The following is a 57,671-nucleotide window of genomic DNA, read 5'->3' as shown; positions in this document are numbered from 1 at the left end:
TCCGTTGTCGTTAAAGCAATTTCCTTCTCGGGGAAAGCTGACTGCAACATGTATTGTAATAAACGTGCTGTTGTCGATTTACCAACCGCCACTGAACCAGCAATACCGATAATAAATGGTCCTCGTGATGCTGACCGACCAAGAAAATCAGCGCGTTCTGCTATATCATGCCGATACTGGTCATAACGTAATTTAATATAGGTCACTAACGGTCCATAAATATTAAATACATCGGCCATCACAATGCGGTCATTATATGCCTTAATGTTCTGCAATGTCTGTGGTGTCATATCAATCTTTTCTGGCACCACATACTGATTAGCTAATTTTTGCCAATTCTCTCTATTAAAAACAGCAAAATTTAACGGTGCTGTCGCCATAGTAGACTACCTCATCTCGTATAAGTTATCAGCCACATTCGCTAATAGTGGCGTCAATTCTTGAACGGCAAATATCGTTAACTGATGCATTGCACGAGATGCAATGGTATAAACAAGTTGTCGTTCATCATCTCCATGATACACCTTTGGCGACGCATTCCACATAATAACGGCATCAAATTCTAGTCCCTTGGCCAAGTAAGCAGGCACAATAATTGTTCCTGGTACTAAGCGTTGATTCTCTGTTCGGATAATCGTGACATCCGCTTGGTCACGTAAAGCCGCATAGGCTATTTCAGCTTCCGCCAAAGTCTTCGTAATAATCGCCGTTGTCTCTTCTGCAGCTTGATTATCGGCTAATTGTTGCACAATTTCCGTCACCATTGCTTCAGTATTTGGCACGATTGAAACCGTTGGTAAATCACCCGCGCGTTCAAAAGCATCAATTTGCGCACCATTAATCAAAATATCTTTTGAAAAGTCTGTAATTTGTTGGGTTGAACGATATGTTTGGGTTAACTCAATGTACTCTGACTTATCAGGATCAAATAACTGTGACAATTCATCCTGCAAACTAACGGCGTTTTCCTTGGTAAAAATGGCCTGATTCAAGTCACCTAACATTGTAAAGCGAGCTTTTGGAAAACTAAACTTTAAGAACGCCAACTGGAAAGGTGTATAGTCCTGAATTTCGTCAATAAAGACAAAACGGATATCACGTTCCCCACGACTTCCCTTAATTAGATCGAATAACATCATATAAGGTGTCATATCTGCCATTGGCAAAACACCTTGACGCATTTGTTCAATAGTGTGCTTAACACCGGTTTGCCAGTCTGCCTGACTCATATCATAGTCAGCCAAATTAATAAGCTGAGGTACTGACTTTAAAAAGTGAACAAATTGCTCATTAATATTGATGAAATGATTACGATTAACACCACGGATAACCGGCGTAAATGCTTTCATTACCAACTGCTTCGCAATATACTTATACTCCGCTTCGTCTGAATCAAACTCACGTGGGTTGTCACGGAGCATCGTATCATATTGTTCTTTACTCAAATTTTGTACTTCATTTTCTACCCAATCAGCATGAACTTCATTACCTGATTTACCTTGCAAAATTTTCATCAATTGTTCTTTCGTCGCATGCAGACGATTACCAAGGTTGTAGTTATCATTAAATGAATAATAGATTTCTGCAATTTTATCCTTGCTGATTATTTCTTGACCACGGAATTTAATCGGCCGTAGTTTCAAATTGGCTTGGTTTAATGATTGCGCGTACGCTTGCATGGCTTTAAAGTAGGCACTTGTCCCCTTTAAGTCAATAATTTGCTTGGCCATACCTGTTGGTTGTGATTCAAAACGTTCTTGCAACGTTTCCAACTGTAACCTAGGCAAACGACGTGATGCATACTGATAGAAGGTCATTTGCACCATGTTTTGCTCACCTAATTCTGGTAGCACTTGGTCGATATAATCATTAAACAATTGATTTGGCGAGAATAGTACGACCTGTCCTGAAGTTAAATGACCACGATAACGGTAAAGCAGATAAGCCACTCGTTGTAGTACAGCTGATGTTTTACCAGAACCAGCAGCTCCTTGGACAAACAACAAGTCCGCTGCCGTATTACGGATAATTTTATTTTGTTCCTTTTGAATCGTCGTAACGATTGACTTCATCTTAGTCGTTGATTCACCTGAAACCGCATTAAGCAGCATCTGATCACCAACTGCTTCGTCAGTATCAAAAATTGTGACAATTGTGCCATCTTCAATTTGAAATTGACGTTTCAAAGAGACTTCAGCATCTTGTTTACCATCAGGCGTGTCATAAGAGACTTTACCCAAACCACCATCATAATAGATAGAAGAAATTGGTGCACGCCAATCATAAATCAAGAAATTATCTGGTCCATCTGAAAATGATGCTAAACCAATATAGATTTGATCAACCTTTTCTGCTCCCTTTTCTTGCACATCAATGCGTGCAAAATAAGGACGTTCAGTCAAACGGTCCAATACAACTGCCTGATGTTCGGCTGAATCCATTGCCAACTCACGTTCTTGTAACATTTGTTGTTGTTGACGAACCGACATCGCTGTCTCAAACAAGCTACCATACGTTGATGTCTTAAAACGAACATCTTTCCAGCCAGAATCAACATCCGCCTTCTTTTCCTTGGCGTTCGTTTGTTGCATTTTATTATTTGCCTTAGCATTCTGAATTTTTTCTAGTACAGAATCTAGGCGTTTTTGCTCTGAGTCATACGGCGTCATGTTATGCTCCCCCGATAAAAATTAGTGTTTCTATGTTACACCACTTTAGCCTGTTTCGCTAGTTATTTTTACAGACAAAAACTGGGACAAACATGATGTCCCAGTTTCTGTCTATTAATTATAGATTACTTTTCTTCAATATCCAATGGCACTTCATCACCATCTGCTTCTTGTGCAGCTTCAGGTGCATCAGCTGATCCATCATGGCTACCAATATAAGCCAGACGAACTTGATCATAAATTTTATCATAGATTTCTTTATGTTCTGGTTCCTCTAACCAGCGAATAACATTGACCTTTCCTTGGCCAATCTTTTCACCCTTATAAGAGAACCATGAACCAGCTTTAATGATGATTTCTTTATCAGCTGCCAAGTCAATCATTTCACCAGTCTTTGAAATTCCCTTTCCAAAGAGAATTTCAACTTCAACTTCACGGAATGGTGCGGCAACCTTATTCTTAACGACCTTAATACGTGTCAAATTACCAACAGATTTGATATTATCGCCATCTGCCTTAGTTGCATCAATACCACCCTTACGACGAACATCCAAACGTACTGATGAATAGAACTTCAATGCACGTCCACCAGGAGTTGTCTCAGGATTACCAAACATCACACCAATCTTTTCACGTAATTGATTGATAAAGATAGCCGTCGTTCCTGTCTTCAAGATAGCACCTGACATCTTACGTAGCGCTTGTGACATCATGCGTGCTTGCAAACCAACTGACGAGTCACCGATTTCACCATCAATTTCTGCCTTAGGTGTCAAAGCGGCAACAGAGTCGACAACGACCATATCAATCGCACCTGATGCTACCAAAGCGTCCGCAATGGCCAATCCTTGCTCACCAGTATCTGGTTGAGATAATAGTAGTTCATCAACATCAACACCTAATGCTTTGGCATATTCCACATCCATCGCATTTTCAGCATCAATATAGGCAACGATACCACCATTTTTTTGTGCTTCCGCAACCGCATGCAAAGCCAAGGTCGTCTTACCAGATGATTCAGGTCCATATATTTCAACAACACGACCCTTTGGATAACCACCAATACCCAAAGCCACATCCAGCTTTAATGAACCAGTTGGTGTTGATTCAACTTTGGTGAAGCGACTGTCTCCAAGCTTCATAACCGAGCCCTTACCGAAAGACTTTTCAATCTTTTTCAAAGCATCATTCAATGCATTTTGACGTTCTTTAGGGTCAGTAATCTTACCTTCTAATTTTTTATTTGGATTAATATTCTTTCCTGTAGCCATATCTTTTGGGCCTCCACTCATTAACTTTAACTTAACGCAGTTCTAGTGTAACCTAATTAACACTTTTTTTCAATACATCTAATCAATTGACGATTCTTTGGCTAATAAATCTGCCAACCAGTCAAAGCCAGCTGCGACACTCGCCTCACGGACTGCTTGCCGATCACCACTAAACTGATATTTCTGCGCCATTGTTTGTCCAGACGGCGTTGCCACACCAATATAGACTGTCCCAGCTGGGTGTCCTTCTAGCGCATCCGGACCAGCAACGCCAGTAAAGCTAATCGCCCAATCAGTTGTTAACTTTGCTTGCGCACCCTTGGCCATAGCTTGCGCCACTTGGTCAGATACGACACCATACTGCGTAATCAATTCTGCGGGCACCCCCACTAATTTCGTTTTAGCAGCTGCCGCATAAGTCACAAAAGCCCCTGGTAGCGCTGCAGAGATACCACTAACTTCAGCTAATGTTGCCACAAACAACCCAGCTGTTAAAGATTCAGCTGATGTAATCGTTTGGTGACGAGTAATTAAACTTTTTCCAACTTGTTCTTGTTGCATTGCCAACCTCCTTCCCCATTAATAAAGAAGCAACATGTTCTATAAATGTCTTTTATTAGTATAAATCAAAAATTGATATTCGACGACCATTATGGAATATAAAAGCCAGGACATTTCGTCCCGGCTTTTATACTTAAATTTCATTTATTATGAGATTCAAGGCGCTTTTTGTCTCACTCTCTCAAACGCGTTCCAAAAGACTGAAGCCTTAATGTAACAACGATTACGTAATTCTGTCTCTTCGCTTTGCTACGAGCCAAAATAACGCAATCATCGTTACAACCGGCTTCAAAACGTCTTTTGTCTCGCTCTATTTAAACCCATCGGCGAATACGCCACGGTTCTTATAGAAGTAATCAATTCCTGAGTAAACCGTTGCGATTAAGGCAATCCACATCATAATCATGGCGAATGGTACATTGATCATTTCGAAGAAAACATCATGTAGTAGGAAGAAAGAAATTGAGACCATTTGTGAAGCGGTCTTAATCTTTCCCGGCATAGCTGCTGCCAAAACCTTACCATTATTTTCAACAATCAACGTACGCAAACCAGTAATTGCTAACTCACGGATAACAATAATGGCAACCATCCAAGCTGGTACCCAATCAAATTGAACAAAATAAATCAAGGCTGTCATAACGAGTAACTTATCAGCTAGTGGATCCGCAAACTTACCAAAGTTTGTGATCAAGTGACGCTTACGAGCAATTTTACCATCGGCAAGATCAGTTAATGATGCGCCAATAAATATAATTGCAGCGACTAAATGTGCGACAGGTAATGTTGTACCGCCAAACGACAAAACACCCCAATCAGGTGAAATTGACAATACTAACATAAACACTGGAATCAAAATCATTCGAAATACAGTCAGTTGATTTGGTAAATTCATTTTTTATTTGCTCCTACGTTTTTATCGTGTAAAGTTCATATTCAAGTGCCAAACACTCGCATTATTAGATTGCAAGTCTACTGACTTACCATTTAGTGATACTTTTGTTGCTAAGGCATTTCCAATTGAAACCTGCACACCATTTGCTGATGTTGGAATCTCAACCTCTTGCGTCTTACTATCTTCCACAGTACCATTCCACAATACGGTACCAGCTGCATCACTAACTTGCATCCATGAAGAACCATCTTCCGCCTTCAACTGCATCTTCATTGCCTTGTTAGGGGCTTTCACTGAGTCGTAGCTAACTGTCGTCCCACTTACATTACTTTCGCCCAAGTCAACTTTAGCTGTCTTTTCCTTCTTTTCAGAAGATGACTTTGATGATGCCTTCTTTGAGCTGCTTGATGCTGATGATTTTGACTCACTATCAGAAGATGTCGTTGCTGATGACTTTGATGACGCCTTCTTTGAAGAAGAATCCTTGTTAGCAACTTGTGATGTTGATACTGAGACGGTCGACTGATTCTTTGATTCTTGCTTAGCAGAACCAGCAAACGATGAAACCACTGCCCAAATAATGGCGATAATCGCAACGATGACCACACCAATAATGATTTTTGGCATCATGCTTCGAGTTTTATCAGCAACTGTCTCTTCATTTTGATGCATGCCCGCACGAGTCACATTATCTGCATCAACACGTGCTGCACTTAAATCAGGTTGTGGTGTTTCAGCGTCTTCATTTTCATATTTTTGCATGAAGGCAACCGCATCTATTCCAACCGCCGTTGCATATTGACGGACAAATGCGCGTTCATAAAAGGCACCTGGTAATTGATCAAATTGGCCACTTTCAATCGCCGCTAAGTAGCGTTTTTGAATTTTCGTTGATTGTTGAACATCATCAAGTGATAGCCCTTTATCAAGTCGAGCCTGTTGGAGCTCTTGTCCGATAGCGCTATTGCGTTCTTCATTCATAATCTCTCATCCTAACTTTTAAAATTTAGCATAATAAATATAATTGCATTCTATTTCATTTTAACATAATTACAACATATCAGGTCGAGCGATTATGCTGGCCACTGGGCTGACCGCTGTCTGTGTTAATACCATAATCATATCATTGACTGTTAGCGCTTGCAAAATAGCTATTTCATCTTGCAAGGTTGCCTCATCAAAAGTTTGGCCTTCAAAGCGAATGGCCGTTTCTTCTAGTTGATTTAATTTATTGATCAAACGACTTAAGGCATCATTCTTCACCAACTTAAAACTAGTCTTAAGTTGGACAACTTGCGCCGTTAAATCATTCAAAACCTGCGAAACTGCTGCAATGACGCGCTCTGGTTCTGCCGTTTCAGCAGCAATTGTCAAATAAGCAAAGTGTCGTTCCGCGTCAAAGTCGGCACTAAAGTTATCATCAATGAGGCCATCGTTATACCAAGTCATATACGTTGGTGAAAACTCACCAAAGACAAGATCGATAGCGAGACTACCAATAATTGTCACCCGTAAAATATCACGTCGCGACAATTTGGCGAAATCTAGTTCCCATCGTTGACCCAATACCACTTTATTCCGTACGACATTTAAAGGCACTTCTAATGGCGTTGTGATGACAGGTTTTAATTCTGGCACCAACTTGGTAACTGATTTGGCTCCTACGCGCTGCCCTGCTGGTGAGTTTTCAATCAATGACAGTAACTTGGTCTCATCAAAAGCTCCCGTGACCACCACATCCATATTATCTGGTTGATAAAATGATGAAAATGCTAACTGCAACTGTTCCGGCGTGATTTGGTGAACTGATTCGACTGTACCCGCAATATCCTGTCCTAAAGGATCATCTGGGTATAAACGCGCTAGGATTAGACGGTATAGTTTTGAATTAATATCATCCTCATACATGTCTATTTCTTGCGTAATTATTTCTTGTTCACGTTGGACAGTTGCTAAGTCAAAATACGGTTCTTGCGTGAATGTCAATAATTCTTGCAATGCTGCTTGATTACCAACGGTTGTTGACAGATAATAACTTGTTCGTGTCTGGGTCGTAAATGCATTAGCATTTGCCCCAAGTTCGCTTAATCGTGAAAACGCATCATATTCTGGTTGTGCAAACAGACGATGCTCGACAAAATGAGCAACACCAGCTGGTTGTGAAACAAGTTTCCCTTGATCCATAAACAGTCGATCACGAGCACCATAGTCTACCGTGACCATTGCGACCACTTGGTGAAAGTCTGGTCGTGGGAGCAGGTGCACCCGCAAACCGTTCGACAAAGTTAGATGTCTTTCAGCTGGTAAAAATTTTTGTGATTTAGCCAACATTCACTTCTCCCCCAACCATTTCATACTGCAATTGCCAAACTGCACGCTGTGCGAAACTTCGAACTTGTTCAGCCGTTACCGCGTCAATCTTTTCCAACCAAGCGTCATCGGTGATTGGCTGATCTAAGACTTGTTGATTATACAGACGATCTGCTAAATAAAGTGGCTGATCCAAGGTCATCGTATACGATGTCTTTAATAATTGTTTTACTACTGCCAATTCTTCATCAGGAACTAATTCCTGTTGGAGACGTTGTAATTCTTCATTAACTTTTGCTGTTGTAATAGCTAGATTAACTTGATCAACACCTGCTTCTACGATCAATAATCCAGTATATGGATTGTAATCCGATGAGATACCATAAACTAGCCCTGCTGATTCACGAACGTTTAAAAATAACCTTGAAATCGCCAGGCCACCAAATAGACCATTAAACACATTAGCAACAAAGCGTTCATCACCAGCCGACATTAATGTATAGCCCAACACTAAACGGGCTTGGTTTACATCATCCTGTGACTTGACCTGCTTAACTTGTGGGAATAACTTTTGCTGATAGATTGCCTGCAATTGATGATGGCGTGGTGCAAAATTAAATTGCGTTGTTACTGCAAGCACCTCGGCTAAGGCAATATCCCCTACGACCACAATATCAATACGATCATTTGCGACACTTTCTTGCCAAACATGCCAAGCTTGTTGTGGCGTGGTAGCTTGCAAACCAGAAATGGTTCCAAAAGCTGGCAATGCCTGATCTGCAGAGCCAAAATAAGCTTGCAAGGCTTCTCGTAAGGCATAGTAAGGTTTATCTTCGCGAAGACCAGCAACTTCATCAAGGGCAATTTCTTTTTGTCGATTAAACATGACTGGTGAAAAACCAACTGACTCATCACCCATTGGCCAATTAATGACTTCATTTAAAAAATTAAACCCATCACGCAGAATATCACTATCTGTCGTTGCAAAAGTTTCGTGAACCAAATTTAATTGCAAGCGAATGGTATGTAATTGACCGACTTTAAAAATCTCTGTCCCAAAGGCTGCCCCAGTCATTTCGCTTAGTGCCTGAGCAAGCTTGGTTTGCGAGGAATACTTTGCAGAAGCCGTTTCCAGCATATTACTTGCTAGGACACGTGCATTGAGAGTTTGTTGATTTAATTGTTGCGTAAAATTAACCGCGATGTGCGTTGTTGCAAATTGTTTTGTCGGTAAAACGTGGACAAACACACCCGTTTGAATTTCTTTTGTTACCACAAACGTACCTTCTCTGATGAAAATAGCTCTTGTATTTTCACTTTCATTTAAAATATGTGCTTAAAATTAGCAATTGTCTTTAAGTATAACCTTTCGACTAGCGACTTACCACATTTCCTAATAAGGATTAATAGTTTTTTTATTTGTCATCATTTTCCTAAAGACAAATAAAAAACTGAGATAGAAAATCTATCCCAGTTTTTACGTTTATTTATATTAATTATGAAAAGATTGCTGACAAAGCTAAGATAACGATCAAGCCGACAACAGAAATCAATGTTTCTAGTACCGTCCAAATCTTCAAAGTTTGTTTGACGTCCAAATCGAAGAACTCCTTGAACATCCAGAAACCAGCATCGTTAACGTGTGAGATACCAACTGAACCGGCACCAATAGCCAAGACAACAAAGGCTGGATCAACAGCTGATTGACTTGCTACCAATGGTGCAACGATTCCGGCTGTTGTCAAACCAGCGACTGTTGCTGATCCAACTGACACACGCAAAATCAAAGCAATAAGCCAAGCAAAGATAATTGGTGACAATGACGTGTTTGAGAAAGCGTCAGCAATTGCATCAGAGATACCACCGGCTGTCAAGATTCCCTTGAAAGCGGCACCACCACCGATAACCATCAATAGGTTAGCGATTGACTTCAAGGCATTACCCATTGAGTCACCAACTTCACCCATTGTACGACCTTGCTTTGGTCCCATTGACCAGATCGCAAATGACATAGCCACGACCATGGCAATTACAGGGTTTCCAAACATAGCAACAATCTTGTCTAATACTGATGGATCAGTAACGTAACCACTTTGAGTGGCAGCTGACATAGCCTTCCATGAGGCATCACCAACCGTACCTGAGTAAACTTGCTTACCAGCGTTAACTGTCAACGTGTAAATCGTTGAAATAAGCATGAAGATAACAGGCATCAATGAAGTAGTGATTGCCAATCCAAATGATGGTGTATCTTCTAACTTAAACGTCTTAACTTCACCAATAGCATCTAACTTCTTGGTAATCTTAAATGCTTTAGGCTCAAACTTCTTAATAACACGAGTGAAGTATGGTCCAGCAACTAACATCGCAATGATGGCAACAACAATACCATACATTAAGACGATACCAATGTTAGCACCTAGAATATTAGTAACTGCTGTAGGTGATGGCTGTGGTGGCAAGAACCCTTGAGCGGCAGACAATGCTGCAGCCATTGGGATTCCCAAGTAAAGCAAAGGTACTTCAGCTTCAAGCGCAATTGTAAATACAATTGGGATCAAAACAACTAGTCCAACTTCGAATAGCAAAGAAATACCAATGATAAATGATGCACCAGCAACTGCCCACTGCAAACGCTTCTTACCGAATTTTCTAATCAGCGTTGTGGCAATACGGTAGGAACCACCAGAATCAGAAACCAAACGACCAATCATCGATCCAAATCCAAAGACGATGATCAGCTCACCCATCGTGCCACCGATACCATCTTTCAACGCATCGGCGATTCCGGCTGGGTTCATACCCAGACCAAGGGCAACTAAAATAGATGTAATAATTAATGCCACGAAGGTATTAACATTTAACTTCAGGATAAAAAATAGCAACAAGGCAATTCCAAGAACTAGAATCAAAAATGGCCAAATATTAAAATCATTTAGCAACCATTGATACAGTCCTGTAGATTTGTCAATTGATAATCCTGTTAGCATTGTGAACATAATACACTAACCTCTTCTTCAATCAAAAAATAATTTCACTCACACTTGTGTAAGCGATTGCTCAACTACGTCATTTTACACCTTTCCACTAACTTTTTACAACTGTACAAACTGTAAAAAAAGCGTTTAAGACACCTTTTGATGTCCCGGAATTGGTACACACCAATTTACTTTGTGCATAATCAACGGAAGCCACCACCACCGGAGCCGCCACCGAAGCTACCACCACCGGACATACTCGTGGCACCACCACTACCAGTACTAACAGCGGTTGTCATGGCGCTACTACTAAAGTGCTGAACAGCAAAGAATGGGAAAAATGACCCATGATAGTAAACACTTTCTGCTTGATACTCTGGATAAGCCACTGTTAGTTGCTCGGCCACCTCTTCAGCAATACCAAAAGCGGCTGCCGCTAACATTAGATCATCCCACAAGCCAACCTCTTGTGGTGTTCGCTCATTGATCAATGTAAATTCTTGCAAGTAATTCTTTAGACGAGCCAGATTCAAATCAACTTCATCCGCAGCCGGCTTTTTACGGAAGCCTTGTAACCAACTAGCCGCCCGATTTGCCCGATCACGCTTTTTATCATCAGTTTTTACTCGCTTTGTTTTCGTCGGATAAACCAAATCATTGGCCTCACCATACTGTTGACTATAATGATCGAAAGCTTTCGTTAATGCTTCAAGTTTTTTACTATGTTTGCTTAAATACTTACCAAAATCTTTTTGTGTGACAACGCCGTCTTTGGCTGCGTGTTTTAATAATTCATATAACTTTTGAATCGGTTCTGGCGTATCCGCCGCCAATTCTTTATCAGCCAATATAAACGTGATTTTTTTCTTATTCGGCTTTTTTTCAGCATCTTTTGTCTGAATGGTCAAATATTGATCACGCATCAGTTGCAACAACCCGACTGACAAGAAATTACTTGTCACTGTCGTCGATAACATGGCACTCAATAGTTGGTAAACATTATAAATACTACCGGTTGGAATTTCACGATAGTACTCGCCTTTGGTTTGTTTTTGTAACGTCTTAATAGTTGGATAATAACGACGGTAATTGCGATACCACAGTAGTAACCAAATACCAGCACCCAATACCAACAGAATAACAACAGTCACCACAATTAATGCTAGCCGGCGTCCTTGATCATTCTTCACGGTTTCCCCGTTCTTATAATCTTGATAATTATAATCACTACCTTTAAAGGCTTCTTGCATATAGGAATCAAAAGAACGTGTCGTTTTATATGCCGTACCATAGGTATTCTTAGGGATTTGAACAATCATTTTGACGTAATTATCTTCTGACAAGTTCTTGCTGCTTTGCATGGTCACCTGCCCCTTATTAAACGCAGTTTCCCCATCAAAGCCAAATCCCCAAACACCATAACCATTATCCACTGATAATTGTCGGTTTGGATCATGAACAACAACTTGCAAGTTTTTAGGCGAAATCTTCACATCACTGTTTAAAAACTGCCAAGCAATCATTTGCTTCGTGGCCGTTTGTTCAACAAAATTACTGATTTGATACTGAATCGTATATTGATGAGTACCGTATGAGGTAATTCCCCAATTTAGTTCATCCCCATTCTGACCATATTGATAGGCCTTTTGCTGGCGATTATTATCAGTTTGCCAATTTGATTGCCTCGTAAATTGACGGCCATCCATGCTAACCTGATAATTCGAAAGCTCTTGAGGACCAACTAACTTCACAACTTTGTAAATTTCACTACCTTCATCAGCTGTTACGGACCAATTTTCTTTAATTGTGGCTGTTCCTTGATCATTCAAAGAAACATCGATATTCATGCGATTAACGGTTTGTTCAGCCACAACCTTCTGGCTATTTCCCAACACGAAAAACGAAACGATACATGCCAGAAATAGTAACCAGAGTGATCTTACTCTGATTTTTCCCATTGTGGCATCTCCTGTTTTCCTTGAGTATTTTCGAAATACTTTTCCTGACTAAAGCCCATCGAACCAGCAATCATGAAATTAGGAAAGACTTGGATCGACCGATTTAATTTTGTAACTGAGTCGTTGTATACCATACGTGATAAACGTACTTTATTCTCAAATTCATCAACTGCTGTCATTGTCTGTTGATAAACATGACTCGCTTTTAAGTCAGGATATTGCTCAGCCAAAGCATTCACGACCCCTAATACCCGATTAAATTGTTGTTCATCCGCATTGACATCGGCGACATCTGATTGTTCAGACACATTTTGACGAGCGTTAACAATCTTTTCAAAGGTTTTACTTTCGTACGTTTGATACTTTTCAGTCGCTTGCATTAAATTAGTTAATGCATCCCAACGACTTTCAACTTGCGCAGCAATTTGTCCCATGGCATTACGGACATTTTCACGTAATCGCACCAACTGGTTGTAGATAGCAATTAGCCACCCAATAATAATCACAACCAGAATACCAATAATAATTCCCCATACCATATCAATCTCTCCTGTCCTATTTTGCTAGATTTATCGAGACACTTCTATTACTTTATACTATAAAGCCTACTATAAATCACTGGATAGACTCTTTGGCCACATCTGTCTGACGGTACCAGTTGTAAATCGTCTGAGTATCACGTTTTGGTAAATAGCGATTTTCAACTAATAACTCACTGTTACCACTGCGTAGACGAATTTCTAAATGGACCAGTCCTGTATGGCGCATAAAAACACTCTGCGATATTCGCATTGATTGAATATTTGTCTTAGGCATATAATAGCGCTTTTTACCAAATAAACGACCCACTTGGGCAACCAAAATATGATTTTCAGTCACACCAAGACCATTTGTTTTACCAACATAAGCACCCAGTCCCCACGCAACCGGCAACAAAATCAGTGATAACAAACCATAGGGACGCCACAAAATGCAAGTTGGTATAACCACAATAGCAGCTACTAACAAGCGATTGCGAATCAATGCCCAACGACCATGGGCATTCGCTTGTCGCCATGAAGTAGGTACAACTTCTTTGCTTGGCAACCAATTAATAAAACGGCGGGTCTGATATCGCACATCTTTCGTCTGCACGACTGGCATAATGACCACATCACCACTTTCTTCATTATCTGAGGCGTTCGCCGCCACTAACGCCTGCACAGTTGTTAAATGTAATAAACGTCGTAACCACGATTGGACATACACCACGCTTTGAATTCGATTAAGACGAACGGTCACCCGACTAGTTTGAAAAAAACCTTTTCTTGTCGTCAACTGTGAACCCTGGTGCACAATTGTAAAGTGATAGTAACGCTGGATAATCAACATATAGGCAGCCACGATAGCCAACAAGATTAAGCAAACAACGTCAAAGACAATCACGGTTGCTGTCTGCTGACTAAAACGACTAAATATTTGATTAATATAATGATCTGGTAAAACATCATCTAAGTTGCTATAAATTGCCAGCACCCCAGCTAAAATTGGTACAACACTAAATGAGGTCAGTGCATATAAATTTAAATCACGCCATTTAATTTGATATTGTGCCTGTTGTGTTTCTGCTGATTGCGAAACAGCCGTCTTCGGCGTCGATTCTGAATTATCATTCATTTTTGAATGACTATTCTGTTTTAATCGTTCCAGTTCTCTGACTTCTTTTACCGTAATCACTGGTAAGCTGGCATCAGCTTGATTGTCAACATGTGCCGATGTTTCAATTTTTAAACTAACAAGATGCAGTGGCTTCATAAAGAACCATTGTTTTGTTTGAAAGGTTTGTATTTTTGGATAAGTCAGATGATGTTGTTTTTTATTAAACATGCCACTTTTAATCACAATTTCATTAGTTGTAATTGTGTAAGTCATGGTGGCATAGCGACCAACTATTAAAAATAATCCTAAGCAAATCGCTGCTAAAAGCACCCACCATAAACCATTAATAGCACCTAATAATAGTAATAGCCACCACGTCTTCACTTCCTCAGCTAAAAAAACAATTAGTGCCAAGGGGTGCAGATGTTTTGCCTTAACTGTCATAAACATCCTCCTCTTTGGCTAGGTTCATAATTTGATTTTTTAATTTCGTTGCGGTGGCATGATCAACTCCACCGATTTCATGTACTGCGGCGGCTGTATGAATCTTGACTGATTGTAAATGATTAAATTGCAATAAAGGTCCCGCAGACAAGGTAACATCTTGAATCCTTAAAATTGGCACCGCCGTCGTTTTACGTACGAAAAAGCCCGTTGTAATTTCGACGTCATGGTCTGAAAGCTGATAGCACCAAAATTGATAGCGATAAGGAATCAAGGTAAATTGGATAATTGCCGCCATCATCGCAAGTAAACTCGCCACCCATATCAGCCATGTTGGCCATGAAAAAAAGTAATGACACACTATGATTCCCACCACAATGCCAATATCAATTAAAAGATTAAACCCGGCCTGTAAACGCCAAACCGTTTTGATACGCTTAGGTAATTGTTGCCCCATTTTGTAAATACCTACCCCTTCACATAATAAGTTTAAGCCTAACATAAACGAAATTTGGAAAGCAAACACTATCCACGGGTTTAATGTAACAACATAAAAAACCGCCAATCTAATTAGATTAGCGGTATCGACATTTACATGCCCTATTTTATTAACTTATTACCTTCATAGTTCACTGAATTTTTGCCATCTTTTTTAGCTGCGTATAAATACGAGTCTGCTCTTTCGTAAAGCACTGCAGCACTATTATCATGATGCTGATACTTAGCAACTCCTATCGATATAGATATCTTTACAGACTGCTCACCATTAGTTGTAATATCAATTCGACCAACAGTTGTCTTGAGTTGTTCAATAATTTGCGGTAAATGCGATTCATCAATATGCGTCAACAAAATAGCAAACTCTTCCCCGCCTATTCTGAAAAACGAAGCATCTAATTGTAGATCATATAACTGTAGATTAACCTCTTTCGATAAACGACGCAATGCTGTGTCACCGACTATATGACCAAATTGGTCATTAATTTGTTTAAAATCATCGATATCCAGCATCACAAGATACCAATCATGCTGTCTTTTTTCATACTTATTAAACAGTTGTTGAAACGCAAATTCAAATGCTTTACGGTTACCAATTTGCGTTAAAAAATCTGCATCAATCTCATGGGTCAACGACTCAAGCTGTTTTCTAAAAACTAAGTCCAACGACAAAATAATCGAAATATTAACGATACTAGCAACCATTTGTGCTAGCAGATCATAACCAGAAAATGTTTGATTAAGCGATAAAATACTCCACCACGACATACTATACAAACAAATGATGACAAAAAATCGAACACGCGACCTGATTTTAAAAACATCGTAACTATAAATCAGATGATTTATAAATATAGTTAATAACACACCAAATAACGAAAGAAGTAGCCTACCAAAATCTTGATAATTTGGTACCGCCGGAAAATACACGCTGATATTAAATAACATGACAACAAGCGCCATACAATCCGTTGCATACACAAATAATTTGTCATGTACATGCACAATAAAATAACAGGCAATCGATATCTCAACGCTGTAACCAGTTAATCGACCCCAAATATCAGTCGCATCTGAGTAATTTAAATCAATCATCACAATGGCCACAATTGGTATCACCACTCTTAACCAAATTAACCACCTTTTTAGGACTACCGATCCGTTAACTTTATCGATCCAGGTTCTAATTGAGTAATCGATTGCAACAATCCCCATTATAATTAACAATGAAGTAATTATAATGACTGTTATTTCCATTATATTTTCCATCCCATGCCTCTATTATTCACTATTTCAGAGCATATTATTTATTCATCTCAGCTAAGTAGTTTGCAGTCGATAACGGTTTTATACCATTATTAGTTACCTTATAAATACCCGTACGCACATGTTCATGATAAGTTTTGCTTGTTAATTTTGAAAAAGTTTGATGGTATCTAGGCACAACAACATATTGATACCCCTGAATAATTGACTGAAATTGCTTGGATGAGACATCAAATGCTTCACGCCCGTCCACATGATCACTAAATAAATAATAACGACCCACATAGTTTGCATAAGCATTGTTAACGTCTTGTGCTTTCGCATCAACAAGTAAAATACGTTTGTGGTTAAACGTATTTTGATTAGGCACCATCTGCTGCATCTTTATCGGCAATGCATCGTTCATCTTTTGATTCAAAAAATTAATACCATTAATCTCTGACAACATCAGAACACTTGAAAAGATAAGCAAGAAAAAAGTACTTTCTTGATACACCTGTTTTGTTTGTAAATTGGCAAAACTAGCTGAATTTCGTTGCGCAACAATTGGTTGAAACGATGCTCGGTCAATATCATTTAAAATAATGACACCACTTAATAAAATGCTAAATATGACAGTCGTTGATAAGTAACGATCAATACCAGCCAAATTGATGACTTCAGCATATGGCATTGAAACGACATACATTCCCAGTACACCAATCACATAGATGGCTGTAACTAAATCAGTGATTGCTAACATAAGCAAACTATAACTTCTTTTATGAAGACCAACACGAATCACTAACCAAGTCAGTAATAAGGCAATATTAACTAATAGGATCCCTCGAAAAAATAACGTGTCCGTATTAGTCATGTAACTAATAAATTTTTGAACAATTAGTTTTTGTGTATTTGCAGATTCATGATCAACTTGGCTTTGATAGGCTTGCAAATTTAAAGCATGTTTGGATACTTTCGTAAACACATTAGCGACATGAACACGCCACAGTAACCAACCAATAAAACTTCCAGCAGTCGTCAAGATAATTACTGCGGTCGTTTTAATGACCTCACGCCATTTAGGCGCCTTATTTTTAATCTTTGCCAAATTAGCTATGGCAAAATAAATTAATATCAAGATTGCAAAATACATCGCCGAACTTTTGGTCAATAATAAAAAATTGACAATCAAACTTGTACTAACAATTTGCCAACCACGTTGATTCTGATGAATATAGACAGCACTAACACCTGCTATCGCTAAAATAGCTATCAGACAATCAACTAACAAGTTATTAAATCTAATGGCGATGTTAAAGATATTAATCAGCGTCAACATGAACACCAAGCCTGCCGTTATTAAGGCACGTCGTTGATCGCGAAGTACCCCAAATAAGGCATATAGACCCGCACCAATAATCACAAATTGCCCGACCAGTAGACTGCCTTCATGATAACCTACAATCGTCGATAAATAGGTTAAAAACATCGCTGTAGCTGGTGGATAATCAGTGAACGTCACCAAATTTTGTTGGGCATCTGGCAGTTCACCGACGAAAGTTAAATACTTTACCATGGTTGCCCAATGGGTAAAATTGTCATAATGAATCAACGGGCTTTTCAACAAAGTTAGGCTGATTAAGATACCAAAGATCATAAACCATACATCAAATAGATGTAACTTTATTTGATGTAACTGTCGTTGCTTTAGCCTAACCACGAAAAAAATTATTACCAGCATTAGCCCACTAATGAACGTTAGCCAAATACCTATTCGTAACTGATGGGCTAGTGCGAAAATATAAACAACTAAGCTTTGCACAATAATTGCAAGCAACCATGATAAATATTGACTGCCCTTAAGGAACATCACTAACTGCTGAAATCCTAGTAAAGCTAACGCAAACAGAATTGCTGCCATCATCATTTTTCTTTCATCCTTCTATATGACTGGATATTTCGCCAGCTATTTTTCAAGTGATAACCAACATTAAATAACAGTGCATCATAAATGGTCATCCAAGAATCTTTTTCCCTAGGTAGTAACGTATTTCTACCATTGTAAATAAGATGATATAACTTGTTTTGATTATCTGAGGTAATATAGGTAATCTGTAGCCCATATCTTGTATTGTCATCATATCTCATCCGAATAACCCCACTGAATGTAATCGTTTTGCCAGCATGATAAAGTTCAACAACCACTTCGCGTCCAATTTCCAAACCAATACTTTCAGATTGTCTAAATAACAAACCTTTATCAGATATATCAATTGTGGTTATCGGTATATTTGTCTCGTCATTGACTTGTATAGACCCTTTAACTGATCGGGCAAAACGCTCTGATTGACGATTGATCTGGCGACCCCATGCGATATACAAACTAAATGTTAAATTAATCAAATGGGTAAGCAGCCAAAAACTGATAATCGCCCCATACATAATTTCAGAGCCCCATTTACCGTAATTAAATGAAATTAGTGCCCAAACATCAAGCAACCACAGTGCTAAATACGGGATACCATAAAGGATTGCCTGTGTTGATTGTCCATTATTTTTATTGGTCACCTTAAACTTCTTCTGCTTAATCCCCAGGGTCTCCAAAAGAACAGGCAGCCAAAGATATGGTGCAAAAAAGGTTTCATGTATTTCACCCCACCGCTCACCACGTATGTTAGTATAACTTTTCCCTAACACATAATGTAGTAACAGATATCCTGGCGCCCATAGTATAAGTAATAGCCAAAAATTAACATCGACTAATTTAATATGCCAAAGAGCAAATAAGATGGGTGCCAAGATAAACAACATTCTTCTTGCAAAAGACCACCAATATAGATACACATTGATCAAAATCAAACGGTTCACCCATGGTAATTGACGGTTAGTCAATATGTGTAAATTCCGAGCACTTTGGATAACACCCCGTGCCCAGCGAACACGTTGTTTAACAACACTCTTGATGGCCATTGGTGTCATCCCACTTGATTCTGGTTCACTCGTTGCCAAGCTGATGTAGCCAGCTAAATTAATGCGCACGCCTAGTTCAAAATCTTCGGTCAATGTCTTTTCAGGAAAACCACCAACTGCATCAATCGCTTCTCTGGCAAACACGGCATTGGATCCGGTAAAAATTGCTGCCCCATTTGAGCCATTTAGGATATTGATATCCCGTGAAAAGAAGTCCTGTTCATTGGTCGCTGTTTTTTCTGAAAACAAATTATACTGAAAAATATCAGCATTATAAAAGCTTTGAGGTGTTTGTAAAAAGCCCAAGGATTTCACTTGATTATCTTGCTCTTGCATCAGTTTATTTTGAATAAAATAAGGCACCGAATGTAGCAAAAAAGTTTGAAAGGGAATCATATCTGCATCAAACACCACCAATAACGGTGCCTGAATAAATTTTAAAGCGTGATTAATATTACCTGCTTTTGCCGCCTGATTACCTTCAGGCATATCAATATACATTACCTGATATTCTTCAGCCAATAACTTCACTGATGGTCGATTACCATCATCAGCAATCACAATATTAACTTTTTGATGATGGCCGGGCGTCATATTCACCGCGGCATTGATTGTCTTTCGCAATAATTCAATATCTTCTTCATGTGTCACAATAATGACATCTATATCCGGCCAGACAATCTCAGGAGCAATATCAGGTAAATCTAGTTGTTGATTCTTATTTTTATCAAAGTTCACACGGAAATAAATAATAATAAACGCAGTCATATTAGACAATATTTCACTTAGCAAGAGTAATATAGCAACGACAAATGAACCAAGGTGATCATGCGATGGCAACGTGAAAAAGGTTCGCCAAATCAGGTAAATAACCGTTAATATAACCGCTAATCCATATAATACTTTTTGATGAAGTTTAAGCTGCATTAGTATCCTTGGCCTCCCGAAATACGAATCTTTTTTGAATTTGATAGCTAATCAAAAACAGGCCAAGATCAACCATTATCTTAATGCAACTAATCCAAAAAGTTGCCTGGTTTAACGCTGTTAGATAACTAAAAATTGTCGTTAATAAACCAGAGGCGACCAATTGGCAAAGAAATAATCCGCTATATTTCCAAAGAGCTTGCCGAGTTTGGGTACTAAAAACAAACTGTTTATTCATGACATAATTAAACAGTCCTGAAATGACGCGTGAAATAAGCGTTGCCCATATAATAAAATCATGAGTATATGTCATCATAAAATGTACCAACACATAGAAACTAACAATATCAATGACAAACGAACTGACACCACTAAACGCAAACTTAAAAAAGCGACTGTAAATAGCTAATGAATCATGGATAACCCTAAAATGCGACGTCGCATTATTATCCAAATACACCGTTTGAATGGGAACTTCTACAAGTTCAATCCCCGCCTTTTTAGTCGCCAATAACATATCAAATTCGAATTCATAATGGTTAGTCGGGAATGAGATTAATAATTTTACATAATTGATTGGAATAATTCGGAGTCCAGTTTGTGTGTCTTGTACTCGGATACCAGTCAATACCTTCACTAATTGATTGGTTACCAGATTACCCAATCTACTTCTTAAAGGTACTGCTTCGTCAAAAGTACGGCCACCAATAATCAATGCTTCAGGATGTTTTATAAAATTATCTTCTAAGTTTCGAAGATCACTCACTTTATGTTGCCCATCCGCATCAATTGTTGCAACACCGTTAATATATTGATAGTGTTGCAAAAAATATTGGAAACCGGTTTTTAATGCTTGCCCCTTCACTTGATTACTATCGTGGTGTAGGACAACAATACTTTGACCATACTTGGTCGTAATTTGTTCAAAAATGTCTTGATTTAGTGATCCATCATCAACAATAACAATCTTTTGATTAAATTTTGTTTGTTGGTGTATGTCATCTAATAAATAAATCAATTTGTCATCAGGGTTAAAAGCAGGTATAAGTATACCAATGTTATAAAATTGATGTAATGTCATTTTATAATTCTCATATCTCTCTATATATTATCTGGTAAAGTAATTTTACTGATATGATTTTTGAAAGTCAAAACATATACCAATTTATATTCGTAAGCATTTCTTTAGAAAATAGACCATTTTTTTGATAGCTAAAAAAATAATGATACACTAAAATATCCCGTAACTTGATATGCTATCAGCACAACAGTTACGGGATGTTTTTTTAGAAAAAATATTTTTACTAACGAAAAAAAGCGGTTAAGGCAAGATAATGTCCAACCACTTTTACTTAAAATTTATTAATTATTTGTCAATATGGGTACGTTGGTAATCAGCAATTGCCTTGTACTCTGTTTGTAATTGACGAGATAGACGAATGAAAATTGGTGTCAATTCACGATAAGCCTCATAGTTATCTGGATTTGGTTGGTAAGTGTTTGCTTCACCAATCATATCACCAATAACTTCTAGGTTATCAACCAATCCCAAAGCCTTTTGTGCCATCACAGTTGCTGCTAAGGCACCTGATTCAAAGGCCTTTGGCACAGTGACTGGTTGCTCAAAGATATCCGCAGCCATTTGACGCCACAATGGTGAACGAGCAAAACCACCAGTTGCTTGGATAGCAGATAAGTCACCAACAACCTCTTCAAGTGCTAGCGATACCATGTAGATATTAAAGATAATACCCTCAAGGACAGCGCGTACCATGTGAGCACGCGTATGGTTGTGTGTCAAACCAAAGAATGAACCACGCGCATTAGCATCCCAAATTGGGGCACGTTCGCCACCTAAGTATGGGTGGAACAACAACCCGTCAGCACCAGCTGGAATCTTTGAGGCGATTTCAGTTAAGAGATCGTATGAATCAACCCCTAATAATTCAGCCGTTGACTTTTCTGAATCGAACATGTTGTCACGTGCCCAACGGAAGACATCACCACCGTTATTAACAGGTCCACCAACAACCCAGTGGTCCTTGTCCAAGGCGTATGTAAATGTACGTCCCTTTGGATCGATCTTTGGTGCATCTGTAACGACACGGATAGCTCCTGATGTACCAATCGTAACGGCTGCAACACCTGGTTGAATAGCGTTAACACCAAGGTTTGATAATGGACCATCCCCTGCACCATAAATAAATGGCGTATCGACATCCAAGCCCATTTCAGCAGCATATTGTGGATTCATGCCCTTTTCAATAGTGTATGGATCCACAGGTTCTGGTAATTGATCCTTAGCAACACCAGTAACTGATAATGCTTGTTCATCCCAATCTAAATTAAAGATATTAAACAAACCAGTTCCTGATGCAATTGAGTAGTCCATCTTGTTAGCGCCAAATAGACGGTTAAACAAGTATTCTTTAATACCCAAATAATGAGCTGCCTTGTTGTAAATATCAGTTTGCTCATTCTTTAACCAAAGAAGTTTTGACAAAGGAGCCATTGGGTGAATTGGTGTTCCAGTCTTACTATAAATCTCTTGACCAACACCACTTGACTTTAATTGCTCTGTGTACTTAACAGCACGTGCATCTGCCCACGTAATCACACGAGTCAAAGGCTTCCAGTCAGCATCAAAGGCAATCAATGAGTGCATTGCTGAACTAAATGAAACACCCAAAATTTTACCATCCTTGGCAGTACGAGTTACTTGTGCCATCGCATCAGTAAACGCTTCCCAAATTTCATCTAGATCTTCTTCAGCCATATCGGGTGCATCACGGTATAACTTGTAACCTTTATTAGCACTTGCAATAACATGTCCCTTAGTATCGAATAGGACAACTTTTGTTGATGTGGTTCCTAAGTCAACTCCAATTAGGTAATCCATTATTAAAACCTCTCAAATCTAATTTTGCTTTATCACTTACTATAATTTTATGTAAAAAGCTTACATTTTGCAAACGAATTCACGAAAATTTTTTTCTACCTTGTTTCATCTGCGAGATGCTCTTCACTTGGTCGATAAACGCTGCGATTATCTAAGGCCCATTGGCGAGGTGAAAATTCACCAGGTTGGGTTTCAGCCACAGCGTTATCAAAGCTTTGCATACCAGCATCTAGTTCATCTAACTGGTGTAGCACATTCGCTTCTTTGATCATCGGACGTACAGGTGAGCCATATTCCAATAAACCATGATGTGCCAAAACTGTATGCCGCAAAACAAGCATGTCTTCACTCTTTAAATCAATCTGTAACTCCGTGGCTGCTAAAACAATCTCTTCATCAACTAGCACAATATGACCAATCAAATTACCAGCAGTTGTATATTGCGTCGCAACTGGTCCAGAAAGTTCAATAACCTTCCCAATATCATGCAATAAAGCCCCCGCATATAATAGACTAGCATTTAAATTACCATATTGCTTAACAACAGCTTGTGCTAAATGCACAATCGACAAACTATGGTACGCTAACCCACCTGCAAAGGCATGATGATTACTTTTAGCAGCTGGAAACTGCAGAAACGCCTCACGGTACTTGCCAAGAATGTGTCGTACGATGCGTTGCCAATTGGCATTAGTAATCTGAAAAATAATTGCTGATACTTCTTCGGCCATATCTTGTTTTTTCATAGGTGCAGCAGCCACAAAATCTGCTGTATCCTGTGGTTCACCAATTTTACTTGGTCGAATCGACAACACCTTTAATTGTGGTTTATCCTGATACGCTTGGCGTACCGCCTGAATATAGACTACCATGCCGGCAGCTAATTTGCCGACTTCTGCTTCGGTAGCATCCCATTTCATCCCCTTGATATCCATGGAACGGTCAGCTAATTGTAAAGCTAAATAACGCTTTCCCTGTTGTGTTACCCGGGCATCAACTTCTTTAAGTAATGCAAAGGTTTCAACTCGTTCATCTAATTGATAGTCCTTTAATGCTTTTGTCAAAACAACCTCCTATTGTTGATGCGTCAATTCTAAGACCTGTTCTCCTGGTGTCTTTTGCGCCGTAAAGTAAAAAATTTGTTGTTCAGATGATGCCAGATCTTTCAATACGTTCAACATGGTTTGCCGTCGTTGATTGTCAAAGTCAACAAAGGCATCATCAATCAACAGCGGTAACTGCAAAGCAGCGGCTACAGTTTTAACAAAGGCTAACCGCAATGCCACATACAATTGTTCAGCCGTTCCTTTTGATAACTGATTCACCCCTAGAATCTTCCCATCATCACGAACCACCTTGAGCAACGTCTTCGTTTGCTGAATCGTTTGATAATGATTATCGGTCAACTGGCTTAAAATAACCCCTGCCTGCGTCAAAAGATTTGGCAACCGATCAGCAATGGCCGCATTCAATGCCTGCCTAATCCACTCACTACCTAGCCGATCAACAAAATACTGAGTCAATTGTTGATTAACAACGGCTACTTGGTTAGCCACCACCTGTTGCTGATGCTCGATTGTATTATCAGTTTGTAGATTTTGTAATTGTACATTGATTTCAGCCAACTTTTGATTCAACTGATTTTTCTCATCCTGAATACGCTTTAAAATGTGTTGCTGCTCGTCCGCTTCTGACTGATCATCTGGCTTAACAACAGTTTGCGCAGCTAACTCATGCAAGTCAGCATCTTTTAGTTGTTCTTCAAGCACATTTGCTTCACGCTGCAAATCATTAATATGACGTTGTGCATCACGCCGTTGCCGCAACATGGCAGCATCTTTCACACCTAGTTCTTGATACAAGTCTTGCAAAGTTTGTTGTAGATTAGCGCGTTGTAACTGTTGTTGTCCCATGGTTTCTTGCTTAATATGGATATCAGCAAGACGCTTGCGGTATTCGTCAACAGTTAAGCCTTCACCTAACCAATTTAAAGTCGCTCGTACTTTGACCAACTCTGGCATCATCGCCTGTTGATCATGAATAATTTGATTATTAGACGACATCATATCATTAATATGCTGGATATCCGCCTGGACAGCAAAAATATCGTTGGCTGACATTTGTTGATAGGCAGCTGGTAAATCTTGTGACCCATTCAGTGTTGTTTTTGTTTGTTCTGGTCGGCGACTACCCCACCAACTAATGACTAAGACAAGCACCGCTAACAGCATACCGATCATCCAATGACCCGCCAGCAAAGCACCAATAATAACCACAACACAAATTATTGCCGCTACTATCAACCAGCGATAATCAGAATTTGCTTGCGTCGTTTCTCTTTGACCACCCAAACGAGCTTTTTGTTGCTCTGTTAATAATGGTGGTATCTGTGTCCAATGATATTTTTCCAATAATTCATTTTGAGCCTGGACAGATTTGACTTGTTGTTCAGCCAAAGTTTGTTGCTGCTTTTCTAATTTTTCTAATTGCCGTAAAGCAACGGTCGCTGATTCAACTTGTTGCTTCGTAACCGCTGTCGTTACCATCACTTCATCTAATGCGGCTAATTGTTGCCGGACACGGTCAGCTTTGTCAGCAACCGTTAAATCCAACGATTTACCAGTCGCTTTGACTTGTTGCTTAATCTGCTGCCAACGTCGATACACCGGTACTAAGTGAACCTGTGCTTGTTGGTGACTCATCTGACCTTGGATCTGCTCTTGCCGTTGCTGTAAACTCGTTACCCGCTGACTTAGATGTTGCGCCTCTGCTTGTAACTTATCTAAAGATGGCTGTTGGCGAATCTTATTTTGTAACTGTTGGCGTTGTGTCTTTAAATTTGCCAAAGCTTGGTTGAGCTCACGATGCGCTGTTTTAGTGCTACCAAATTTTGCCGTTGCTGTTTTTTCCCAGCGATTCGCAACTTCTAACCAATTCTGAGCTCCTGGTGTTGCTAACGTCCGCAAGTATGATGCAAAGTCGTCTGGCTTTAGTGAAAAGATATTCATTAAAGCTGCTTGGTCAAAACTAAAAATTGCCAAATATAAGTCACGGTCAACTGGTCCCAATAACTTGGTCAGCATTGCTTCCGGATCAGCAAATTGTTGCCCCGTTGCGACGGCTGTTAAAGTCGTTGCTGTTTGTGTTCTGCCTAAACGCTCCAGCTCGTAAAGTTGACCATCAACTTCAAATTGCATACTACCACCATATGGGCCTTTATTTAATGGCTCATAAGTGTTGATTTTACGACCTTTAGCTTGTGGAAAGCCAAATAACATATCAAATAAAAATTGATGTAAAGTCGTCTTACCGGCTTCATTTAATCCCTGCACAATTTGTAATCCCTGCACAAAATCAAATGTTTGTTCATTAAACTGACCAAAGCCCACAATATGCACTTTTTTAATCCACATGATATTCATCCCCCATCTGTGCCAAGTGCAATTGTGTTTGAACTGCTGTATGTAGCTCCTGCAATGTCTGTTCATTTAAAAAATGATCTAAAACAGCGACATCCGTCACCTGTTTTAGGCCTAGTTTTTGTAATTGCTCTCGGGTAAATACATCAGCCACGGTTTCTGACCAATAGGTCTCATCAACAGCTGGTAACGGCATCTGCTGGTCTTGCGTTTGTGCCTGAATATCGTAGATAAAGAACATATCAGTAGGCTGAGCTGCTGCCACAAATTGTGCCAATAATTGTTGGTTCACAATGGCTGACAGGACATTGGGGTCTTCAGTAATCAACTCTAACGTAATTAATTCAAACTCATCCTTGGCCGCAAATTGCTCGCGTACATATTGAACAACCGTACTCAAGTCACGATTTGTCCGTAAGTTTGCCGTCACCCAAGTAATTGGCGCCACCGGAGTAAATGTCGGTACTAGTTCATCACCGTCACTTTCTACCATATAATAACCTTTGGCATTAGTTTCAGTTTTATCCAATCCCTGAATACTACCCGAATAACCAATAAATGGCTTAGCTTGCAATGTCTCTCGCACATGAATATGACCTAATGCCCAGTAATCATAATGTTTGTCTTGCAATGCTTGCAAATTAAACGGGGCATAATTTCCTGAACCGACTTCACCCACCGCACCATGATAAACACCAATATGCCAATCAGCTTGATTAGCTTTCATTGGGAATTGGGCCACTTGGTCAGTCGTAATATGCCGTTGTGTATATGAAAATCCTGAAATTGCTACTGTCTCATGATTTTGGGTCTGTAAATCATACGTAGTCACCGCTTCTGGAAACAGGGTTACATTCTTTGGAAATGTTGGTAACCGTTGCCAATCAACAACATAATCATGGTTACCAAACCCGATATATACCGGAATGTTGGCCGTTGCTAATCTTTCTAATTCTTTGACTAAATCTAATTGTGCGCGCGCATCGGGCGTGGTTGAATCAAATAAGTCACCTGCTAATACCACAAAATCCACTGCAGCAGTAATGGCATCATCCACCAAGCGATGGACGGCAGTTTCGGTTGCAGATTGTAACTTGTCAGTCAACCAATCTGGTGTCACGGATAAACCACCAAATGGATTACCCAGGTGTAAATCGCCTGCATGAATAAATTTCATTTTCCAGCCCCTTTTTGTTTTTAATTTCATTATATGGGAGTTTGACGACAAAAAAAAGAGAACGTTCTAAAAGACGTTAATACAGCAAAACAGGGTGGAACAAAATCACATGTTCCACCCTGTTTATCAATATGATGTTGGGACAAAAGTAAATGTCTCAACATTTGTTTGCTAAAAACAAATTAATTTATACGCTTATAAATTTTATAGCTTAAACGCGTTCTAAAAGTCTGAAGCCTCAATGTAACACAATTTACGACATTCCTGTCCTTCGCTTTGCTCCGGGTAAAATATCGCAAATCACGTTACACACCGGCTTCAAAACGACTTTTATCTCGCTCTCATCTCTATTATTTAATCTTGACCGTATAATTCGGCAATTGGCTTGGTAATGATATCGTTGATTTCCATCAACAATTGGTTCAATCCTTTTTCAGCTTCAAGCATCTTCTTTAGAGAATCATATTGCTCCATCTCGTTAGCAATTTCTTGCCAAGCTTTGATTTGATCCTCCGCTGGTTCATTACCTGATTGCACTGCTTGATTGATTTGTGTTTGTGCTTGTTGGAAACGAGCAAAGATAGCCTTAGCTTCTGGCTCAGCTTCGACAGCATCAATGGCATCACGTAATGTCTTATATTGCGCTGTTTCGCGTAAAGTAGTTGCAACTGCGTTAACGTCATCGTAAATATTTATCATAAGTATTTATTCCCCATCTCTTTTAGTTATTCCATTATCTCATATTTTATAGTTATTGTGGTAATAATGATTGAATTCCCGACCAAGCTTTTTGGGCACCACCTTTGACATTACTCCAGGCACTAGAAGCACCATTCTTAATATCATCACCAATACCGGAAATGTTATTAGAAATACCATTCTTCTTATTTGAAGCCCCATTTTCAGTGGCTGACATCTTCGCGCGAACACTTTTGACACCAAAGTTCGTTTGTTTTGTATTTGGCAAAACTTGTTCAAGTGCCGTTTTCATTAACGGACCAGATGTTTGCGACAAATAGGCAGATATCGTATGGTCAGCATCCGTTTCATCATATCCTGTCCATGTCGTCACAACAACATCTGGCGTATAGGCGATTGCCCATGAGTCAGTGGCATTATCACTCGTTGAATTAGTTCCTGAAACTTCAGTTGTTCCTGTTTTACCAGCCACATCATAACCACTCGGATCAGCAGCGGTTCCAGTACCATGCGTATAAACACCCATCATCATTGAAGTCATCTCATTAGCCACCCGCTTTGACCATAGACGCGTATGCTTTTCTTTGGCTTGGGCAATCGTCTTACCAGAAGTATCGACAATTTTAGTAATGAAATGGCTATCACTCATTTGACCCCCATTAGCAAAACTCGTATATGCTTGAGTCAACTCTAATGGTGTGACACCTTTTTTCATACCACCAATTGCTAATGACAAGTTCTTATCAGATTTGGCCAATGGTAAGCCAGCCTTAGTAGCTGCGTTATACCCAGCATTCACACCGATTTGATCAAGCAGCCAAACGGCCGGAATATTGTAAGAATTCTCCAAGGCTTGATACATTGGGATTTTTTCACTGGTATAATCACCATAATTTGAAGGTGAATAACCATTGGTACCAAAGCTCATCTTACTATTCTTCAGGTCAGAATCATATGAGAAACCACGTGACAATGATGGCGCATAATCCGCAATTGGTTTAATCGTCGATCCTGGTGAACGATGAGACTGGGTAGCACGATTGAATCCTCTAAAGACGTGTTCACCACGACCACCAACAACGGCACGGACACCACCAGTTTTCGCATCCATTACCACTGAAGCCGCCTGCGACCCATCACCAATTGGATTTAAGCTCTCATCGTCATAATCATTTTGCAAATTCGTTTGATCTTTTTGGTCCAAAGTTGTGTAAATCTTATACCCATTATTCAAAATGTCTTGTTCCTTCAAATCATACTTATTCATTGCTTCATTAATGACGGAATCAAAATAATAAGGATAATTATAATTTGAATTATCAACTTCATGATCGGTAGCGCCTAAGGCAAATTTTGCATTATAGTCTGCTTGCGCTTGCGTCAAATATTTCGTTGACACCATATTTTGAATGACTTGATCACGCCGCTGCTTAGCCGCATCTTCATATGTCAATGGATCATAGCCATTGGGAGATTGTAGCATCCCAATGAGCATCGCACTTTCCGACACCGACAAATCAGCTGCACTCACACCAAAATACTTTTTAGCCGCATCCTGAATACCCCAAACACCATGACCAAAGTAAGCATTGTTTAGATACATTGCCAAGATTTCATGTTTAGAATATTCTTTTTCAACTTGGACTGATAAAAATAATTCACGTGCTTTACGAATAACAGTCTGGTCCTGACTTAGGAAGGCATTTTTTACCAACTGTTGCGTTAAAGTTGACCCTCCAACCGACACATTGCTACCGCGAATTCGGTACCAGATGGTAGTCAATACCCCACGTGTCATTCCACGGACAGAAAAACCATGTTCCTTATAGAAATTACGATCCTCAGTAGCGATAACGGCATTTACCGCATGTGGAGAAATCTCACTAAACTTGACATACGTTCCCTTCTGTCCTGACAGACTACCTGCCTTGTTACCAGAAACATCATAGATTTCAGTGGTTGATTGGAGGCGCTTTTTCAAATCAGACACATCCGTCGTCTTAGCTTCAAAGGTTCCTAGCACACTGATAACTAAAATCAGCGACAGGAATAACGCGATCAGCCAGCGATTGATTTGAAATCTATGCCAAAAAGGGCCAAAAGTTTTTCGCAACCACGCATAGAATGGCTGAAAAAATCGTTGGTGAAACCGAATTAACGGACCAAAAAATTTACGTAACCAATTAGTCACTGGCATCATTTTTTGATGAAACCAATTTTTTAATCCTTTAATATAATCTTTCATATTATTGCTTCCAATTATTAAATTGATCAGCTAAAGCAATTGCCGCCTCAGCTGTCGGCGTAGTGACATAAATTGTATTATGACCAGCTAATGTACCAATCACCTCTGGCATTTCCGCTGCATCAATCATCGCAGCCAAACGATTGCCATTACCTTGCGTCGTCTTTACCACAATCATAAATGACACTGGTGTGACATCGACTGCCATGTCTGAAAAGCCTTGTTCAATTTGATTGCCATCATTAGCAGCCTGATTCGTTGCATCAGCCATCACTTGATATCTCGTTTGACCATTAACATCCGGACGACGTACAATCCGTAGTTCTTTAATGTCACGTGAGACCGTAGCTTGTGTGACTGCAATACCTGCATTTTGCAAACGATGTAAAATTTCTTCTTGAGAATCAATCACATTACGTGCCAAAATTTCAAGAATCATTGCTTGTCGTTCTTGCTTTTTTAAAGCCATGTTTCATTCCTCTTTTTTCACTCAATCATGATGACTAATCGTTACTGTCACCACTGGTACTATTCTATCATAATCGACTATTTCACTTAACTCTGCCTTTAGTAGACAAAATTATCAATCATTATTATAGGTAAAAAAGTCGAAGTTTTCCGATACACGGAATGAACTTCGACCCTTTTAATAGTTAATATATTTTAATTACATTTCTTGTGGTGCTTTTACACCCAACAAACGTAGTGATTCAGTCAAAACATTTGAAACAGCCGTTACTAATGCCAAACGTGCGTTTAATTGGTCATCTTCAACCAAGATTTTTGAATTAGCATAGTACTTATTGAAAGTACGGGCCAAATTCAATGCATACTTCGCAATCACTGATGGTTCACGATCACGCCATGCGCGGCGAACAGTATCACTAAAGTTTGCAACTAACTTTTCAGTTTCCCAAACTTGTTCATCATCAATTGACAAGTTAGTCAAATCTAACTCAGGCTTACCTGCCTTACGCAAAATTGATTGCGCACGAGCATTTGTATACTGTACATATGGACCAGTATCACCTTCAAAGCGAACCACTTCTTCCAACTTGAAATCAAAGTCACCCAGACGTTCATTCATCAAATCATGGAATACAACCGCACCAGTTCCAACTTCATGAGCAACTTCTGCCTTATTAGGTAGATCTGGGTTCTTTTCGTCAATTTGAGCAGTTGCCAATTTAACAGAATCAGCCAAAACATCCTTCAATAGAACAATACGGCCAGAACGTGTTGATAATTTCTTACCATCAACAGTAATCATACCAAATGGGATGTGTTCAATATCATTTGACCACTCGTAACCCATCTTATTCAAGACTGCCTTCAATTGCTTGAAGTGTTCACGCTGTTCACCACCAACCACGTATAGTGACTTAACAAAATTGTAGTTGTTCTTACGGAAAATAGCAGCAGCTAAGTCACGCGTCATGTACAAAGTTGCCCCGTCAGTACGTTGGATCATTGCAACGTTCAATCCTTCGTCTTCCAAATCAACCACTTGTGCACCTTGTGATTCAACAAGTAATTGCTTTTCCTTAAGGGTATCAATCACAGCGTCCATCTTGTCATTATAGAAAGCTTCACCGTTAAATGAATCAAAATCAATATCTAGGTCATTATATAATTCCATGAATTCTTTCAATGATTCTTCACGGAACCATGACCATAGTCCGTGCGCTTCTTCATCACCATCTTCAAGCTTCTTGAACCAGGCACGACCTTCATCGTTCAATTCAGGTTGTGTCTCAGCTTCCTTATGGAAACGTACATAGTACTTTACCAATGTGTTGATTGGGTCAGCTTTCACTTCTTCTTCTGATCCCCAACGCTTATAAGCTGACATCAACTTACCAAATTGTGTTCCCCAATCACCTAAATGATTGATTTTAATTGGTTGATAGCCGTTTGCTTTGGCAATTTCAGCTAAAGAGTTTCCAATAACTGTTGACCGCAAGTGACCCATTGACATTGGCTTAGCAATGTTAGGTGATGACATATCAATTGTCACATGACCCGCTTCACCATCAGTGTTATGACCATAGTCATCTTGACGTAGCACTTCAGCTAATGTTTCAGCACCAAAGTTGGCTTGATCCAAAAAGAAATTAACATAAGGTCCAACAGCCTTGACTTCTTTAAAGCCGTCAGTTGCAATTTCTGACACAATGTTACTTGCAATTTGTTGTGGTGCCATGCGACGTTCTTTGGCTTGTAAAAATGCTGGAAAAGCATAATCACCCATCTTAGTATCCTTAGGCACCTCAATTTTTGAAAGAATCGTTGCTTTATCCAATTCAGGAACAACTGCAGCAATTGTTTCGGCAATTTGATTCTTGTAGTCCATTAAGCTTTGTCTCCTTTGGCATTATCATCCGCTTCATCATCATCTTCTGATGGACGAGGTGCAGGGTTATCAGTCTTTACTAAGATTTTAGCGTCTGACATACGCAATACTGCACGATGATTATATTCGTTTACGGTCGCATCATCTTCAGGATTATTTTCCGTAATAACCACTAGGACTGAATGCTCATAAATTTTTTCAACGATTCCTTTGAAGTCATGCTCAAAATTAGCAAACTTCTTACCGGCGACGAAATCACCGATATCAAATTCTGATGTATTTTCTGCTGGTTCTTTAGCCATGATAGTTTCCCCTTTACTTTTATAACTGAGGTTTTTTATTTATTAATAGTTGGCCGCAATAACGACAATTCTATAAATTATAACAAATTTCTAGCCTAAAGACTAGAACTCTAATTCGGAAACAATCCGATTTGCCACTGCCCAATCATTTTCATATGGTGTATCGACACCGTATATCTTTTGATATTCATCCAATCCTTTAGCTGCTAAGACGACAACATCGTCTGAACCAGCTGCCTGGATTGCTGATGCAATCGCTTTTGTACGGTCTAATTCGCGATAGATCGTTACTTTCGGATTAGTGATTGCCGTTTGGATCTCATCAGCAATTTTTGCTGGATCCTCATACTGTGGATCATCACTCGTCAGATAAACAACGTCGGCACCCTCACTAACGGCTTTTCCAATACCAGGACGACGTGAGACACCCTTGTTACCTGGCGCTCCCACAACAATCGTTAATTGATTGACCGATTCATTTTGGCGAACAAACTGCAATAAGGCCGCAATTGACGCATAATTATGGGCATAATCGACGTATATTGTCCCGTGTTCTTTGGTGTTTAAAACCTGCATCCGTCCGGGAACTTTTACCGTTTCGAGCCCTTCGGCCATTGCTGGTGCATCCGCATTAACCAAACGCGTTGCAATCATTGCTGCTAACGCATTACTTTGATTAAAATCACCAGGCATATCTAAAGTATATTCCCCATTAATATGTAAGTGTTCGGCTTGTTGACCCACCTCACGAACTTTAAAGACACTGCCATGTAAGTTGGCATCAGTCGCTTCAAAGTAAACATCCGCTTTGGGAGAATCAGCATCTTCTTGCCCATACAACCAAATACCATCACGAGGAACCGTTAATTCAGCATGTTCGATCAATTCCCCAAAATGATCTGTATCAACATTCAAAACCACCTGTTCTGAATGATCAAATAACATCATTTTGTGTTGGATATAATCTTCAAATGTTGGATGTTCGTTTTCACCAATATGATCTGGACTAATATTTAAGAAAATACCAACATTGAAATGAAGGCCATAAACGCGGCGCATTTTAAATGCCTGTGATGATACTTCCATCACCATATGCGTCATACCATTATCAACCGCCTCACGCATCCAACGGAACAAATCTACTGATTCTGGCGTTGTTAAGTGTGCCCGATAATGAGATTCTGGATTATTACCCGTAATAACTTGTAAAGTTGAAGACAACGCAACCTTATCATGTGTATACGCACGCAAAATTTCATATGCCATATACGCCGTTGATGTCTTCCCTTTGGTACCAGTTATACCAATCAAAGCTAAACTATTTTGTGGATATTGGTAATAAGCCATCGCAATAATACTCATGGCCGCTGGTACATCATCTGCTACCCAAGTTGGTAAATTAGTATCATGCTTAAAGTTAGCCGGAGCAACGATTGCAGTAACGCCCTTTTCGATGGCATCGGTTAAGTACGCAGCTTTAAAATTCCCCTTAATAAATAATAAGGTACCTGGTACAACGTCATTTGAATTATAAGCTAAATGTTGTATCTCACCATCAAATTCTGGTGCTGATACTAATAAATCTTGATCAGCTAATAACGTTGTGATGTTATCTGCAGTGAGTGTCATCAAACTTAGTCCTCTTTTCTGATTATTCGTTAATTATTTTAATTCGCCAGCTTGTTGTAATTGATTCTTCATTTTAATAGCTGCCCGACCACGATGTGCGTAATGCACACGTGCTGGCATATCAATTTCTGCCAGGGTCAGCCCATTTTCAGTTTCTAACAACTCATATAATCCATTTCGATTACCACGTGGTGTCTCAGTAAGCGTCACACCACCCTTACCTTGTGTGGTATAAATGATATTTTGTGGTGTGATCACCACAAAATCTGCCAACAAATGAGCCTCGCGCGATGCACCAGCTGGCAATTGTTGTAGTACATACTGATTAATTTCATCATCGCCACGTAACTGATGAGCCCTAAACTCGCGCATGGTCGTTACCCCAAAATGATCCGGAATGGCCGGGATAAATAGCGCCGAATCATCGGCTAAAACATACTCATCTGGCAATAAATTATGGATCGTTTGTGCTTTGACGAGCGCATTGGCAGCCATATCATCAGTGGTTTCTGGTGGAAACGTTATTTCATCAATCAACTGACGATAATTAATACCTTTTAAACCTAGTACAGCCAGATAACTAACCATTTCGTCAGTTTTATGGGTGTTATTTGAGGCAATAACAAATCGTTCAATCATGTTAAATACCGTCCTCCTTTTCGATAGCCCGTAATGTATAAAATGAACCTGTAACTACAATTAATGACTTTGACGACTCACGAACTTGTCGCGCTAACGAAATAGCGGCTGTAGAATCATCAGCAATCTCAACGTCCACATTGCTCATCATCACAATTTTGGCTGCCAACTCATCAGCTGACATCGCATTTTTGGCATCAGGTGTCACCGCAATGATCGTTGATACATAAGGAAGCAATTCATCCAACATATCCATATGATTTTTACCTTTGATCAGGCCCAAAATAACAATCGGCTTAAAAGGTAAATGCCAAGAACGAATAGCGGCAACCAAACTTGAAATACCGTGCGGATTATGAGCACCATCATAAAGAATATTATGGGTGCTATCAAACTCCATCCGGCCCGTGATTTTAACATGCGCTAATGCTTCGGCAACTGTCACATCTGACAAAGTAATTCGCTTATTCTTTAAGATGGTGACGACCTGCAAAACGGTACTTAAATTATTTGCCTGATAAGCACCCGTTAATGATAATTTCAAACCTTCTAATTGGTCGGCATTAACGATCAGCCCTTCTGGTGATGAGCGCATCAATGTAATTTGTGGCTTAGGATACGGATTCCAAACTGCCCCGACTGCTGTTGCTTTATCACGAAGTGTTTTAAAAACTTCAACATCTTGTCCAGGATAATTGACTACTAAACTGCCTGGCTTAATCGCCCCAGCAACATTCTCTGCGATTTTAAGCACATTATGCCCCAGCATGGTCGAATGATCATCGGAAATTTTCGTAATCGCAACAATCAATGGCTTTTCAACGACATTCGTCGTATCCCCAGTACCACCTAAACCAGCCTCAATAATAGCAAAGTGAACTTCTTGTTTCGCAAAATGGCATAGGGCAATCAGAGTCCACATTTCAAATTTTGTTAATGTTTTTTCATCGCCACCGTGATTTTTAATTTCAGTCATAATACGCTTATAGTGAAACATCACTTCTTTTTCACTAATCATCTGACCATTAATCATCACAACTTCACGATCTGACAAAATTGCTGGCGTTGAAAAATGACCCACTCGATAACCGGCAGTCGTTAAGATTTTACTCAACATCACACCAGTCGATCCTTTACCGTTTGAGCCAACAATATGAATAACCGACAAACGGCGCTCAGGATGACCGAGCCAATTTAAAATTTCCTTCAACATGCCGACTCGACTATGTTGACTGGGTAATACTTGCCAATCATCACCCAAACTCTTTTCAAATTGTCGATATGTTTCAACAGTGCCCATACGAAAACCAGTCCTTCATCTTTTATGTCGACCAAGCGACTCTCTAAAGCTTTATTTTATCATATATCATTCTTGCTCGGCGGCGCATTATTGATAATTATTCGCTAAACGCAGCCATCCCATAAAAAAAGTACCAAGAAAGCCCACATTGGTTTTCCCTAGTACTTATCAAAAACAATTAATCTTCATGTAACGTAATTGGCGTTGCAACTAACGTATTCTCTGCAATATCATCAATGTTTGCAACGATATCAATATGCTGTTTATGGTTAACGAATGTGACTGGGGCATCCCCACCATATTCACCATCTAAATTAATCATAATTTTGTCATTTTTAGTCGATGACACTTCCACTTTTTCAGACTTCACATAAATCAAATTTGGATTATTAACGTGCTTTCCTTTCAGCACTTCGGTAATCAAATTCAAAATCTCAGCAAATTTTGTTGTTTTAACGATCAACAAAGTAAATTTACCATCATCTAGCTTAGCGTCTGGCACAATCTGCTCAAAACCACCAACGGAATTAGTTAATGCCAAGAAGAACATGGCTGATTTACCATTAAATTCACCATCATCATACTTAACATGGATGTCCATTGGTTTGATGCTAGTCAACATCTCAGCTCCCTTAACGACATAAGCTAAGTAGCCGTACATTGACTTTAACTTAGAAGGCACTGAATATGTTAACTCTGACAATGAACCACCAGCAGCAATATTGATAAAGTACGAATCATTCGCTTGGCCAATATCCATCTTGGCTGCCTTCCCCTTCAGAATAACTTTAGCAGCTGCTAAAGGATCCTCACGTGGAATACTCAATGCACGTGCATAATCGTTAGTCGTTCCAGCTGGGATAATGGCTAACATTGGTCGCTCATCTAATGGAGCAATACCATTGACAACCTCATTAATCGTCCCATCACCACCTGCTGCAACTAACAAGTCAAAACCTGCTTTGGCAGCACGTTCTGCTTCCATCATTGCTGAGTTTGGTTCAGGAGTCGTTGCATAGGCGCTGGTCTCATAACCGGCTTCTTCATACACAGCCAAAATATCGACCAAGTCACGTCGAATAGCTTCACGTCCAGAAGTTGGATTATAAATAATGCGTGCTCTTTTCATTCTATCTCGCTCCTAAATTTTAATATATGTATGAAACCAGAGTAGACTATACTACTCTGATTCCGATAAGAGAAAATTACTCTCTTTTTAAATGTGTTTCCACTGTTTTTTTACTCAGGTTTACGGGCTTGCAAACCAGCCATCAATAATTTGTTAACAACTGCTGGATTAGCACTACCCTTGGTTTGCTTCATAATTTGACCAACCAAGAAGCCAACGGCACGATCTTTTCCATTATGGAAATCAATAATTGATTGCTCATTATTATCCAAAACTTCATCAATCATTGGTGTCAATACTGCTGGATCAGATAGTTGCTTAAGACCATTCTTCTCCACAAATTCAACTGGGTCATCACCCTTAGTAATTGCTTTGAAGACCTTCTTGGCCATCTTTGTTGAAATTGTACCATCATCAATCAACTTGATCATGTCAGCTAAGTGAGCTGGTGTTAATGGGGTTTCTTCCAAATCAGCTTGTTGCTCGTTCAAGAAGGCATTAACATCACCCATTAGGTAGTTAGCGGTACGCTTTGGATCCGCACCAAAACTAACGGTTTCATCAAAGAAGTTTGCCATGGCTAGCGTTTGTGTTAAGACTTCTGAATCATAAACTTCCAAACCAAGTTCATCGACATAACGTGCCTTACGGGCTTTAGCTGTCTCTGGTAACTTTGCTTTAACTTCATCAATCCAATCGTCCGTGACGTGGATTGGCGTCAAATCAGGTTCTGGGAAGTAACGGTAGTCATCAGCTGTTTCCTTAACACGCATCAAAACAGTTTCACCAGTTGCTTCATCAAAGCGACGAGTTTGTTGCTTGATTGTACCACCAGACATGTAAATCTTGGCATGGCGGTTTTCCTCAAATGCTAGCGCCTTACGCACATAGTTAAATGAGTTCAAGTTCTTTAACTCGACTTTAGTACCATATTCACTTGAACCAACTGGGCGAATTGAAATATTGGCATCGACACGCATCGAACCTTCTTCCATCTTCACGTCAGAAATTCCTGTAAATTGGATAGCTTGACGTAATGCTTCTAGGTAAGCATAAGCTTCATCAGGTGATGAAATATCAGGTGCACCAACAATTTCAATCAATGGTGTTCCTTGACGGTTTAAGTCGACATATGAATAACCATCTGTACCGTGGGTATTCTTTCCAGCGTCTTCTTCCACGTGTAGTTCAGTAATACCCACACGCTTCTTTTGACCCTCAAATTCAATCTCTAGCCAACCATGACGACCAATGGGTTGTTGTTGTTGGGTAATTTGGTAAGCCTTGGGATTATCAGGATAGAAGTAATTCTTTCGATCCCAGTGCAAATCACGTGTAATATCAGCATTCAATGCAAGTGATGCCATCATACCATATTCAATGGCGCCCTTATTAGCCTGTGGCAAAACCCCAGGATATCCCCAGTCAATAACATTGGTATTGGCATTAGGCTTAGAACCATATTGTACTGGAGAAGGTGACATCGCCTTAGAATTAGTCTTTAGCTCAACATGGACTTCTAGTCCGATCGTCGTCTCAAAATTTGGCACTGCCATTAATCCTTACCTCCTGGTACTTTTTCGAATAGACGTGTTGCTTGCTCATAAGCATACGCAGCACGATAAATGGTCTCCTCTTGGTAGCGGTTTGCTATCAATTGCATACCAACTGGCAATCCATCAACAAAGCCTGCTGGTACTGACATACCTGGCAATCCAGCCATATTAACAGGAATCGTCAAAACATCATTCATGTAAGTGACTTCAGGATCATCTTGGTTAGCGCCAAAGTCATAAGCAACATTTGGTGCAGTTGGTGCCGCAATCAAATCATAATCGGCAAAGACTTTTTGGAAATCATCATTCATTAGCGTACGTACTTGTGCAGCCTTCTTGAAGAAAGCATCATATGAACCAGCTGAAAGTGAGTATGTTCCAAGCATAATACGACGCTTGACCTCGTCACCAAAGCCTTGTGTACGTGTTTGTACGTATAGGTCTTCCAAACTTTTGACGTTTTCTGGACGCGTACTATAACGGATACCATCAAAACGTTGCAAGTTTGATGATGCCTCAGCAGAAGCTAAGATATAGTATGCAGCAACACCATACTTTGTATGTGGCAATGAAACTTCATCAACTGTTGCGCCAAGTTCACGTAATTTGTCAATACCGGCACGAACAGTTGCTTTAACACCTTCATCCACACCAGCAGCAAAGTATTCTGTTGGTACGGCAATCTTCAAGCCAGCGATATCGCCATCCAAGTGGGCCGCAAAATCAGGTACCGCTTGGTCTGAAGACGTTTGATCGTTGTCATCATGACCAGCCATGGCAGCTAATACAGTGGCATTATCCTTGACACGACGCGTAAAGACACCAACTTGGTCAAGTGATGACGCAAAGGCAATCACTCCCCAACGTGACACACGGCCGTATGTTGGTTTCATTCCAACAATCCCATTGAAAGCAGCGGGCTGACGGATTGAACCACCTGTGTCAGTTCCTAATGCGAATGGTACTTGACCGGCAGCAACTGACACAGCTGATCCACCCGAAGAACCACCAGGGACTTTTGTTTGATCCCAAGCATTCTTAGTTTGCTTATAATATGATGTTTCAGTTGTTGAACCCATGGCAAACTCATCCATGTTTAACTTACCAACACCAACAGCGCCTTGTTCACGTAAACGTGAAACGACCGTTGCATCATAAATTGGTTTAAAGTCTTGTAAAATTTTTGATGCGGCAGTTGTCGTCACATCCTTCGTAATCAAGTTATCCTTAATTCCATATGGAATTCCAGATAGTACATTATCTGGATCGATACCTGCTTCATCAATGGCAGCAGCTTCAGCTAAAGCCTTTTCTGACATAGTTGCTAAAAATGCGTCATATTTTGCATCAGTTTGCTCAATATTTGCTAGTGTTTCTTTAACTAAGTCAACTGATGTAATTTCTTTGTTTACTAGTTGTTCATGCAACTTTTCGATATCTGTATGCAAAAAATCCATTAACCTTCAGCTCCCCCATTAAGAATTGCGGGCACTTTAATCAAAGTACCTTGGTGTTCTGGTGCATTATTCAATAATGCTTCTGATTGTTGTGCGTTAACCGCCACATCATCTCGTAATACTGTTTGCATCTCAGTTACAGAGTATGTTGGTTTCACATTTTCTGTATCTACCTCAGCTAATGTTGTCACAATATCAAATATTTTACCTAAATGATCTGTAAACATATCAGCTTCTGCATCCGTTAAAGCTAACTTTGCTAAGCTAGCCACATGTTCAACTTCTTCACGCGTAATTTGCTCGTTTGCCATGTTAATTCCTTTCATGCTTTAATATAGCTATTTTACCAAAAGTTTTTATATTTAGTATACGTCATCTGATAAATTCGCTTGATTCTCGTGAACAATGAACCTTAGACCCTTCGGATAAAAGTTTTTCATTTGACGGTTGACTAGCTTACCAAAGCCAACCCCATTACCATTTAACTCTAATAAATACCAACCATTTGTTAAATGACCCATAGATGATGGTAGCATGAATGTGTCGCCGTGGACATACTGACGCCATTCTTCATCGTTTAATTGATAGCGCTGCGTAAACGTATCAGGGTGTAAGGCCAAAGCCAAAGCCAAACTAGGCTCAAAGCGCTTCTTCTTAAAAGTTCCCAAATGCAACCCAGCTCGTAATACCTGGATGCCTTTTAATTCTGGCGTGCCAGTTGGTGCTGCATAAAGTTGATCACCAAAAGCTAAAAGAACGCCTGGTTGATAACTTGGTAAGAATTTTTGTTGAAAGTCGTCCCAATATTGTCGCTGATCAGCCGTTAAATTGGTTTTAGCCAATTTAGGTTCCTTAGCTGTTGATTCATCCTCTGGCTGATACTGCAACTTTGCCATGAAATGCCCTTCACCAGCCACGAATTGTGGGAACAAACGGACAGGCTTTACTAACTCAGGATTGCCATCAGCCCATTCTGGGTGACCATCTGACATGCCGTCATGCTTTGGTACATCAACCAAGTGTAAACCAGGATAAGTTGCTAATAACCATGCAATGATTTGTTCGTCTTCTTCAGGAGCGAACGTACACGTTGAGTATACTAGTGTCCCACCTGGTTTTAACATTTTCATGGTCTCTACTAAGATTTCTCGCTGACGAGTTGCATTTTCTGCTGGATAGTCCGTATGCCAATAGTTGATTGCCTCAGGATCTTTACGGAACATCCCCTCACCAGAACAAGGTGCATCTAAAACAATGCGATCAAAGTATTGTGGGAATTTCTTGGATAGTTCTTGTGGTGAATGATTAGTCACCAATGCATTTTGGACCCCGAAACGTTCAATATTTTCGCTTAAAATTTGCGCCCGCTTACGAAAAATTTCATTCGATACCAATAATCCCTGTTGCTTCATATAAGAAGCCAAGTGCGTTGATTTGCCGCCCGGCGCAGCTGCTAAATCAAGGACCCGCTCACCAGGTTGTGGTTGCGCGATTTCTCCCACTAATTGTGCAGATGGCTCTTGTGAATAAATCACACCCGTTGTGTGATCAACCGAATGACCTTTCGCAACACCAAAGTAACCCCAGTCACCCCAAGGCACTTGCCCGTTTGTTGGTGTATCATACAATTGCTGATTAGCTTTTAATGGATTGACTCGAAAAGCCTTCACAACTGGCTGATCAAATGCTGCAAAGAATTCATCTGCATCATCGCCCATTAATTGACGGTACTTCGTCTGATAGTCTTTAGGTAACTCCGCCATTTCATAAACTCCTTGTCCTATATAATAATTTTATTCTACACGTTTTTTTACTATTCAAAAAGGTGTTTTTCAGGCAACGAAAATAAGGACGCTGCAAGAGCTCAAAATTACAATCAGCCGTCAACCTGCCCACACTTACTGGGTAGATTGACGGCTGAGAAATATATTTCGTTGCTCTTTTAAATAATCTGCTCTAAGTACTTGGCCAAGCCATCTTCCTCATTAGTATACGAGGTAATGTCATTAGCAATCGCCTTTAGAGCTGGATTGCCATTTTTCATGACAATGCCATGCGTGGCATAATCGATCATTTCGTAATCATTCATGCCATCACCAAAGGCATAGACATCATCTTTATCAATATCAAAAGCGCGTTGCATAATCTGCAATCCTGTATCTTTCGCAACCCCTGCCGGAACCACTTCTAGTACTGGTGAATCAGCACCCCATGTGTTAACTGTCACACGGTCTGCACCGTAACGATTGGTCACATATTCTTGAATAAGCGCTTGATGATCGCTATTTTGTGCTTCAATCAAGATTGAATTGATATTCGTGGTCAAATTTAAACGGTCTAACATGTGGTAAGTATCGGTCGTTTGCGGAAAGAAAAACGCTTCATTGGGATTTTCTGGTGCTATGCGACTATTAGTCCAAACATCCGCCCGACTTTCAGCTACCACTGATTTGATAGCCATATCAGCCGCATTTTCAATTAAATCAAAAGCAATTTCACGGTCAACTTGGTAAGAATAAGCATGTTCCCACATTTGATTAGGAATTTCACCAAGTGATCCGTTGAAATTAATCATTGGAGATTTTAACCCTAGTTGTTGATAAATGTCCATTGATAAGCGTACTGGACGTCCCGTAATGATTGCCACGACATGACCAGCTTGTTGCATTTTTTGAATGGTCTGACGTGTTTTAATAGAAATATTTCCGGCATCATTTAAAGTTGTCCGATCCAAATCAATGCCAACTAATTTACGTCCCATAACTATACCCTCTTTTATTTTCTCTTATTGCCTACAATCTTGATTATTGACATTTACTTACTAGTAACCACTGGTACTAATAATTGGCTATGCTTTGTATCAATTGTATAAGTAATATTTTGATTACCGCGCACGGTCATTTCAAAATCGGTACCATAAATCACAATTCCCAATTGATGACCAGCCGTTAACTGATACAAGGTTGGTTGCAAAGTCAATGTTAAATCAACATATTCATCTGGATGCAAATCATTCACACGCCAAGCATTTTCACGATTTTGCATATTGATATGCCCAATCGTGATCATTTTATTAGGTGTTGATTTTGCCTGTTCGAATTCAACTAACGGCGTTGGCTGCCAATTGACACCACGGTCAATTTGGCTTCCCTGTGGAACAGGTTTCTTCGTTAAGCGACTAGCATCACCATAATCCACTAACATCGCACTGACTAACCCCACATTAGTTGACGATTTAATTCTTAATTGCAGCGATACTTCACCATCAATCAATAAATCTTCTTTTTGTTTTGGTTGTGAAAAGATAACACGTGAATGATCAAGCTCATGATTGTCACGATCAATCATCAATGAACGCCAGTGGTCATAATCTTTACTATACGATTCATAGGCGACTTTCGTTTGTCGATCTGTGTAATTAACTGGCGTTTGCACATTTGCTAAGGAAATTTTCGTAGGGGTCGTTGTGCCCCAGCTTTGACGAGTTTCCCAAGTTTCAGGTGTTTGGTTACTTTGCCAAGTCAAATCTGGTAATTGCGCAACAGCATCATTTTCAATACCATACAGCTTATGGCTCAACCACAGATTCATTTGATCACTAAAGTCTAATGAACGATTGTTATTGATATAGATATGTTGTCCTTGATGTAGATATAATTTCTTAACAATATCAAGTTCTTGTAGTTTTTGATAGAGACGGAATACTTGTCGTGGCTTCACATTCCAATCGTTCAAGCCATGAACCATCACAATATCGGCTTTCATATTGGGCACATTTTTTAGATAATTACGTGCATCCCAATAAGTATTATAATTACCTGTCGTGCGATCCATGTCTCTAACGGTTTGCTTCTGGAATTGCTCCCACTGTGCCTTTGTCCGATGCCAATCACCTGCATCTTGCATCCGTGAATAGACTAATTCTGCTAAAACATCCATGTCTTCGCCAGGAAAGCTACCGGGCGCAATCACAAGCCCATTATCACGGTAGTATTGATAATAATCTGAAATAGCTGCTTCAGAAATTACCGTCTCTAATCCCGCAACACCCGTAGTTGCCACAGCGGTCGCTAAGGTTCCTAAGTATGACTTACCTGTCATCGCCACTTTGCCATTTGACCAATGGGCCTTGATTGTCACACCGCTTTGACGATCAACGAAGGCTTGACGATTACCGGCCAACCACTCCACAACTGCCTGCATACTAACCACTTGCTCGGGTGAACCAGTATCTTGCATACCATCTGAATAACGAGTCCCAACCCCTGAAGAATATGCCACCGCAAAACCACGAGATAAGAAATAATTATTCAAATCCACGTGTGATTTTGAATAGAAGGTCTCAGTTGCTTCCGTTGTTTCGCCGGTTTGTTCATGGGCAGTCAATTTTTCCGGTGCACTAGACTCATACGCAATGTCCTCGTATGTTAAATTATTAGGAATTTTGCGTTGTAGTGGTTGATTAACATCGTGCAACTTTTTATCACTAACCACATCGTTTGTTCCCTGGTAGTAAGGGGATGCCGTAAACAAAGTTGGCACCTTTTGTGCTGTTGTTGGACGAATAATATCGACACGAACAAAATCTTTTACACCATCTTTATCCGTATCTAAATCCGTTTCAACATAGACAACTTCCTTAATTAATTGGTTGGTGTCAAATGTTGCTAACGCCTTACCATTAAAGAACACTGTCTGATTAGTTGGCTTGAGATACTGATGACTGACTAATTCATCAATAAATTGTAGACCACCTTTGGTATGCGTCGTTAACAGATCATACCATGCATTTAACACATCATGAGTCGACCAGTCCCCATCCTTACTAAATAACGGTAATCCAATTCTGTTTACTGCTTGTACAGAATCAGCTAAATTATAGTCAACTGATTCTTCAAAATTGAGTAATTGCAAAGCAATGGCATCAAATTCTTGATTGGTGACTTGTTTATCCGTTGCAAAAAAAGCGGCTAAATCTTGTTGTTCGTTGACCATATAATCATCAAACTTTGTTGTCACCGCAGTTGATTGCGCTGCTTGTTCTAACAGTGCTTGTAATAGTGGCACACTCCCCTTTGAAATGGCGGCTTGGATTTTTTCATCATAAAAACCAATCAACGCCAACTCATTAATTTTCTGTTCGAAAGTTCTTTTGATAACACCAAATTGATTTATTTTCATATTTCACTCTCCATTTCAGTGTTTCCATTATAACAAAGATTAAAACACAGTGAGAACTTGAGAGCGTGACACAAGTCGGTGTACAAATTGTGTTACATTAATGTTTAAACTTCTTAGTAAAAAACAGGGTTTGGAACAAAATAATCATTCCAAACCCTGCTTGCTATAAATATATTAGTTACCAGTCTATAAACTACTTGATTGTAACGTCAGTCTCGTCGCCATCAATCGTCAAAGCCTTACTTTGATCACCTGTTAGATAATCATTATCACCTTGGTCAGCACCGTTAGCATAAATACTACTATCTTGGTTAACAACCTTAATACCTGGTAGGTGGCTTTCACGTAAGACAACTTCTTGATTATCACCCTGCACATGGCTAGCTTGTTTCAACGTTAAATTGCGTGCCTTCAAATAGGCATCCCCGCTGTCCACATGTATCGTATCCGCCGTCACGTCTTGTAAGCGGTAATTACCAGCATCGCCTTGCATATTAATCTTTTGGGCGGTCAATTTTGTTAAACGTACACCACCATAATTATTATGAACTGTCACATTCTTGGCGGACACATCCTGTGTTTTCACACCACTACCTTCAGTATTAATGTTTAAGTCATCCAAATTAACCTTATATGGGACCGTCACAACAGCAGTCTGATCTGATTCTTTAAAACCAAAAACTGAATTTTTTGGCTCACGTAAGGCCAACTTCAATTCATTATTGACGGTACTTAAATCAGCGTTACCATCAAGATACTTGCCTGATACTTGCCATTGATTCCCCCGGACGATTCTCACATATGAATTCGCGCCACTATCAATTGTAACTTTTTTAAAATCTTTATTATTAAATGTTTTGTTAAGACTGTGTGTTTCGACAATCTTGGGACCATTATCCCAAGTAAATGACGTCTTAGCACCGGTTGATAGTCCAGTAATCACCAAGGCACCACCAACAAGCATCATACTACCACCAGCCATGAGTGTTGTTTTTAATCCCATTTTATTGTGCCTCCTTTACGTGATTTTTGCCTAAGTAACGATGGCCAATCCACTTCACAAATTGTACCAACATTTCAAATAACCAACGAGTCAAGCGCCAAACGATTGGTGCAAAGAAAACAACTAGACCGGTTAACAACAGACCACCACCGATAAATAGTAATCCAGTTGGCACAGACTGCCACAATAAAATAATACCGTTAACGAAGGCAAACAAACCACCAGCTAAAGTTCCGATAATCCCAACATAAATACCAAAGATAATTGCCAGGAAACCAATAAAGGCACCAATTAGTGCGAGTACTAATCCAATTGCCACGGGAATTAAAATTGGTGACGCAAACAACCCCAAAACAATTAACCAGATTAAGGTCACGCGGTTTTTTGTTCGTTTGCTAGTTGGCATATCTTCATCTGCTACTTCATCACTTTCAATGAAATATTCAATTTTTAATGAGCGCGCAAATTGCTTTGGTGAACCATACTTTTCTTTAACTTCTTCCATCGTATAGCCAGCATCTAACATTTGCTCTTCATAAAACTGTAGTAACTCTTCACGTTCATCAGCAGGAATATCATTCAAATATGATCTAACTGCTGTTAAATATTCTTTAATCATCACTTTCCTCCAATAATGAATCCACTGCTCCACGGAAATCTACCCATGCTTGACTGATTTCATTTAAATGGGTCACACCTACTTCAGTAATGTGGTAATAACGCCGATTGCGACCTTCAAATGGCTTATCATATGTTTCTAAATAGCCATCACGTTTTAATCGTCTTAAAACAGGGTACATCGTTGATTCACTGACGCCCAATAATTCTTGCATCGCCTTAGTAATAATATAACCGTATGTATCTTCCTTGGTTAATACGGCCAATACAGAACCATCGAGTACCACCGTTGGTACTTGAATATTCATGGCTGTTCTCCTTATTTCTCAATGTTATATCTTGTATACCATTATATTATATGACGTATAATGGTATGTCAACAATAAAGATTATAATAATTGCCGTTTAAAGAAAAAAGCAACCAAATTCATGAAGAATTCAGCTGCTTAGTGTTTAAGCTATTCAATTAAATAATTCTGCTATTAGCATCATGTAACAACTAACCAAATTAACCTTTCATTTCAAGACTAAAAAGATAAGAAGTTATTTTTATACTACCAATGACCTCAATTATTAATCGTTCTTCTTAAATTTACCCATAAAGTCTAAAACAATTAACATTAGTACCCAAAATATGACAGAAACACTAACAGCATTAGTAATGCTTTGCTCATAACCTATTAAATTAGTAAAAAAATAATACGAAAAACCAAATATTATTGTTTCTAAATCAAGGCGTAAAAATTCACGCACCCATTTACTCATATATCGTCCCCCCCTCATTAAACCTACAGTGTTTAAATTAGCTAGCTGTCAATTCAATTATCTTGTTATGATAATGCTCTGAATAAGTCAAAACACAAGCTAAGATATTATCACCTTCTTCTGTTGACAGTATAACATTAATTAATTCTCCCATTTCAATATGCATAACAACTTTGTTTTTGGGACCATGCTGTTGGTCAATGTATTGTAATATCTTTGATTCTGCTTTAGGATCTGAAGTTAATTCAGCAAGACAGTCATGTAAGTCAAAATTATTTTCGACCATAATTGAAATACCACCTCCTCACAAATCTACAAAAAAGTAGCTGAATTCTTTAAAGAATTCAGCCACTTGATTTATAGTTTATTTGATTAAATCATTTTATGCCAAAATTAATTAGCTTCGTTAACTAATTAACCAAACATCTGTCCAAGACTTTGGAAGACTAATTGGATATTCAATCCTGTCAAAACAACAAAGACAATCCATGCTAACCATGTCATCCACTTTGAGTTGGCAAAGTCTTCACCCATAACCTTCTTTGAAGATGTGAACGCAATTAATGGTGCCATCGCAAATGGCAAAGCAACTGACAAGAAGACTTGAGAATAAACAAGTAATTGATCAAGTTTTCCTTCGTCACCACCATAAATCAACGTAAAGGCAACAACTGGAATCAAAGCCAAACCACGAGTAATCACACGACGTAGCCACATTGGCACCTTCAAGTGTAAGAAACCAGTCATGATAACTTCACCAGTCAACGTTCCAGTAATTGTTGAATTTTGTCCTGATGCTAGCAAAGCAACCGCAAATAACGTTGATAGAACTGGTGATGCAATGGCACCAGCAATTGAACTATCACCTAGTGCATTATACATTTGACCGAAAGTACCAACTTGATCACCATGTCCGAAGAACAATGATGCTCCCAAAATCAATAGGAATGAATTAATAACAAAGGCTAATGACAATTGGATATTTGAATCCCAAGCCATAAAACGAACACCCTCTTTTAACTCTTCCTTGTTTTTACGACTCACTTGACGTGTTTGTGAAATTGATGAATGCAAGTATAGGTTGTGTGGCATAACCGTCGCACCAATAATACCTAAGGTCATGACTAATGGTGAATCAGCACCATGAATACCGTGTGTGCTAACTGTTTGTAATTGTGGTAAGTAACCACCAAACAAAGCTGCTAAATTAGGATTTGATGAAACTACTAGATATCCGAAAATAAATAAGATAGTTAAAATAAGTGTTACAACAATTGCTTCGATTTTTCGGAATCCAAAACGCATTAGTAACAATAGCAACACAACATCCAATGCCGTCGTTAACACAGATGCAATCATTGACCAACCGAACAACAAGTGCAAGGCAATCGCACCACCGATAACCTCGGCAATATCCGTTGCCATCAAGGCCAACTCACTAATAATCCAAAGGATGATACCACCGGTCTTGTTGGTACGGTTACGAGTCGCTTGAGCTAAGTCTTCATGCTTAACCATTCCCAACTTACCAGCCATATATTGTAGCATCATTGCAATCAGTGATGAAATCAAGACAACTGAAAGTAATGTGTAGTGGTACGTTGCTCCACCAGTTACAGAAGTGACCCAGTTACCAGGGTCCATATACCCAACGGCAACTAATGCCCCTGGTCCTGAAAATGCCCACAGTTTTCTCCAAAAAGAGCCACCTTTTGGTACAGATACAGAACCATTGATATCGCCTAAACTATCATCCGCAGCTGCATCTTGTACCAGCCCTTTGTTTTTTGTCACTTCTTTTTCAGTCATGACAACCTCCCATAATACGTAATATGCCGTAATAAGGTCAGTCCCAGTGTACTATTTACTTTTGTATATAGTGCTAAGTAGAATTCATAAAGAATTTCGTTCAACTTGGTTGTTGAAAGCTTATGACTTATACTTAACCGGGGCGCTCCTTACCCGTCGACAATATATTACTCGCTTACGCCCCCAGTTGCAACTATTTTTTTGCTTATTTTTATTTTTTTTACACAATAATATCAAATATTTTGCCCAAAAGTGGTTTTAATTTTTATTATCAATTAAAAATTAAAACGTTTACAAAAAAACTTAAGTTAAGTAATGCCTAACTTAAGCCGTTTTCTATCATAAATTGGTCATTTAACCACGCAGCGTGTTTGCCATACCAATCAATAGTTTACGCATGAATTGGTCACCAGCAATTAAATATTTTGGATGTGACTTACGCCGTAACATTGCCCCAACCTCACCTTTAGTTACTTTGAAATCAGCAGCTTGCCAAAAATCAAGTAAATCTTCAGTTGTGTACGCCATAGCAATCTTTACCTTTTTAATAACGACATTATTAATATCGTTATCGCGTTGCATACTATAGTCCGGTGCAGCAATCGACCCATCTGGATTCTTTTTATGTCCTCGCTGAGAGATAATCAATCCGTTCAAAAACTTTTCCAGGTCATGTCGTGATAGCTGAGCATCTCTGGCACTATCTTGGGTTGGTTTAGCCATGATTGCTAAATAGGTTAGCTTATCAAGAGTCAAACCACCTAGTTCAAAAATAGTCATCATGTCCTTACTATTAATATTGAAAATATATTGCAATCTACGAATAATATCGTTGTTGTGCATAATTGATGTTATACTTCTTTCATTTTTTTAAGTGTGGGGATCGATGGTTGGGCACCTGCACCTTGCACAGTTAATGCGGATGCTGCACTAGCAAAACGAACGCTTTCAACAAGATTGGTCATATCAGGCGCTAATTTAGTCGCCAATGCGCCAATAAAAGTGTCACCTGCTGCTGTTGTATCCACAGCTTTAACCTTCAAGGCCGGCTCGAAACCATGATGACCATCAGCCAACTGATAATACGCACCACGCTCACCTAGAGTAATGATAACATTTTTAGCACCCATCTCTTGCATTTTATTAGAAGCATTGGTCATCGATATATCATCATTAACTGGAATACCCGTAATGATTTCGGCCTCAGTTTCGTTAGGTGTAATCAGATCAGTTAACCCCAATAATTCTTTTGGAATTTCTTTGTGCCCGGGTGCTGGATTTAGAATCGTCATGACCCCCGCTGACTTAGCAAGTTTAAACGCTTGCAGCGTTGCCACAATCGGTGTTTCAAATTGTGCGACCAAGACTTCTGATGATTGAATCGTTTTTTCTGCCTCATCAACATTTGTTTCACTAACTTGTTGATTCGCACCACCTAAAATAAGAATCGTATTGTTCGAATCGCTTTCCAATAAAATATAGGCGGCTCCGGTACCAACATTGGCAAGTTGGGCAATGTGTGTGGTATCGACACCATCTGCTTGCAAGGCATTCAGTAGCAACTCACCGTTCTGGTCTTGACCAACAGCACCGATAAAATGCACTTGCGCACCTAAGCGCTGGGCAGCAACTGCTTGATTGGCCCCCTTACCCCCTGGTGCGGTTGAGGCATCAGACATGGCCATGGTCTCACCCTGTACTGGCAAGTGATCAATATGCAAAATCGTATCCGAATTCAACGACCCCAGAACTGTTACTTTTCTTGTCATAGCTCAATTCTCCTATAAATAATTATTCAAAAAAATTGTTTATTTTCAAGTTAGTTATCTAGAAAATAAACAATTCTTGTCCCTCAAATTTTATCCCTTCAAAATAGCATCAATTTTTGCTAATTCTTCGGTAGACAACGTCATATTATCAGCAACCTTGACATTATCCAATAAGTGATCAACTGAAGAAGCACCAATGACGATTGATGGCACACGTTTATCACGTAGCAACCAGGCCATTGCTAGTTGTGCTAAGGTTTGTCCACGATCAGCTGCCACTTTATTCAACGCGTTAAGCTTTGACACCGTTCCCTTGGGATCATCTTTGATGAACGCATTGGTACGATGCAATGGCATGTCAGCTGGGAAACCATCCAAATAACGATCCGTTAACAAACCTTCTGCCAATGGACCATACGCAATCAATCCAGCATGATGTTGTGCCAAAGTAGCCAACATATCCGTATCTTCAGCTTCTCGATTAAACATATTGTATGACATCTGATTACCAATAAATGGTGTGTGTAATTCATCAAATATTTTACTAATCTCAGCCACTTGTTCAGTCGTGTAATTTGAAACCCCAACATACAGAGCTTTCCCTTGGCGAACCATTAAGTCTAAGGCTTCAGCTGTTTCACGTAAGTTCGTCTCTGGATCCCAACGGTGCGCATAAAAAATATCAACGTAATCTAAATGCATCCGTTGTAATGATAGATCTAAAGCAGCTGTTAAGGTCTTTTTACCTGAAAACTGTCCCAGTGGTCCTGGCCACATATGGTAACCAGCTTTAGTGGTGATGATCAATTCATTACGGTAAGGATGTAAATCTTTTTTATAAACTGCACCAAATGTTTCTTCCGCAGTCCCATCGGAAGGACCATAATTTGAAGCATTATCAAAAGAAAAAATACCATTATCAAATGCTTTTAACATCACTTCTCTTGAATTAGCTAGCGGCTTTTGATCTCCTAAATTACGCCACAATCCAAATGACAAGGCTGGTAAAATCAATCCTGAATCGGCAACCCGACGATATGGCATAACTTCATAACGATTTTCTGATGCTGCGTAGACCATTATGGTACCTCCTAATTTTTAAATGCGATTATTTATAAATTAACTTCTGGCTTATTTTTTGAACGTAATAGTACATCAATCTGTTTGTTCTCATGAATGCGGTTAATAGCTTCGGCAAACAAAGGTGCAACAGATAATGTCGTGAATTTTGAACTTTGCTTCTCTTCAGGGATACGTAAGGTGTCCGTAAAGATACAACGTTCAATATTGTCATCTGCTGCCAAATTTTCAGCTGCTTGACCTGAAAGAACTGGGTGTGTTGCAGCAACGTAAACTTCAGTGGCGCCATTAGCCAATAACGCTTTAGCAGTCATCTGCACACGGTAGCCAGTATCAATAATATCATCAACAATGATTGCCCGACGTCCTTTGACATCACCAACAATTGCATCATCAGACTCTGGGTTAGTCATTGCGACATTATCGTTGACAACTCCCCAAGGAGCACCAAGTAAGTCAGCAAATTTACGGGCACGACCAGCTCCGGTGTGATCTGGTGAAACAACAACCAAATCATCTAATAAATTCCGGCTGTAAAAGTAGTCTGTTAATAATGGTGCCGCTTGCAAATGATCAACTGGCATATTAAAGAAGCCTTGTAATTGCGCTGCGTGAAAGTCCATCGAAACAACCCGGTCAACACCATTCATTTCAATAAGTGACGCAACCATTTTAGCAGTAATCGGTTCTCGTGATTTGGCTTTACGGTCTTGGCGAGCGTAACCAAAGTATGGAATAACAAGCGTAATTTTCGCCGCAGATGAACGTCGTAAGATATCCACAACAATCATCATTTCCATAAATGCATCATTTACTTCCTCTGCAATTGGTGCAATAACGTAAACATCATCGCCACGGATACTTTCTAATATTCGTTCATAAATTTCGCCGTCCGCAAAGCGCTTGATATCTAACTGTGTCAACGGCAAATGCAATTCTTCTGCCACTGCATCTGCTAAATCATGATTCGCAGTTAGCCCTAACAACTTTATTTGAGATTTCACGAGTGATTTCCTCCATTTCTCACCACCATCTGTCGTTAAATCTATTTTAACAAAATAAAACCGGTTACGGTATGCTTTATACCATTAAAGCCTGAGTTGTTCTGATGATGTGTTAGCCCAATAGAATTTATTTGCAAATTAAATACATTCCCACTATACTTAAACAAGCGAATCAAACAAGCTGGGGTGCCATTAAGCTGGCTGAGATAATACCCATAGAACCTGAGCAAGGTAATGTTGCTAGGGAGCTTGGTTTGTTTACCATGACAGTAAACAAGCCCCAGTATCAATGATTAGTGTGTAAGCGCTATCGATACTGGGGCTTTTTTTGTTACCAAAGCTTCGGCGATTCGACCACATTTTATTTTAAGGAGGTTTGCAATTATTATGCAAACAGTTACTGAGTCTAAGGTTAAATGGTCATTACGTGATGTGATTTTCTTAGCCATCATCGCCATCTTTTTTGGGGTCATTTTTGAGGTCTGGAGTGCTGCTTATTATGCCGTTGCTGCTACTCCACTAAAGCCCTACGCAAATGATTTAACATTAGGTGTCTGGTTGATGGCTGGACCATTAGCTGGGGCTATCCTACAAAAGGTCGGTAGTTCAACTATTGGTGAAGTATTAGCAGCAGCTGTTGAAATGCTATTATTCTCAAGCTGGGGAGCTGCTAATTTGATTTCCGGTTTTGTCCAAGGTATTGGTACAGAACTCGGATTTGCTGCGACTGGCTACAAAAACTGGGATAAATTAGGCATTAGTCTTTCTGTATTAACGACAACGATCGTGACATTCATTTGGGACCTCTTCAATAGTGGTTATGCAGATTACAAGCCAAGTTTGATGATTACCCTATTTATTATTCGTTTGATTTCTGCCGGTTTCTTTGGTGGTGTATTAGTTTACTTTATCAAAAAGCTTGTTGCAAAATCTGGATTACTAAAACGTTAAGCTTATGACAAAATTACAAGTTGATCATCTAAGCTTTGCCTATCAAGCTGACCAACCCAACGTATTAAATCAGATTAACTGGGTTCCCGAAACAGGATCTTTTAACTTATTGATTGGCCCTTCTGGTTCAGGTAAATCGACCCTGCTGAAAGCAATGGCTGGATTACTACCAAAATTTGGTGGGGTCGTCACGGCTGGTCAGGTATTATTAAACGACGAACCTATTCAACCATTAGCACCTTTCGAACGGGCAAAACGAATTGCCATGCTCTTCCAAAATCCAGACCGTCAATTCGCGATGCGGACAGCACGACTACAATTGGTATTTGCTTTAGAGAATTTACAATTGCCAACTGAGGTTATTAATCAGCGAGTAGCATTTGCTATCAATGCGCTCCATCTAGAGCAAATTGCTGACCAAGATTTATTGACGTTGTCTGGTGGTGAAAAACAACGCGTTGCCTTGGCCATTATTTTTGCGATGGACAGTGATATCATCTTACTTGATGAACCATTTGCCAGTGTTGATCCAGCCGCACGTTTATCACTACTGACGGATTTGAAAAAAATGCAACTAGAGCAGCACAAAACGATCATTATCTCTGATCATGACTTATCTGGTTACCAAGAACTCGTTGATTACCTATTTGCTATCGATACTGATTCGGGCACATTAAATCAACAATCACTGTCAAAATTAGTTAATCTCCCTGCTCAAACACCTTTTTATGGTGTTCCTAAAACTGATGGTCATCTACGCTGGCAAGAATTGACACTGACTGTGGGCAAAAGTCGGCAATTGTTAATCAATAGTGACTTTACTTTACCGACTGGACAAATCGGCTTATTGTCTGGTGCAAACGGTATCGGTAAATCAACTTTATTTAAGGCACTTAGTCACCAAGTCAAATATAACGGGCAAGTGACTTGGGATGATCAAGATACAGCCAAAATAAAGCTAAAAAATTGGGCAAAAAAAGTTGCGTTGATTTTTCAATCGGCTAGTGATCAATTTGTAACAATGACCGTTCAAGAAGAAGTCACGTTGTCACAACAGCATAGTTTAGCAACTGATTATTGGACAGATGAGCGTATACAAACAGCTTTAGAAAATTTACACTTAAATCATCTAACTGAACATGTGGTCTATCAACTATCTGGTGGTCAACAAAAGAAGTTACAAGTGCTCAGTATGTTGATTATGGGGCAACCAATTCTATTGTTGGATGAACCACTGGCTGGTCTGGATATTGATTCAGTAAACACAGTGATGACATTAATTAACCAGAGTATTCACGAAACTGACCAAAGTGTCCTGATGATTTCTCATCAACGTGCCGGTTTGGCTGATTTTATTGACTATGAATTGATTTTTAAGAATCAACAATTACAACTTGTTGGGGAGGCGCCAAATGCTTAAATTAAATCCAACAATTCTTGTCTTCATTATGCTCGGCATTGGTATTGAAACTTCATTTGTCCGTTCCGTTATTCTCAACGGAGTCATTGCGCTCATTAGTTTAATTTATCTATTACTCCAACGACCAAACTTAAAAATTGTCGGCCTGATGCTGATAATCTCGATTCCCGTGGCCTTTGGAACTTGGTGGTCATTTATTGCCTTTGGTACTGGTGACACACATCACCTGGCACTGGTCTATGCAACTCGTTTATACGCCTACCTCCTTTTGGGAGCCGCTGTCACGCTAACTGTCAATGTGAAAGATTTACTGTTCAGCTTGAATCAGCATGCAAAGTTATCTAATACTTTTACTTATGGTTTATTAGCTGCCTTTAACTTAGTGCCACGTGTCAGACGACAAGTGCAAATCATTCGATATGCTGGTGCCTTGCGTGGGATTACTTATCATTTATGGCAACCTCAGATCTATTTCAAAGCGATTCTAAGTGCCCTACATTGGTCGGATGACTTGGCAATTGCCATGACTTCTCATGGTTTTTCGGAAGGTTTTCCACGAACACAGACTGTACAAGAACACTTACCAAAATGGCAATGGGGCCTCGTCTGCCTGTTAATCTTGGCATATCTTTTAACTGCGATTATCATCAAGCCTTGGTAAACAAGAGCGTGACAAAAGTCGTTTTAAAGCTAGCGTGTCACGTGATTTTCATCATTTTTGGCCGTAGCATAAACTTCGTTATACAATATACTTTCAGAAAAAAGGTTGGAACTGAACTGAACCCCAAAAATTGGAGAGAAGTTTAAGCAACTAGCTGGTCGGAAAGACTTCGGTATTGAACCGGAGTTTTTCCGGCCAGCTTTGTTTTAATCCGTTTATTGTTGTAGTAATAGATATAA

The 57,671-nt window shown here is 39.5% G+C and carries 50 protein-coding genes and 1 riboswitch (1 of these 51 running past the window's edge); of the genes, 3 read left to right on the top strand and 47 right to left on the bottom strand.

The window, feature by feature from the left end; all coding sequences use genetic code 11:
• The 46 genes from coaA to NGR58_RS00025 all read right to left on the bottom strand — a co-directional run.
• Positions 1-380 carry the beginning of a type I pantothenate kinase gene (gene coaA / locus NGR58_RS00250; RefSeq protein ID WP_258087750.1) on the bottom strand. It extends 565 nt beyond the left edge of the window, so the window shows 380 of its 945 coding nt (coding positions 1-380); its start codon is at positions 378-380; its stop codon lies off the left edge, out of view.
• 6 nt (positions 381-386) lie between these two features.
• Positions 387-2,669, bottom strand: coding sequence for an RNA polymerase recycling motor HelD (gene helD, locus NGR58_RS00245; RefSeq protein WP_258087749.1), 2,283 nt, complete (start codon positions 2,667-2,669; stop codon positions 387-389).
• Between the two features lie 125 nt (positions 2,670-2,794).
• Positions 2,795-3,940 carry a recombinase RecA gene (gene recA / locus NGR58_RS00240; RefSeq protein ID WP_282556330.1) on the bottom strand — a complete coding sequence of 382 codons (1,146 nt, stop codon included), beginning with the start codon at positions 3,938-3,940 and terminating at the stop codon, positions 2,795-2,797.
• A gap of 78 nt (positions 3,941-4,018) precedes the next feature.
• The gene (locus tag NGR58_RS00235; RefSeq protein WP_115471226.1) at positions 4,019-4,501 is read right to left on the bottom strand and encodes a nicotinamide-nucleotide amidohydrolase family protein; all 483 of its coding nucleotides are present in this window, start codon (positions 4,499-4,501) and stop codon (positions 4,019-4,021) included.
• Positions 4,502-4,811: 310 nt separating this feature from the next.
• Entirely contained in the window at positions 4,812-5,396 is a 585-nt protein-coding gene (pgsA, locus tag NGR58_RS00230) for a CDP-diacylglycerol--glycerol-3-phosphate 3-phosphatidyltransferase (protein WP_115471225.1), read from the bottom strand.
• A gap of 21 nt (positions 5,397-5,417) precedes the next feature.
• On the bottom strand, positions 5,418-6,377 hold the full coding sequence (locus NGR58_RS00225; protein ID WP_258087748.1) for a helix-turn-helix domain-containing protein: 960 nt from the start codon (positions 6,375-6,377) through the stop codon (positions 5,418-5,420).
• 69 nt (positions 6,378-6,446) lie between these two features.
• Positions 6,447-7,727 (bottom strand): EF-P 5-aminopentanol modification-associated protein YfmH, encoded by a 1,281-nt coding sequence (gene yfmH, locus NGR58_RS00220; protein ID WP_258087747.1) that lies wholly within the window; start codon positions 7,725-7,727, stop codon positions 6,447-6,449.
• Positions 7,717-8,982, bottom strand: coding sequence for an EF-P 5-aminopentanol modification-associated protein YfmF (gene yfmF, locus NGR58_RS00215; RefSeq protein ID WP_258087746.1), 1,266 nt, complete (start codon positions 8,980-8,982; stop codon positions 7,717-7,719). Before yfmF ends, yfmH begins: the two co-directional genes overlap by 11 nt.
• Positions 8,983-9,202: 220 nt before the next feature.
• The gene (locus NGR58_RS00210; RefSeq protein WP_258087745.1) at positions 9,203-10,705 is read right to left on the bottom strand and encodes a gluconate:H+ symporter; all 1,503 of its coding nucleotides are present in this window, start codon (positions 10,703-10,705) and stop codon (positions 9,203-9,205) included.
• Positions 10,706-10,887: 182 nt separating this feature from the next.
• Positions 10,888-12,642 carry a DUF2207 domain-containing protein gene (locus tag NGR58_RS00205; protein WP_258087744.1) on the bottom strand — a complete coding sequence of 585 codons (1,755 nt, stop codon included), beginning with the start codon at positions 12,640-12,642 and terminating at the stop codon, positions 10,888-10,890.
• On the bottom strand, positions 12,624-13,181 hold the full coding sequence (locus tag NGR58_RS00200) for a LemA family protein (protein WP_258087743.1): 558 nt from the start codon (positions 13,179-13,181) through the stop codon (positions 12,624-12,626). The genes NGR58_RS00205 and NGR58_RS00200 overlap by 19 nt, the downstream gene beginning before the upstream one ends.
• Before the next feature lie 76 nt (positions 13,182-13,257).
• On the bottom strand, positions 13,258-14,724 hold the full coding sequence (locus NGR58_RS00195) for a PH domain-containing protein (RefSeq protein WP_258087742.1): 1,467 nt from the start codon (positions 14,722-14,724) through the stop codon (positions 13,258-13,260).
• Complete coding sequence (locus tag NGR58_RS00190; RefSeq protein ID WP_258087741.1) at positions 14,714-15,181, bottom strand: PH domain-containing protein; 468 nt, start codon at positions 15,179-15,181, stop codon at positions 14,714-14,716. The genes NGR58_RS00195 and NGR58_RS00190 overlap by 11 nt, the downstream gene beginning before the upstream one ends.
• A gap of 143 nt (positions 15,182-15,324) precedes the next feature.
• Positions 15,325-16,491, bottom strand: a complete 1,167-nt coding sequence (locus tag NGR58_RS00185) for a GGDEF domain-containing protein (RefSeq protein WP_258087740.1) — start codon at positions 16,489-16,491, stop codon at positions 15,325-15,327.
• A 34-nt stretch (positions 16,492-16,525) separates the two neighbouring features.
• On the bottom strand, positions 16,526-18,397 hold the full coding sequence (locus NGR58_RS00180; RefSeq protein ID WP_258087739.1) for an ABC transporter permease: 1,872 nt from the start codon (positions 18,395-18,397) through the stop codon (positions 16,526-16,528).
• Positions 18,394-20,367 carry a glycosyltransferase family 2 protein gene (locus NGR58_RS00175; RefSeq protein ID WP_258087738.1) on the bottom strand — a complete coding sequence of 658 codons (1,974 nt, stop codon included), beginning with the start codon at positions 20,365-20,367 and terminating at the stop codon, positions 18,394-18,396. Before NGR58_RS00175 ends, NGR58_RS00180 begins: the two co-directional genes overlap by 4 nt.
• Positions 20,357-21,448: a bifunctional glycosyltransferase family 2/GtrA family protein gene (locus NGR58_RS00170; protein ID WP_258087737.1), complete on the bottom strand. Its 1,092-nt coding sequence runs from the start codon at positions 21,446-21,448 to the stop codon at positions 20,357-20,359. The genes NGR58_RS00175 and NGR58_RS00170 overlap by 11 nt, the downstream gene beginning before the upstream one ends.
• A gap of 285 nt (positions 21,449-21,733) precedes the next feature.
• Positions 21,734-23,266: a gluconokinase gene (gntK, locus tag NGR58_RS00165; RefSeq protein ID WP_258087736.1), complete on the bottom strand. Its 1,533-nt coding sequence runs from the start codon at positions 23,264-23,266 to the stop codon at positions 21,734-21,736.
• Between the two features lie 95 nt (positions 23,267-23,361).
• Positions 23,362-24,330 carry a 3'-5' exoribonuclease YhaM family protein gene (locus NGR58_RS00160; RefSeq protein WP_258087735.1) on the bottom strand — a complete coding sequence of 323 codons (969 nt, stop codon included), beginning with the start codon at positions 24,328-24,330 and terminating at the stop codon, positions 23,362-23,364.
• A 9-nt stretch (positions 24,331-24,339) separates the two neighbouring features.
• A complete protein-coding gene (locus tag NGR58_RS00155; RefSeq protein ID WP_258087734.1) occupies positions 24,340-26,679 on the bottom strand; it encodes an ATP-binding protein in 2,340 nt (779 codons plus the stop codon).
• Entirely contained in the window at positions 26,669-27,862 is a 1,194-nt protein-coding gene (locus NGR58_RS00150) for a metallophosphoesterase family protein (RefSeq protein WP_258087733.1), read from the bottom strand. Before NGR58_RS00150 ends, NGR58_RS00155 begins: the two co-directional genes overlap by 11 nt.
• 354 nt (positions 27,863-28,216) lie before the next feature.
• Positions 28,217-28,561, bottom strand: coding sequence for a YlbF family regulator (locus tag NGR58_RS00145; RefSeq protein ID WP_075269381.1), 345 nt, complete (start codon positions 28,559-28,561; stop codon positions 28,217-28,219).
• A 52-nt stretch (positions 28,562-28,613) separates the two neighbouring features.
• Complete coding sequence (locus tag NGR58_RS00140) at positions 28,614-30,806, bottom strand: transglycosylase domain-containing protein (RefSeq protein ID WP_258087732.1); 2,193 nt, start codon at positions 30,804-30,806, stop codon at positions 28,614-28,616.
• Position 30,807: 1 nt separating this feature from the next.
• On the bottom strand, positions 30,808-31,275 hold the full coding sequence (locus NGR58_RS00135) for an arginine repressor (RefSeq protein ID WP_075269380.1): 468 nt from the start codon (positions 31,273-31,275) through the stop codon (positions 30,808-30,810).
• Positions 31,276-31,473: 198 nt separating this feature from the next.
• Positions 31,474-33,159, bottom strand: a complete 1,686-nt coding sequence (argS, locus tag NGR58_RS00130) for an arginine--tRNA ligase (protein WP_258087731.1) — start codon at positions 33,157-33,159, stop codon at positions 31,474-31,476.
• Positions 33,159-33,461: a hypothetical protein gene (locus tag NGR58_RS00125; RefSeq protein WP_174855249.1), complete on the bottom strand. Its 303-nt coding sequence runs from the start codon at positions 33,459-33,461 to the stop codon at positions 33,159-33,161. Before NGR58_RS00125 ends, argS begins: the two co-directional genes overlap by 1 nt.
• Before the next feature lie 102 nt (positions 33,462-33,563).
• Positions 33,564-35,090, bottom strand: a complete 1,527-nt coding sequence (locus NGR58_RS00120) for a UDP-N-acetylmuramoyl-L-alanyl-D-glutamate--2,6-diaminopimelate ligase (protein WP_258087730.1) — start codon at positions 35,088-35,090, stop codon at positions 33,564-33,566.
• Between the two features lie 33 nt (positions 35,091-35,123).
• Positions 35,124-35,729, bottom strand: coding sequence for a non-canonical purine NTP pyrophosphatase (locus tag NGR58_RS00115; protein WP_258087729.1), 606 nt, complete (start codon positions 35,727-35,729; stop codon positions 35,124-35,126).
• A gap of 1 nt (position 35,730) precedes the next feature.
• Complete coding sequence (locus NGR58_RS00110; protein WP_258087728.1) at positions 35,731-37,029, bottom strand: bifunctional folylpolyglutamate synthase/dihydrofolate synthase; 1,299 nt, start codon at positions 37,027-37,029, stop codon at positions 35,731-35,733.
• A gap of 178 nt (positions 37,030-37,207) precedes the next feature.
• Positions 37,208-38,158 carry a diacylglycerol kinase gene (locus tag NGR58_RS00105; RefSeq protein ID WP_115471470.1) on the bottom strand — a complete coding sequence of 317 codons (951 nt, stop codon included), beginning with the start codon at positions 38,156-38,158 and terminating at the stop codon, positions 37,208-37,210.
• Positions 38,159-38,268: 110 nt separating this feature from the next.
• A complete protein-coding gene (gene gatB, locus NGR58_RS00100; RefSeq protein WP_258087727.1) occupies positions 38,269-39,714 on the bottom strand; it encodes an Asp-tRNA(Asn)/Glu-tRNA(Gln) amidotransferase subunit GatB in 1,446 nt (481 codons plus the stop codon).
• Complete coding sequence (gene gatA / locus NGR58_RS00095; RefSeq protein ID WP_258087726.1) at positions 39,714-41,171, bottom strand: Asp-tRNA(Asn)/Glu-tRNA(Gln) amidotransferase subunit GatA; 1,458 nt, start codon at positions 41,169-41,171, stop codon at positions 39,714-39,716. The genes gatB and gatA overlap by 1 nt, the downstream gene beginning before the upstream one ends.
• Positions 41,171-41,482 (bottom strand): Asp-tRNA(Asn)/Glu-tRNA(Gln) amidotransferase subunit GatC, encoded by a 312-nt coding sequence (gene gatC, locus NGR58_RS00090; protein WP_075269371.1) that lies wholly within the window; start codon positions 41,480-41,482, stop codon positions 41,171-41,173. The genes gatA and gatC overlap by 1 nt, the downstream gene beginning before the upstream one ends.
• 51 nt (positions 41,483-41,533) lie before the next feature.
• On the bottom strand, positions 41,534-42,934 hold the full coding sequence (locus NGR58_RS00085) for an RsmF rRNA methyltransferase first C-terminal domain-containing protein (protein WP_258087725.1): 1,401 nt from the start codon (positions 42,932-42,934) through the stop codon (positions 41,534-41,536).
• A 179-nt stretch (positions 42,935-43,113) separates the two neighbouring features.
• The gene (locus tag NGR58_RS00080) at positions 43,114-43,932 is read right to left on the bottom strand and encodes a Cof-type HAD-IIB family hydrolase (RefSeq protein WP_258087724.1); all 819 of its coding nucleotides are present in this window, start codon (positions 43,930-43,932) and stop codon (positions 43,114-43,116) included.
• Positions 43,933-43,985: 53 nt separating this feature from the next.
• Positions 43,986-46,352: a Xaa-Pro dipeptidyl-peptidase gene (locus NGR58_RS00075; RefSeq protein ID WP_258087723.1), complete on the bottom strand. Its 2,367-nt coding sequence runs from the start codon at positions 46,350-46,352 to the stop codon at positions 43,986-43,988.
• Between the two features lie 193 nt (positions 46,353-46,545).
• Complete coding sequence (locus NGR58_RS00070) at positions 46,546-47,355, bottom strand: DUF4097 family beta strand repeat-containing protein (RefSeq protein WP_115471464.1); 810 nt, start codon at positions 47,353-47,355, stop codon at positions 46,546-46,548.
• A 1-nt stretch (position 47,356) separates the two neighbouring features.
• Entirely contained in the window at positions 47,357-47,974 is a 618-nt protein-coding gene (locus NGR58_RS00065) for a DUF1700 domain-containing protein (RefSeq protein ID WP_115471463.1), read from the bottom strand.
• The gene (locus tag NGR58_RS00060; RefSeq protein ID WP_258087722.1) at positions 47,967-48,281 is read right to left on the bottom strand and encodes a PadR family transcriptional regulator; all 315 of its coding nucleotides are present in this window, start codon (positions 48,279-48,281) and stop codon (positions 47,967-47,969) included. The genes NGR58_RS00065 and NGR58_RS00060 overlap by 8 nt, the downstream gene beginning before the upstream one ends.
• 265 nt (positions 48,282-48,546) lie before the next feature.
• Positions 48,547-48,738, bottom strand: a complete 192-nt coding sequence (locus tag NGR58_RS00055) for a hypothetical protein (protein WP_115471461.1) — start codon at positions 48,736-48,738, stop codon at positions 48,547-48,549.
• Between the two features lie 37 nt (positions 48,739-48,775).
• The gene (locus NGR58_RS00050; RefSeq protein WP_258087721.1) at positions 48,776-49,024 is read right to left on the bottom strand and encodes a hypothetical protein; all 249 of its coding nucleotides are present in this window, start codon (positions 49,022-49,024) and stop codon (positions 48,776-48,778) included.
• Between the two features lie 128 nt (positions 49,025-49,152).
• Positions 49,153-50,547: an Nramp family divalent metal transporter gene (locus NGR58_RS00045; RefSeq protein WP_258087720.1), complete on the bottom strand. Its 1,395-nt coding sequence runs from the start codon at positions 50,545-50,547 to the stop codon at positions 49,153-49,155.
• Between the two features lie 354 nt (positions 50,548-50,901).
• A complete protein-coding gene (locus tag NGR58_RS00040; protein WP_115471458.1) occupies positions 50,902-51,390 on the bottom strand; it encodes a DUF1456 family protein in 489 nt (162 codons plus the stop codon).
• Positions 51,391-51,398: 8 nt separating this feature from the next.
• Positions 51,399-52,316 (bottom strand): ribokinase, encoded by a 918-nt coding sequence (rbsK, locus tag NGR58_RS00035; protein WP_258087719.1) that lies wholly within the window; start codon positions 52,314-52,316, stop codon positions 51,399-51,401.
• Positions 52,317-52,406: 90 nt separating this feature from the next.
• A complete protein-coding gene (locus NGR58_RS00030; RefSeq protein WP_115471456.1) occupies positions 52,407-53,396 on the bottom strand; it encodes an aldo/keto reductase in 990 nt (329 codons plus the stop codon).
• 32 nt (positions 53,397-53,428) lie between these two features.
• On the bottom strand, positions 53,429-54,400 hold the full coding sequence (locus NGR58_RS00025; RefSeq protein ID WP_258087718.1) for a ribose-phosphate diphosphokinase: 972 nt from the start codon (positions 54,398-54,400) through the stop codon (positions 53,429-53,431).
• Between the two features lie 172 nt (positions 54,401-54,572).
• Positions 54,573-54,664, top strand: a riboswitch (TPP riboswitch).
• Positions 54,665-54,787: 123 nt separating this feature from the next.
• Between NGR58_RS00025 and NGR58_RS00020 the strand changes: the two genes are divergently transcribed.
• Genes NGR58_RS00020 through NGR58_RS00010 form a run of 3 tightly spaced genes read left to right on the top strand, consistent with a single transcriptional unit; the run spans position 54,788 to position 57,432 of the window.
• Positions 54,788-55,351, top strand: a complete 564-nt coding sequence (locus tag NGR58_RS00020) for an ECF transporter S component (RefSeq protein ID WP_258087717.1) — start codon at positions 54,788-54,790, stop codon at positions 55,349-55,351.
• A 4-nt stretch (positions 55,352-55,355) separates the two neighbouring features.
• Positions 55,356-56,771: an ABC transporter ATP-binding protein gene (locus NGR58_RS00015; protein ID WP_258087716.1), complete on the top strand. Its 1,416-nt coding sequence runs from the start codon at positions 55,356-55,358 to the stop codon at positions 56,769-56,771.
• Entirely contained in the window at positions 56,764-57,432 is a 669-nt protein-coding gene (locus tag NGR58_RS00010; protein ID WP_115471452.1) for an energy-coupling factor transporter transmembrane component T family protein, read from the top strand. The genes NGR58_RS00015 and NGR58_RS00010 overlap by 8 nt, the downstream gene beginning before the upstream one ends.
• Before the next feature lie 142 nt (positions 57,433-57,574).
• Here NGR58_RS00010 and NGR58_RS00005 read toward each other — a convergent pair.
• The coding region (locus NGR58_RS00005; RefSeq protein ID WP_133296300.1) for an IS3 family transposase at positions 57,575-57,671 on the bottom strand (97 nt) is incomplete at its 5' end.

The sequence above is a fragment of the Weissella fangxianensis genome (assembly GCF_024718545.1).
Lineage (GTDB): Bacteria > Bacillota > Bacilli > Lactobacillales > Lactobacillaceae > Weissella > Weissella fangxianensis.
The sequence above is the reverse complement of the archived record's forward strand: the minus strand, read 5'-3'. Positions and strand labels throughout refer to the sequence as shown.

What these genes read in the sequence shown, in the direction of transcription:
- helD (WP_258087749.1), bottom strand. Translation starts at nt 2,669, where the DNA reads ATGACGCCGTATGACTCAGAGCAAAAACGCCTAGATTCTGTACTAGAA.
- recA (WP_282556330.1), bottom strand. Translation starts at nt 3,940, where the DNA reads ATGGCTACAGGAAAGAATATTAATCCAAATAAAAAATTAGAAGGTAAG.
- NGR58_RS00235 (WP_115471226.1), bottom strand. Translation starts at nt 4,501, where the DNA reads ATGCAACAAGAACAAGTTGGAAAAAGTTTAATTACTCGTCACCAAACG.
- pgsA (WP_115471225.1), bottom strand. Translation starts at nt 5,396, where the DNA reads ATGAATTTACCAAATCAACTGACTGTATTTCGAATGATTTTGATTCCA.
- NGR58_RS00225 (WP_258087748.1), bottom strand. Translation starts at nt 6,377, where the DNA reads ATGAATGAAGAACGCAATAGCGCTATCGGACAAGAGCTCCAACAGGCT.
- yfmH (WP_258087747.1), bottom strand. Translation starts at nt 7,727, where the DNA reads ATGTTGGCTAAATCACAAAAATTTTTACCAGCTGAAAGACATCTAACT.
- NGR58_RS00210 (WP_258087745.1), bottom strand. Translation starts at nt 10,705, where the DNA reads ATGTTCACAATGCTAACAGGATTATCAATTGACAAATCTACAGGACTG.
- NGR58_RS00205 (WP_258087744.1), bottom strand. Translation starts at nt 12,642, where the DNA reads ATGGGAAAAATCAGAGTAAGATCACTCTGGTTACTATTTCTGGCATGT.
- NGR58_RS00200 (WP_258087743.1), bottom strand. Translation starts at nt 13,181, where the DNA reads ATGGTATGGGGAATTATTATTGGTATTCTGGTTGTGATTATTATTGGG.
- NGR58_RS00195 (WP_258087742.1), bottom strand. Translation starts at nt 14,724, where the DNA reads ATGACAGTTAAGGCAAAACATCTGCACCCCTTGGCACTAATTGTTTTT.
- NGR58_RS00190 (WP_258087741.1), bottom strand. Translation starts at nt 15,181, where the DNA reads ATGGGGCAACAATTACCTAAGCGTATCAAAACGGTTTGGCGTTTACAG.
- NGR58_RS00185 (WP_258087740.1), bottom strand. Translation starts at nt 16,491, where the DNA reads ATGGAAAATATAATGGAAATAACAGTCATTATAATTACTTCATTGTTA.
- NGR58_RS00180 (WP_258087739.1), bottom strand. Translation starts at nt 18,397, where the DNA reads ATGATGATGGCAGCAATTCTGTTTGCGTTAGCTTTACTAGGATTTCAG.
- NGR58_RS00175 (WP_258087738.1), bottom strand. Translation starts at nt 20,367, where the DNA reads ATGCAGCTTAAACTTCATCAAAAAGTATTATATGGATTAGCGGTTATA.
- NGR58_RS00170 (WP_258087737.1), bottom strand. Translation starts at nt 21,448, where the DNA reads ATGACATTACATCAATTTTATAACATTGGTATACTTATACCTGCTTTT.
- gntK (WP_258087736.1), bottom strand. Translation starts at nt 23,266, where the DNA reads ATGGATTACCTAATTGGAGTTGACTTAGGAACCACATCAACAAAAGTT.
- NGR58_RS00155 (WP_258087734.1), bottom strand. Translation starts at nt 26,679, where the DNA reads ATGTGGATTAAAAAAGTGCATATTGTGGGCTTTGGTCAGTTTAATGAA.
- NGR58_RS00150 (WP_258087733.1), bottom strand. Translation starts at nt 27,862, where the DNA reads ATGAAATTTATTCATGCAGGCGATTTACACCTGGGTAATCCATTTGGT.
- NGR58_RS00145 (WP_075269381.1), bottom strand. Translation starts at nt 28,561, where the DNA reads ATGATAAATATTTACGATGACGTTAACGCAGTTGCAACTACTTTACGC.
- NGR58_RS00140 (WP_258087732.1), bottom strand. Translation starts at nt 30,806, where the DNA reads ATGAAAGATTATATTAAAGGATTAAAAAATTGGTTTCATCAAAAAATG.
- NGR58_RS00135 (WP_075269380.1), bottom strand. Translation starts at nt 31,275, where the DNA reads ATGGCTTTAAAAAAGCAAGAACGACAAGCAATGATTCTTGAAATTTTG.
- argS (WP_258087731.1), bottom strand. Translation starts at nt 33,159, where the DNA reads ATGGACTACAAGAATCAAATTGCCGAAACAATTGCTGCAGTTGTTCCT.
- NGR58_RS00125 (WP_174855249.1), bottom strand. Translation starts at nt 33,461, where the DNA reads ATGGCTAAAGAACCAGCAGAAAATACATCAGAATTTGATATCGGTGAT.
- NGR58_RS00120 (WP_258087730.1), bottom strand. Translation starts at nt 35,090, where the DNA reads ATGACACTCACTGCAGATAACATCACAACGTTATTAGCTGATCAAGAT.
- NGR58_RS00115 (WP_258087729.1), bottom strand. Translation starts at nt 35,729, where the DNA reads ATGATTGAACGATTTGTTATTGCCTCAAATAACACCCATAAAACTGAC.
- NGR58_RS00110 (WP_258087728.1), bottom strand. Translation starts at nt 37,029, where the DNA reads ATGGGCACTGTTGAAACATATCGACAATTTGAAAAGAGTTTGGGTGAT.
- NGR58_RS00105 (WP_115471470.1), bottom strand. Translation starts at nt 38,158, where the DNA reads ATGAAAAGAGCACGCATTATTTATAATCCAACTTCTGGACGTGAAGCT.
- gatB (WP_258087727.1), bottom strand. Translation starts at nt 39,714, where the DNA reads ATGGCAGTGCCAAATTTTGAGACGACGATCGGACTAGAAGTCCATGTT.
- gatA (WP_258087726.1), bottom strand. Translation starts at nt 41,171, where the DNA reads ATGGATTTTTTGCATACAGATATCGAAAAGTTGCATGAACAACTAGTA.
- gatC (WP_075269371.1), bottom strand. Translation starts at nt 41,482, where the DNA reads ATGGCAAACGAGCAAATTACGCGTGAAGAAGTTGAACATGTGGCTAGC.
- NGR58_RS00085 (WP_258087725.1), bottom strand. Translation starts at nt 42,934, where the DNA reads ATGGCGGAGTTACCTAAAGACTATCAGACGAAGTACCGTCAATTAATG.
- NGR58_RS00080 (WP_258087724.1), bottom strand. Translation starts at nt 43,932, where the DNA reads ATGGGACGTAAATTAGTTGGCATTGATTTGGATCGGACAACTTTAAAT.
- NGR58_RS00075 (WP_258087723.1), bottom strand. Translation starts at nt 46,352, where the DNA reads ATGAAAATAAATCAATTTGGTGTTATCAAAAGAACTTTCGAACAGAAA.
- NGR58_RS00070 (WP_115471464.1), bottom strand. Translation starts at nt 47,355, where the DNA reads ATGGGATTAAAAACAACACTCATGGCTGGTGGTAGTATGATGCTTGTT.
- NGR58_RS00065 (WP_115471463.1), bottom strand. Translation starts at nt 47,974, where the DNA reads ATGATTAAAGAATATTTAACAGCAGTTAGATCATATTTGAATGATATT.
- NGR58_RS00060 (WP_258087722.1), bottom strand. Translation starts at nt 48,281, where the DNA reads ATGAATATTCAAGTACCAACGGTGGTACTCGATGGTTCTGTATTGGCC.
- NGR58_RS00055 (WP_115471461.1), bottom strand. Translation starts at nt 48,738, where the DNA reads ATGAGTAAATGGGTGCGTGAATTTTTACGCCTTGATTTAGAAACAATA.
- NGR58_RS00050 (WP_258087721.1), bottom strand. Translation starts at nt 49,024, where the DNA reads ATGGTCGAAAATAATTTTGACTTACATGACTGTCTTGCTGAATTAACT.
- NGR58_RS00045 (WP_258087720.1), bottom strand. Translation starts at nt 50,547, where the DNA reads ATGACTGAAAAAGAAGTGACAAAAAACAAAGGGCTGGTACAAGATGCA.
- NGR58_RS00040 (WP_115471458.1), bottom strand. Translation starts at nt 51,390, where the DNA reads ATGCACAACAACGATATTATTCGTAGATTGCAATATATTTTCAATATT.
- rbsK (WP_258087719.1), bottom strand. Translation starts at nt 52,316, where the DNA reads ATGACAAGAAAAGTAACAGTTCTGGGGTCGTTGAATTCGGATACGATT.
- NGR58_RS00030 (WP_115471456.1), bottom strand. Translation starts at nt 53,396, where the DNA reads ATGGTCTACGCAGCATCAGAAAATCGTTATGAAGTTATGCCATATCGT.
- NGR58_RS00020 (WP_258087717.1), top strand. Translation starts at nt 54,788, where the DNA reads ATGCAAACAGTTACTGAGTCTAAGGTTAAATGGTCATTACGTGATGTG.
- NGR58_RS00015 (WP_258087716.1), top strand. Translation starts at nt 55,356, where the DNA reads ATGACAAAATTACAAGTTGATCATCTAAGCTTTGCCTATCAAGCTGAC.
- NGR58_RS00010 (WP_115471452.1), top strand. Translation starts at nt 56,764, where the DNA reads ATGCTTAAATTAAATCCAACAATTCTTGTCTTCATTATGCTCGGCATT.